Source organism: Pseudomonas lurida, assembly GCF_013522705.1.
GTDB classification, from domain to species: Bacteria; Pseudomonadota; Gammaproteobacteria; order Pseudomonadales; family Pseudomonadaceae; genus Aquipseudomonas; species Aquipseudomonas quebecensis.
On the sequence record NZ_JAAMRE010000004.1, the window covers coordinates 226,242 to 283,912 of the forward strand.

Annotated in this window: 45 protein-coding genes and 1 pseudogene (2 of these 46 cut by a window edge); 19 read left to right on the forward strand and 27 right to left on the reverse strand. The window is 61.9% G+C overall.

What is annotated here, in order from left to right:
- Nucleotides 1-116, forward strand: the 3' end of a protein-coding gene (locus G7025_RS05670; protein ID WP_003190904.1) for a hypothetical protein. The gene continues 139 nt to the left of window position 1, outside the view; the window shows 116 of its 255 coding nt (coding positions 140-255); its start codon lies off the left edge, out of view; it ends in the stop codon at nucleotides 114-116.
- On the opposite strand, the gene G7025_RS05675 is transcribed toward G7025_RS05670, so the two are convergent.
- A complete protein-coding gene (locus G7025_RS05675; protein WP_181077366.1) occupies nucleotides 97-1,008 on the reverse strand; it encodes a LysR family transcriptional regulator in 912 nt (303 codons plus the stop codon). The genes G7025_RS05670 and G7025_RS05675 overlap by 20 nt on opposite strands.
- A gap of 96 nt (nucleotides 1,009-1,104) precedes the next feature.
- Here G7025_RS05675 and G7025_RS05680 point away from each other — a divergent pair, with 96 nt between their 5' ends.
- Nucleotides 1,105-2,031, forward strand: coding sequence for a carbon-nitrogen hydrolase family protein (locus G7025_RS05680; protein WP_181077273.1), 927 nt, complete (start codon nucleotides 1,105-1,107; stop codon nucleotides 2,029-2,031).
- Between the two features lie 28 nt (nucleotides 2,032-2,059).
- Here G7025_RS05680 and G7025_RS05685 read toward each other — a convergent pair whose 3' ends face one another.
- On the reverse strand, nucleotides 2,060-2,521 hold the full coding sequence (locus tag G7025_RS05685; RefSeq protein ID WP_181077275.1) for an LEA type 2 family protein: 462 nt from the start codon (nucleotides 2,519-2,521) through the stop codon (nucleotides 2,060-2,062).
- A gap of 11 nt (nucleotides 2,522-2,532) precedes the next feature.
- A complete protein-coding gene (locus tag G7025_RS05690) occupies nucleotides 2,533-3,960 on the reverse strand; it encodes a nucleobase:cation symporter-2 family protein (RefSeq protein ID WP_181077277.1) in 1,428 nt (475 codons plus the stop codon).
- Nucleotides 3,961-4,194: 234 nt separating this feature from the next.
- Here G7025_RS05690 and G7025_RS05695 point away from each other — a divergent pair, with 234 nt between their 5' ends.
- The gene (locus G7025_RS05695) at nucleotides 4,195-5,820 is read left to right on the forward strand and encodes a methyl-accepting chemotaxis protein (RefSeq protein ID WP_181077279.1); all 1,626 of its coding nucleotides are present in this window, start codon (nucleotides 4,195-4,197) and stop codon (nucleotides 5,818-5,820) included.
- 69 nt (nucleotides 5,821-5,889) lie between these two features.
- Here the strand turns inward: G7025_RS05695 and G7025_RS05700 are convergent, their stop codons facing one another.
- Genes G7025_RS05700 through G7025_RS05720 form a run of 5 tightly spaced genes read right to left on the reverse strand, consistent with a single transcriptional unit; the run spans nucleotide 5,890 to nucleotide 10,993 of the window.
- On the reverse strand, nucleotides 5,890-6,867 hold the full coding sequence (locus G7025_RS05700; protein ID WP_181077281.1) for a 2-hydroxyacid dehydrogenase: 978 nt from the start codon (nucleotides 6,865-6,867) through the stop codon (nucleotides 5,890-5,892).
- The gene (locus G7025_RS05705; protein WP_181077282.1) at nucleotides 6,864-8,162 is read right to left on the reverse strand and encodes an MFS transporter; all 1,299 of its coding nucleotides are present in this window, start codon (nucleotides 8,160-8,162) and stop codon (nucleotides 6,864-6,866) included. The genes G7025_RS05700 and G7025_RS05705 overlap by 4 nt, the downstream gene beginning before the upstream one ends.
- Before the next feature lie 48 nt (nucleotides 8,163-8,210).
- The gene (locus G7025_RS05710) at nucleotides 8,211-9,152 is read right to left on the reverse strand and encodes a sugar kinase (protein WP_181077284.1); all 942 of its coding nucleotides are present in this window, start codon (nucleotides 9,150-9,152) and stop codon (nucleotides 8,211-8,213) included.
- Nucleotides 9,145-9,927 carry a sugar phosphate isomerase/epimerase family protein gene (locus G7025_RS05715; RefSeq protein ID WP_181077286.1) on the reverse strand — a complete coding sequence of 261 codons (783 nt, stop codon included), beginning with the start codon at nucleotides 9,925-9,927 and terminating at the stop codon, nucleotides 9,145-9,147. The genes G7025_RS05710 and G7025_RS05715 overlap by 8 nt, the downstream gene beginning before the upstream one ends.
- Before the next feature lie 46 nt (nucleotides 9,928-9,973).
- A complete protein-coding gene (locus G7025_RS05720; protein ID WP_181077288.1) occupies nucleotides 9,974-10,993 on the reverse strand; it encodes a LacI family DNA-binding transcriptional regulator in 1,020 nt (339 codons plus the stop codon).
- A 261-nt stretch (nucleotides 10,994-11,254) separates the two neighbouring features.
- On the opposite strand from G7025_RS05720, the gene G7025_RS05725 reads away from it, so the two are divergent.
- From G7025_RS05725 to G7025_RS05735, 3 genes are all read left to right on the forward strand, one after another.
- Nucleotides 11,255-12,502 (forward strand): hypothetical protein, encoded by a 1,248-nt coding sequence (locus G7025_RS05725; RefSeq protein WP_181077290.1) that lies wholly within the window; start codon nucleotides 11,255-11,257, stop codon nucleotides 12,500-12,502.
- A gap of 129 nt (nucleotides 12,503-12,631) precedes the next feature.
- Nucleotides 12,632-14,629: a hypothetical protein gene (locus tag G7025_RS05730; RefSeq protein ID WP_181077292.1), complete on the forward strand. Its 1,998-nt coding sequence runs from the start codon at nucleotides 12,632-12,634 to the stop codon at nucleotides 14,627-14,629.
- 279 nt (nucleotides 14,630-14,908) lie between these two features.
- Nucleotides 14,909-17,173 (forward strand): autotransporter outer membrane beta-barrel domain-containing protein, encoded by a 2,265-nt coding sequence (locus G7025_RS05735; protein WP_181077293.1) that lies wholly within the window; start codon nucleotides 14,909-14,911, stop codon nucleotides 17,171-17,173.
- Nucleotides 17,174-17,236: 63 nt separating this feature from the next.
- Here G7025_RS05735 and G7025_RS05740 read toward each other — a convergent pair whose 3' ends face one another.
- From G7025_RS05740 to G7025_RS05765, 6 genes are all read right to left on the reverse strand, one after another.
- The gene (locus G7025_RS05740; RefSeq protein ID WP_181077295.1) at nucleotides 17,237-17,698 is read right to left on the reverse strand and encodes a hypothetical protein; all 462 of its coding nucleotides are present in this window, start codon (nucleotides 17,696-17,698) and stop codon (nucleotides 17,237-17,239) included.
- A gap of 235 nt (nucleotides 17,699-17,933) precedes the next feature.
- Nucleotides 17,934-18,533: a LysE family translocator gene (locus tag G7025_RS05745; protein WP_181077368.1), complete on the reverse strand. Its 600-nt coding sequence runs from the start codon at nucleotides 18,531-18,533 to the stop codon at nucleotides 17,934-17,936.
- Between the two features lie 53 nt (nucleotides 18,534-18,586).
- Nucleotides 18,587-19,426, reverse strand: coding sequence for an AraC family transcriptional regulator (locus G7025_RS05750; RefSeq protein WP_181077297.1), 840 nt, complete (start codon nucleotides 19,424-19,426; stop codon nucleotides 18,587-18,589).
- Nucleotides 19,427-19,497: 71 nt separating this feature from the next.
- Nucleotides 19,498-20,139, reverse strand: a complete 642-nt coding sequence (locus tag G7025_RS05755) for a DUF1345 domain-containing protein (protein ID WP_181077298.1) — start codon at nucleotides 20,137-20,139, stop codon at nucleotides 19,498-19,500.
- Nucleotides 20,140-20,253: 114 nt separating this feature from the next.
- A complete protein-coding gene (locus G7025_RS05760; RefSeq protein WP_181077299.1) occupies nucleotides 20,254-23,346 on the reverse strand; it encodes an efflux RND transporter permease subunit in 3,093 nt (1,030 codons plus the stop codon).
- A 2-nt stretch (nucleotides 23,347-23,348) separates the two neighbouring features.
- Complete coding sequence (locus G7025_RS05765; RefSeq protein WP_181077301.1) at nucleotides 23,349-24,503, reverse strand: efflux RND transporter periplasmic adaptor subunit; 1,155 nt, start codon at nucleotides 24,501-24,503, stop codon at nucleotides 23,349-23,351.
- Nucleotides 24,504-24,731: 228 nt separating this feature from the next.
- On the opposite strand from G7025_RS05765, the gene G7025_RS05770 reads away from it, so the two are divergent.
- From G7025_RS05770 to G7025_RS05785, 4 genes are all read left to right on the forward strand, one after another.
- Entirely contained in the window at nucleotides 24,732-25,433 is a 702-nt protein-coding gene (locus G7025_RS05770; RefSeq protein ID WP_181077303.1) for a response regulator transcription factor, read from the forward strand.
- A gap of 3 nt (nucleotides 25,434-25,436) precedes the next feature.
- Entirely contained in the window at nucleotides 25,437-26,741 is a 1,305-nt protein-coding gene (locus G7025_RS05775) for an ATP-binding protein (protein WP_181077305.1), read from the forward strand.
- Between the two features lie 66 nt (nucleotides 26,742-26,807).
- Nucleotides 26,808-27,578 (forward strand): class I SAM-dependent methyltransferase, encoded by a 771-nt coding sequence (locus G7025_RS05780; RefSeq protein ID WP_181077307.1) that lies wholly within the window; start codon nucleotides 26,808-26,810, stop codon nucleotides 27,576-27,578.
- Between the two features lie 92 nt (nucleotides 27,579-27,670).
- Nucleotides 27,671-28,456 (forward strand): sulfite exporter TauE/SafE family protein, encoded by a 786-nt coding sequence (locus G7025_RS05785; RefSeq protein WP_181077309.1) that lies wholly within the window; start codon nucleotides 27,671-27,673, stop codon nucleotides 28,454-28,456.
- 40 nt (nucleotides 28,457-28,496) lie between these two features.
- Here G7025_RS05785 and G7025_RS05790 read toward each other — a convergent pair whose 3' ends face one another.
- Nucleotides 28,497-29,735: an acyl-CoA dehydrogenase family protein gene (locus G7025_RS05790; RefSeq protein ID WP_181077310.1), complete on the reverse strand. Its 1,239-nt coding sequence runs from the start codon at nucleotides 29,733-29,735 to the stop codon at nucleotides 28,497-28,499.
- 265 nt (nucleotides 29,736-30,000) lie between these two features.
- On the opposite strand from G7025_RS05790, the gene sfnG reads away from it, so the two are divergent.
- Complete coding sequence (gene sfnG / locus G7025_RS05795) at nucleotides 30,001-31,086, forward strand: dimethylsulfone monooxygenase SfnG (RefSeq protein WP_181077311.1); 1,086 nt, start codon at nucleotides 30,001-30,003, stop codon at nucleotides 31,084-31,086.
- Between the two features lie 40 nt (nucleotides 31,087-31,126).
- Here sfnG and G7025_RS05800 read toward each other — a convergent pair.
- A pseudogene (locus G7025_RS05800) lies at nucleotides 31,127-31,564 on the reverse strand (GNAT family N-acetyltransferase); the annotation flags it as partial.
- Nucleotides 31,565-31,658: 94 nt separating this feature from the next.
- On the opposite strand from G7025_RS05800, the gene G7025_RS05805 reads away from it, so the two are divergent.
- Nucleotides 31,659-33,245 (forward strand): RimK family protein, encoded by a 1,587-nt coding sequence (locus tag G7025_RS05805; protein WP_253507054.1) that lies wholly within the window; start codon nucleotides 31,659-31,661, stop codon nucleotides 33,243-33,245.
- A 15-nt stretch (nucleotides 33,246-33,260) separates the two neighbouring features.
- Here G7025_RS05805 and map read toward each other — a convergent pair whose 3' ends face one another.
- Nucleotides 33,261-34,022, reverse strand: coding sequence for a type I methionyl aminopeptidase (map, locus tag G7025_RS05810; RefSeq protein ID WP_181077313.1), 762 nt, complete (start codon nucleotides 34,020-34,022; stop codon nucleotides 33,261-33,263).
- Nucleotides 34,022-34,222 carry a ParD-like family protein gene (locus tag G7025_RS05815; protein ID WP_181077314.1) on the reverse strand — a complete coding sequence of 67 codons (201 nt, stop codon included), beginning with the start codon at nucleotides 34,220-34,222 and terminating at the stop codon, nucleotides 34,022-34,024. Before G7025_RS05815 ends, map begins: the two co-directional genes overlap by 1 nt.
- A gap of 368 nt (nucleotides 34,223-34,590) precedes the next feature.
- Here G7025_RS05815 and G7025_RS05820 point away from each other — a divergent pair, with 368 nt between their 5' ends.
- Nucleotides 34,591-34,863: a DUF1652 domain-containing protein gene (locus G7025_RS05820; protein WP_181077315.1), complete on the forward strand. Its 273-nt coding sequence runs from the start codon at nucleotides 34,591-34,593 to the stop codon at nucleotides 34,861-34,863.
- A gap of 112 nt (nucleotides 34,864-34,975) precedes the next feature.
- Here G7025_RS05820 and G7025_RS05825 read toward each other — a convergent pair whose 3' ends face one another.
- The 9 genes from G7025_RS05825 to G7025_RS05865 form a co-directional block, all read right to left on the reverse strand.
- Nucleotides 34,976-35,914 (reverse strand): carbohydrate kinase family protein, encoded by a 939-nt coding sequence (locus tag G7025_RS05825; RefSeq protein ID WP_181077316.1) that lies wholly within the window; start codon nucleotides 35,912-35,914, stop codon nucleotides 34,976-34,978.
- A 12-nt stretch (nucleotides 35,915-35,926) separates the two neighbouring features.
- Nucleotides 35,927-37,408, reverse strand: a complete 1,482-nt coding sequence (gene xylB, locus G7025_RS05830; protein WP_181077318.1) for a xylulokinase — start codon at nucleotides 37,406-37,408, stop codon at nucleotides 35,927-35,929.
- A gap of 75 nt (nucleotides 37,409-37,483) precedes the next feature.
- Nucleotides 37,484-38,965: a mannitol dehydrogenase family protein gene (locus G7025_RS05835; RefSeq protein ID WP_181077320.1), complete on the reverse strand. Its 1,482-nt coding sequence runs from the start codon at nucleotides 38,963-38,965 to the stop codon at nucleotides 37,484-37,486.
- An 18-nt stretch (nucleotides 38,966-38,983) separates the two neighbouring features.
- Nucleotides 38,984-40,087, reverse strand: coding sequence for an ABC transporter ATP-binding protein (locus tag G7025_RS05840; protein WP_181077322.1), 1,104 nt, complete (start codon nucleotides 40,085-40,087; stop codon nucleotides 38,984-38,986).
- A gap of 22 nt (nucleotides 40,088-40,109) precedes the next feature.
- Entirely contained in the window at nucleotides 40,110-40,940 is an 831-nt protein-coding gene (locus G7025_RS05845; protein WP_181077324.1) for a carbohydrate ABC transporter permease, read from the reverse strand.
- A 10-nt stretch (nucleotides 40,941-40,950) separates the two neighbouring features.
- Nucleotides 40,951-41,841 carry a carbohydrate ABC transporter permease gene (locus G7025_RS05850; RefSeq protein WP_181077326.1) on the reverse strand — a complete coding sequence of 297 codons (891 nt, stop codon included), beginning with the start codon at nucleotides 41,839-41,841 and terminating at the stop codon, nucleotides 40,951-40,953.
- Nucleotides 41,842-41,933: 92 nt separating this feature from the next.
- Nucleotides 41,934-43,205 carry an ABC transporter substrate-binding protein gene (locus G7025_RS05855; RefSeq protein ID WP_370694772.1) on the reverse strand — a complete coding sequence of 424 codons (1,272 nt, stop codon included), beginning with the start codon at nucleotides 43,203-43,205 and terminating at the stop codon, nucleotides 41,934-41,936.
- A gap of 494 nt (nucleotides 43,206-43,699) precedes the next feature.
- Nucleotides 43,700-44,605 carry an AraC family transcriptional regulator gene (locus tag G7025_RS05860; RefSeq protein ID WP_181077330.1) on the reverse strand — a complete coding sequence of 302 codons (906 nt, stop codon included), beginning with the start codon at nucleotides 44,603-44,605 and terminating at the stop codon, nucleotides 43,700-43,702.
- Between the two features lie 71 nt (nucleotides 44,606-44,676).
- A complete protein-coding gene (locus tag G7025_RS05865; RefSeq protein WP_181077332.1) occupies nucleotides 44,677-45,966 on the reverse strand; it encodes a glycosyltransferase in 1,290 nt (429 codons plus the stop codon).
- 159 nt (nucleotides 45,967-46,125) lie between these two features.
- Here G7025_RS05865 and tpx point away from each other — a divergent pair, with 159 nt between their 5' ends.
- From tpx to G7025_RS05895, 6 genes are all read left to right on the forward strand, one after another.
- Nucleotides 46,126-46,626 carry a thiol peroxidase gene (gene tpx, locus G7025_RS05870; RefSeq protein WP_181077334.1) on the forward strand — a complete coding sequence of 167 codons (501 nt, stop codon included), beginning with the start codon at nucleotides 46,126-46,128 and terminating at the stop codon, nucleotides 46,624-46,626.
- A 233-nt stretch (nucleotides 46,627-46,859) separates the two neighbouring features.
- Nucleotides 46,860-48,158: an MdtA/MuxA family multidrug efflux RND transporter periplasmic adaptor subunit gene (locus G7025_RS05875; RefSeq protein WP_181077336.1), complete on the forward strand. Its 1,299-nt coding sequence runs from the start codon at nucleotides 46,860-46,862 to the stop codon at nucleotides 48,156-48,158.
- Nucleotides 48,155-51,247: an MdtB/MuxB family multidrug efflux RND transporter permease subunit gene (locus G7025_RS05880; RefSeq protein WP_181077338.1), complete on the forward strand. Its 3,093-nt coding sequence runs from the start codon at nucleotides 48,155-48,157 to the stop codon at nucleotides 51,245-51,247. The genes G7025_RS05875 and G7025_RS05880 overlap by 4 nt, the downstream gene beginning before the upstream one ends.
- A gap of 112 nt (nucleotides 51,248-51,359) precedes the next feature.
- Nucleotides 51,360-54,467, forward strand: coding sequence for an efflux RND transporter permease subunit (locus tag G7025_RS05885; protein WP_181077340.1), 3,108 nt, complete (start codon nucleotides 51,360-51,362; stop codon nucleotides 54,465-54,467).
- Nucleotides 54,464-55,915: an efflux transporter outer membrane subunit gene (locus G7025_RS05890; protein WP_181077341.1), complete on the forward strand. Its 1,452-nt coding sequence runs from the start codon at nucleotides 54,464-54,466 to the stop codon at nucleotides 55,913-55,915. The genes G7025_RS05885 and G7025_RS05890 overlap by 4 nt, the downstream gene beginning before the upstream one ends.
- 200 nt (nucleotides 55,916-56,115) lie before the next feature.
- Nucleotides 56,116-57,671, forward strand: partial view of a putative bifunctional diguanylate cyclase/phosphodiesterase gene (locus G7025_RS05895; RefSeq protein WP_181077343.1) — the 5' portion only. It continues 541 nt past the right edge of the window; the window shows 1,556 of its 2,097 coding nt (coding positions 1-1,556); the start codon lies at nucleotides 56,116-56,118; its stop codon lies beyond the right edge, outside the window.

Sequence of the window (57,671 nt, forward strand, 5' to 3'; positions counted from 1 at the left end):
AGCGCAAGGGCAAATGGGCCGAGTGGGTCCGCGCGGAACTGGACGGCATGTCGCCGCCGGAGTTTTCCAACATGGTGCGCAGCGAAGTCAACAAACTCATGGCGGCGGCGAAGTAAAACTCGCCACAATCGCCTCGCGCACCTTGAGCAACAGCGGATCGAGCTGAGCCTGGGTGCGCCACCCCAGCTCCACGGGGTAGCGCGGCAGCGCCAGCGGGCAGCGCAGTACGCGCAGCCCGGTCATCTGGGCGATCGCCTGGGCCGCATGCCCGGGAATGGTCGCCACCGCCTGGCTGCCCTTGAGTAAAAACGGCAGGGCGGCGAAGTGGCTGGTCGATGCGCATACGTGGCGGCTCAATCCCTGCGCTGCCAGCCCTTCGTCGGTAATCCCGATAAACCCTCCGGACGACACCAGCACGTGCTCGCGGCTGACGAACTGCTCCAGGCTGATCGTTTCCTGGCCCGGCGCCAGGCTGCCGGCGTCCACCAGGCAACGGTAATCGCCTTCTCCCAGCACCTGTCGACTCAACCGGCCCTGGGCGAACCCGCCGGCGGTAATCGCCAGGTCCAGCGTGCGGTCGAGCAGGGCGCCGGCGACGATCTGGCTGTGGGTCTGGCGAAAGATCACGCGCAACTGCGGCAAACGCTGTGCAATCTGCACCATCAGCCGCCGGCCATAGGCAATCTCAAAGTCATCGGACAGGCCTACCACCACGGAGCGCCCCTGATACTGCGGGTGTACCGGGTCGACCATCGCCAGGCTCTGGCGGCAGCGGTCCAGTGCTTCACTGATCACCGGCTTTAACTGGTTGGCGCGCAAGGTGGGCGCCAGGCCACGGCCGGTGCGCACGAACAGTGGGTCGCCATACACGTCGCGCAGGCGCCGCAGTCCCGCACTGATGGCCGATTGCGTCACGCCCAGGCGCAACGCCGCGCGGCTGGCGCTGGACTCATCGTGCAGGGCCTCGAAGGTTTTCAACAGATTCAGGTCGACCTGGGCGATATTCATCTGGCTCATATCATTCAGTACTGAGGTGGGCTTTATTCATGATCGGGGCTGGCGGGAGAATGGGCAACCCCAAGCCCACTTATCGGAGTGAACGTCATGCCCATTTCTACCGTCGCCGCCCTGCAAATCGGTTCCCTGCCAGGCGGCAAGGCCGACACCCTTGAGCAAATCCTTGGCTATGAAGACGCGATCCGCCGCAGTGGCGCGCAATTGGTGGTAATGCCCGAGGCGCTGCTCGGGGGCTATCCCAAGGGCGAAGGGTTCGGCACCCAATTGGGCTATCGCCTGCCCGAGGGCCGCGAAGCCTTTGCCCGCTACTTCGCCAACGCCATCGACGTACCGGGCGCGGAAACTGAAGCCCTGGCCGGTTTGGCGGCGCGCACCGGCGCCAGCCTCGTGCTGGGAGTGATCGAGCGCAGTGGCAACACCTTGTATTGCACTGTGCTGTATTTCGAACCCGCCGGCGGCCTCGTTGCCAAGCACCGCAAGTTGATGCCCACCGGCACCGAGCGGTTGATCTGGGGCAAGGGCGACGGTTCCACCTTGCCGGTGATCGACGCGGCCGTGGGCCGTATTGGCGGCGCGGTGTGCTGGGAAAACATGATGCCGCTGCTGCGCACCGCGATGTATGCCAAGGGCGTAGAGGTCTGGTGCGCACCGACCGTGGACGAGCGCGAGATGTGGCAGGTGAGCATGCGCCATGTGGCCCATGAAGGCCGCTGCTTCGTGGTCAGCGCCTGCCAGGTGCAGGCGTCACCCGCCGCCCTCGGCGTGGAGATTGCCAACTGGCCTTCAGACCGCCCGTTGATCGCAGGCGGCAGCGTGATCGTCGGCCCCATGGGCGACATCCTGGCCGGTCCGCTGGTGGGCGAAGCGGGATTGCTGACGGCACGGATCGATACCGACGACCTGGTGCGCGCGCGATATGACTACGACGTGGTGGGGCATTACGCACGGCCGGATGTGTTCGAACTGGTGGTGGATGAGCGCGCCAAGCCAGGCGTGCGCTCTATCACGGACTGAAGCGTTGGCAGGAAGGTTGGGGAGGGCTTTACCACGTCGCGCTGTCAGGCATATCCAACGTGCCTCGGTCAACGAAACGCATGGTGCCGAACAGTCCGCCGGCCAGTTTGCCCCGCAGCACATAGGGCAGGTTGTTCAAACTCTGGGTCTGGCTCAGGCCCAGGGTCTGACGCAGCACCGAAAATGCCGAAACGCTGACCGGCACCGTCAGAACGGTCTCGGAGAAACGTGGGATGCTGCCGACCTGGTCGCTCACGCCGGAGGCCAGCGGCCGGCCGTTGACTTCCAGGTCGAGAGCCACGCCGTTGTAGTCGATCGCCGTTTCGTTGGGGTTCTGTACCCGCAGTTTGACGGCGAAGCGCACTTCCAGATCCTGGCTTTGCAGCGGTTCGACACCTACCACGTTGATGTTCACCGGGTCGCGGTTCGGGAACAGCGCGCAGGCGCTCAGGGTCAGCAGCAGCAGCGATAGCACCATGAGCTTGCGCATGTGGGGGGCTCCTATTTCGTGATGTCCGGGTCTTGCATCACCTTGAGGGTCGAGGACTCCGGATCGAATTCATCCTCTTCCAGCTCTATGAACTCTTCGGGCAGGAAAATGTTCAGCAGGATGGCACAGAACGCTCCTACAGTGATTGGCGACTCGAAGATGTTATGCAGCGCCTTGGGCAGCTCGCGCAGCACTTCCGGCACGGCCGCGACGCCCAGGCCCATGCCCAGGGAAATCGCCACGATCAGCACGTTGCGCCGGTGCAGACCGGCTTCGGCGAGGATCTTGATGCCGGCCACGGCCACGGTGCCGAACATGATCAGCGTGGCGCCGCCCAGTACCGGTTTGGGCATCAGTTGCAGCACCGCGCCGATCATTGGGAACAGCCCCAGCAGCACCAGCAGGCCGGCGATGAAGTACGCCACATAGCGGCTGGCCACGCCGGTCAGCTGGATCACGCCGTTGTTCTGGGCGAAGGTCACCATCGGCAGGCTGTTGAAGGTGGCGGCCATCGCCGAGTTGAGGCCGTCGGCCAGCAGGCCGGACTTGATGCGCTTGATATACAGCGGGCCCTTGACCGGCTGCTGGGAAATCATCGAGTTGGCGGTCAGGTCGCCGGCGGCTTCCAACGGCGAAATCAGGAAGATCACCGCCACCGGAATAAACGCCACCCAGTCGAACGAAAACCCGTACTTGAACGGCACCGGCACGCTGATCAACGGCACCTGGGGCAGCGCCGCCATGTCGACGCGGCCCATCCACCAGGCCACCACAAAGCCCAGGGTCAGCCCGATCACGATCGAACCCAGGCGCAGGAACGGGTTATTGAAGCGGTTGAGCACTACGATAGTCAGCAACACCAGCGCCGCCAGGCCCATATTGCCGGCCGCGCCGAGGTCGCTGGCACCGAAACCGCCGGCCATGTCGGTGACCGCCACTTTGATCAACGACAGGCCCATCAAGGTGATGATGGTGCCGGTCACCACCGGGGTGATGAGTTTGCGCAATTTGCCGATGAACTGGCTGAGCACCACTTCGATAAACGCCGCGAAGAAGCAGATGCCGAAGATCGTCGAGAGGATTTCATCGGTGCCGCCGCCGCGGGCCTTGACCATGAAGCCGGCACTGAGGATCACGCTGATAAACGAAAAGCTGGTGCCCTGCAGGCACAACAGGCCCGAACCGATGGGGCCGAACCGGCGCGCCTGTACAAAGGTGCCCAGGCCCGAGACGAACAGCGCCATGCTGACCAGGTACGGCACTTCGCTTTCCAGGCCAAGCACGCCACCGACGATCAGGGTCGGGGTGATGATGCCGACAAAACTGGCCAGCACATGCTGCAACGCAGCAAAGAGTGCCGCGCTGAAGTGCGGACGGTCTTCCAGGCCGTAGATCAGGTCGGATTTATAGCGGGGGCGGGGGGCTTGAGCGTCAGACAAAGTAGGGGCCCGGGGTCGGAAAAGGGAGGCGCAGGATGCCAGAAAGCGCTGGTCGTCAGAAGTGTAAAAAAATATTTATAAGTGCCCTGCATAAAATCCCGATCCTTGCCGATACTGCTTATAGGCCCACCTATCAAAAACAACAGTGGTGACCAGGCTCAGGGCAGCGCGTTGACGCTGACTGATCGTTTTGCGGCACGGACGCGCGCAGACACTCTATTCGGGAACTCTTCTATGTCGCTTCGTCATTTGAATATCGCTCCTCGCGCTTCGCTGGGTTTCGCCTTCATCGCGCTGCTGGTCGTGGTGCTGGGCGGGTTCGCGGCCAATCGCATGAGCCTGATTCGCCAGGCTTCGGTGGATATGAACAGCAATCAGCTGCCCAGCGTCACGTACCTTGGGCAGGTGACTGAAAATGTGTTGCGCATGCGCATATTGTCGTTTCGCGTGCTGGTCAACCGTGATCCCGCCGCGCTGAAAGAAGCCGAAACCCGCATCGGTGTGCTGGTCGATAAAGCAAAGACTGCCCAGGCCGGTTACGCGGCCTTGCCCGCCGGCCCGGAAGAGGCGGCGCTGTACAAGACCTTCGTGACCACCCTGGACAACTACCTCAAGGCCCAGGCCGACATGCTCAGCTTGTCCAGGGACGGCAAGATTGATGAGATGCGCACCCTGATCAACACCCGGATCAAGGACGGCACCGACCAGATGGGCGAGCAGTTGAACAAGCTGATTGCGCTCAATGGCGCCGCGGCCAAGCAAGCCAATGACGTGGCAGGCCAGAGCTACACCAGCGCGATCACCGGGATCGTGGTGGTCTCGGTCGCCGCCGCGCTGCTGACGGTATTGCTGGCCTGGCTGCTGACCCGCAGCATCGTCACGCCGCTGCGCAAAGCCGTGCAGGTGGCCGAGACTATTGCCGGCGGCAACCTCAGCAGCGTAATCGAGGACGACGGCAAGGATGAGCCGGCACGTTTGCTCGGCGCCTTGTCGACCATGCAGACCAACCTGCGCCAGACCATCCGCCATATCGCCGGCTCGGCCACTCAACTGGCGTCGGCGGCCGAAGAGTTGAGCGCGGTTACCGAGGAAGCGTCTCGCGGCTTGCAGCAACAGAACGACGAAATCGATCAGGCCGCCACGGCGGTCAACGAGATGACCGCAGCGGTGGAAGAAGTGGCGCGCAACGCGGTGTCCACCTCCGAAGCCTCGCACCAGTCCAACCAGGCTGCGCGTGAAGGCCGCGACCGTGTGGTGCAGACCGTCGACGCGATCCAGACCATGACCCACGACGTGCAAAGCACTGCCGCCATGATCGAGGGCCTGGCCACCCAGGGGCGTGACATTGGTAAGGTGCTCGACGTGATCCGCGCGATTGCCGAGCAGACCAACCTGCTGGCGCTCAACGCCGCCATCGAAGCGGCACGCGCCGGTGAAGCCGGACGCGGTTTTGCGGTGGTGGCCGACGAAGTGCGGGCGCTGGCCCATCGCACCGCGCAGTCGACCCAGGAAATCGAAAAAATGGTCGCCGGCATCCAGAACGGCACCGGTGAGGCCGTGCAATCGATGCAGCAGAGCAACCAGCGCACCCAGGACACATTGGAAATGGCGCGCGCCGCCGGCGTGGCGCTGGAGCAGATCACCCAGTCCATCAGCCTGATCAACGAACGCAACCTGGTAATCGCCAGTGCCTCGGAAGAACAGGCTCAGGTGTCCCGCGAAGTGGACCGCAACCTGGTCAACATCCGCGACCTGGCGTCCCAGTCCACCTCCGGCGCCAACCAGACCAGCGCCGCCAGCCATGAACTGTCGCGCCTGGCGGTGGACTTGAACGCGATGGTGGCCAAGTTTGTGATCTGACCCTGCCCGGTGGGAGGGGGCTCTACGCCCCCTCTCATCAAAGCTGATCGGTGTTTGCCTTCAGTGTGCCTATTGCTTAAAGGCGGCCGGGTTGACCAGGTTCTTCGGCGTCTGGCCCGCCAAAGCCGCCAGCAGGTTATCCACCGCACATTTGGCCATGGCCTCGCGCGTTTCATGGGTCGCCGAGCCGATGTGGGGCGTGGCCACCACGTTGTTCAACCGCAGCAGCGGCGAGCTGTGATCCAGCGGTTCCTTTTCGAACACATCCAGCCCCGCCGCGCGGATCGTGCGTTGCTGCAACGCCTCGACCAGCGCCGCTTCGTCCACCACTTTGCCGCGGGAAATGTTGATAAAGATCGTGTCCGGTCCCATCAGCGCAAACTGCTCGGCGCCGATCAGCTTTTCGGTCTCGGCGGTCAGCGGCAGGGTCAGGCAGACGAAATCGGCCTGTTGCAGCAAGTCTTCGAGACTGCGGTACTGCGCGCCGAAGCGCTCTTCGACCCGTGGCTTGGGCGAGTGGCTGTGGTAGAGCACCGGCATGCCGAAGCCGAAATGCCCGCGTTGGGCCAGGGCTTCGCCGATGCGGCCCATGCCGATGATGCCCAGGGTCTTGCCATGCACATCGCTGCCGAAATGCGCCGGGCCAATGTTCTTGTGCCATTGCCCTGCGCGAACCATATCGGCCAGTTCCACCACACGGCGCGCGGTGGCCAGGATCAGCGCGAAACCGGTGTCGGCGGTGGTTTCGGTAAGCACGTCCGGGGTGTTGCTGAGGAGGATGCCGCGCCGGGTGAGGTAGTCGATGTCGTAGTTGTCGACGCCCACCGAGACGCTCGCCACCGCCTCCAGTTGCGGCGCCAGGTCCAGCAAGTGCGCGTCCAGGCGCAGGCTGGCGCCCAGCAGGCCGTGGGCGCTCGGCAGGGCGTCGCGCAGCTTGGCCAGGCCGGTGTCATCCAGAGCTTCGATCAAGGTGACGTCCACCTGCTCGTGCAGGCGCGCCATCAACGGCGCGGAGAGTTTTTTGTACAGCACCACAGACTTTTTCATTGGGCTTTCACCTTTAATTCAAGGGTTGGCAGCGGCGCGCGTTCACGGTCGCTGGCGCCGGGCTTGAGGAAAATCGTCAGCACCACCGACAGCAGCAGCGCGCCGCTCATCAACAGGTACGAGGCGCCCGGCGAACCGGTGCTGCTGTTGAGGTAACCCACCAGATATGAGCCGCCGAACGAGCCGAGGGCGCCCATGCTGTTGATCAGCGCCATGGCGCCGCCGGCGACATTGGCCGGCAGGATTTCCGGCACGATGGCGAAGAACGGACCGTATGGCGCGTACATGCACGCCCCGGCAATCACCAACAGGGTGTAGGACCACCAGAAATGTTCGGCGCCGAGCACGTAGGAGGCGTAGAACGCGATGGAAGCGATCAGCAGTGGCGGCCACACAAAGCGTTTGCGTTTTTGCAGCTTGTCCGATCCCCAGCTCACCACCAGCATGCCGATCACCGCCGCCAGGTAAGGCAATGCCGACAGCCAGCCGGCCTCGACCATGTCCATCTGCAGGCCTTTTTTGAGGATCGACGGCAGCCACAGCACAAACCCGTACACCCCGATGCTCCAGCAAAAGAACTGCAAGGCCAGAATGATTACCTTGGGCGAGCGGAAGGCTTCGGCGTAGTTCTTCACCGCCTTGATGCCGACCTGTTCGGCGGCCAGAGCGGTTTCCAGTTCCTGCTTTTGCCCGTCGCTCAACCAGGTGGCGTCCTTGGGACGTTCATCGGCCAGCTTCCACCAGATAAACGCCCACAGCACCGCAGGCAGGCCCTCGATGATAAACATCCAGCGCCAGCTGAAATGCTGCACCAGATAGCCCGAAACCACCGACATCCACAACATGGTCACCGGGTTGCCGAGGATCAGGAAGGTGTTGGCCCGCGAGCGTTCGGCGCGGGTAAACCAGTGGCACAGGTACACCAGCATCGCCGGCATCACCGCGGCTTCCACCACGCCGAGTAGAAAGCGGATGGCGATCAGCATATAGGCGTTGGAGACCACGCCGGTGAGGGTGGCGAGACCGCCCCACAGGATCAGGCTGACAAAAATCAGTTTCTTGACGCTGCGCTTTTGCGCGTAGATCGCCCCCGGCACCTGGAAGAAAAAGTAGCCGAGGAAGAACAGCGCCCCCAGCAACGACGACATGCCGGGGGTGATCATCAGGTCTTCGGCCATCCCGGAGGCGGCGGCGAAGCCATAGTTGGCACGGTCCAGGTACGCCAGGCTGTAGGTGATAAACACGATAGGCATGATGTACCACCAGCGGCGGGTGGCGAGTTTCACGGTTTCCATGGGCTTGCTCCTGAGCTTGTTGTAGTTGTGGCAACAGGTCGTTGGGGGTCAGGCGACGGATCGGCCGAGCAGGTCGGCGCGGGTGGGCAGGCCTTCCATGTCGCCGCGACTCTGCACGGCGCGGCTGCCGACCCAATTACCGCGACGCACGGCTTCGGGAAAGCTGAGTTTTTCCAGCAGGGCACTGATCATGCCCACGGCAAAGCCGTCGCCGGCGCCTACGGTGTCGACGACGTTCTCCACCGGCACGGCGGCGATAAAGCCCTGGTCCAGCTGTGTGCGGTAATAGGCCCCGTCCGCGCCGAGCTTGATCGCCACGGCTTCGGCGCCCTGGTCGAGGTAGAACGCGGCTATGTCGGCCGGATCATCGAAACCGGTGAGCAAGCGACCTTCGCCCAGGCCCGGCAAAACCCAGTCGGCCAGACCGGCGAGGGCGTTGATCTCGGCAATCATCTGCGCCTGGCTGGCCCACAGCGACGGGCGCAGGTTGGGATCGAACGACACGCTGCGCCCGGCTTGGCGCATTTGCGTCATCAGCGCGCGGGACAGCTCGCCGGTGGCTGGCGATAACGCCGGCGGAATGCCAGTGGCGTGCAGATGGCGGGCCTGCAGCAGCGCAGGGCTGATGTCGGCGACGGACAGATGGCTGGCGGCTGAGCCCTTGCGGAAATATTCCACCTGGGGATCGGCACCGGCTTCTTCGCGGGATTTGAATTGAAACCCGGTGGGGTGCAGCGGGTCGACGGCGACGTGCCGACAGTCCAGGCCTTCGTGGCTGAGGGTATCCACCACAAAGCGGCCCAGGGAATCATCGCCCACCCGGCTCAGCCAGGCCACGTTGAAGCCCAGCCGCGACAAGCCGATGGCGACGTTGCTGTCGGCCCCGGCGATGCGTTTGTGGAACTGGCGGACCTGCGCCAGATCGCCGGTCTGCTCGGCGACGAACATCGCCATGGTTTCTCCAAACGACAGCACATCGATCTCAGACATGGGTGTTCTCCGCGCCAGGTTGACCAAGCACGGCGAGGCTGGCGACCTGGCGTGCGGTGACATCGAGCAGGTCGTCGCCCTGCAGCGGGAATTCCACTGCCCGTGTAATCCCTTGAGTCATATGGGTGAGCAGTTGTTCCCACAGATGCAGGTCGGTGGCACCCGGCGGCAGCGCCACCAGTTTGCCGTCCGCGCGACGGGCCACGGCCTTGCAGTGCAGGTAGTCCACGTGGCGGCCCAGCAGGCGCGCGGCGGTGAGCGCGGACTGGTCCTGCCATTGCCAGTTGCCGATGTCGAAGGTCATTTTGATCGGCAGGCCCAGGCGTTCGACTTCGCTGAAAAAACGTTGCATGGGTTCGATACGGCCGCCGTGCAGGGTCTGGTCGTTTTCCACCAACAATTGCACCGGGTGTCGGTTGAGCAGGGCGTGCAGGCTTTGCAGGTCATTGGTGTCGGTGAAGTAGCCCAGGGAGACTTTCAGCCAGCGCGCGCCGAAGGCCTGGGCGCGGTCCAGCGTGGCGCTCAATTGGGCATTCGGCTGGGCGCGGCCGGCGACCCATAGCTCCAATGGCGATGAGAACACGGCTTCCAGGCCTTCTGCGGCCACCGCATCAGCCAGCTCGGCGGGTTGCTCAACGGTCAGCAGTTCTTCACGCCATTCGATGCGCCGGGCGCCGGCCTGTGCCAGTAATTGGACAAAACTCAACTGGCCCTGTTGGCGGACCAGATCGGCGCCGTAGCTGGAAAGGCTGATGGAAACGGGGTATTTGTGCATTGTTTTTGTACCTCTGAAACCGGTTTCATTTTTGTTCAAAAAACAGTCATTCCTGTCGGCGCGTGGTGGAGCCTCGGACGATGAGTTGGGGCAGGAAATCCAGGGTGCGGGTCGGCTCGGTGTCGCCGCGCAGGCGCTTGAGCAGACAGTCGAACGCACTGGCGCCGATGGCCTCGGTGGGTTGGGCGAGGGCGGTGATGCCATTGCCTACCAGCGGGTACCAGTCCAAGTCATCCAGGGCGATCAGGCCGACATCGCCGAACAGGTCGCACCCCAATGCCTTGAGCGCGCGGGTGCAGGCCAGCGCGGCGACGCCGTTGGCACAGAACAGCGCCTTGGGGCCGGGGGTGGAAAGAAAATTGCCCAGATGGGCTTCAAGCGCGTCGTCCAGTTCCAGCACGGCGCCGTTCAATGCCGGGCGGCGGGCGATCTCGGCCTTGAAACTGGCCAGGCGCTCCAGGCGCGAGCTGGTGCCGTCAGTGGCTTCGCTGATCAGCAGCAGCTCGCGGTAGCCCTGTTGCTCCAGATGGTGCACGGCCATGCGTACCGCTGCCGGGTTATCCAGGCCCACCAGGTCGCTGCGCAGCGGCTCGACTTTGCGGTCCACCAGCACCAGGGGCATTTCCCGTTGCAGTTCCAGCAGTTGGTCGAGGTGATGGCCGAGGGTGTTCACGATCAGGCCTTCGATGTTGTACGAGCGCAGTGCCGCCAGGTGCTGGCGCTCCTGCTCGTCGTCGCGGTCGGTGTTGCACACCACCAGGCTGTAGCCGTGCTGGCGGCAGGCGGTTTCGACGCCGTGCATCACGGCGATGGAATAGGGGTTGCGGATATCGGCCACCAGCATGCCGATCAGACGGGTGCGGCCACGTTTGAGGCCTCGCGCCATCTGGTTGGGGCGGTAGCCGAGTTGGTCGATGGCCTGCTCGATGCGCAGGGCAATGGCATCCGAGAGCAGGGCGCGGTCTTCACCGATGAAACGCGAGACGCTGGCCTTGGACACGCCGGCGTGGCGGGCAACGTCGAGCATGGTCACGCGGCTGCGCTGGGCGGCAGAAAATGAGTTCACGGTACAACCTTTCTTATTGGATTTGGCGAAGCACTGAAACCGGTTTCAGAAAACACCAGTCTGCCGCCTTCGTCAAGGAATTCCTGGTGGGGCGCACTACGGCTCGCAAGTGAAAAACGGACGAGCGGCACCTCTACCTGTTAGTTCTGACAGTATCGGACGGCATTATCAAGGTGTTCAATGACTCCCGCAGAGCCTTGAAAACGCTGATCGGTCAGCGTCGAGGCACACTCGACAGTGTTTGAGTAACGGGAGGTTTGGATGAACACTACCCATGCTGGTCAGCCGAGTGCGAACGGACCTTCCGGTCCTGGAGGCGTCCTTGTGTTGGCTGAACCGAGAGTCGTTGATGCGTTGCCGGATGGGCTGATCCCCGCGGAGTTTTATTTCAATGATTTATGCATTTTGCTCGAAACACCCTGGGCGGTTTTACCTGGCCCCGGAAGATTCCAATATGTGATTTTCGAGTGGAACGTACGCGGGGCCAGGCCGGTAGATACGCCGCCCTTCGAACTGCGAGGACTCCTGACGGATGCCGACTTTCCCATAGCCCTGACGATTCCTCGGGACTTTCTATTGAGCAGCGCCGTCATCGATCTCAGGTACAGGGTCCATAACACCCGGCCGGATAGCCCCAGTATGGATACCTCTGAGACGGTGACGATCAGAATCGACCGCGATGCGCCCGGTGCTGGCGAGTTGCTCGCCCCCGCTATTTTCCCGATCGATCCGATCACGCAGGCTTACCTGGATGCCAACCTCATGGTGCCCATGGAAATCCCCAACGGTTATCGGGGACGTGAGGTTGGTGACAAAGTGCTGATGTATTTTTCTGACATGAACTTGCTGCCAACCGGCTTGCCGACGCTGACGTCGCCCCCGCTGACCGCTGACAGCGGCCGCATTTTTGTCGATGTGCCCCGTGAAGTGTTCCGCAGGTACCCAGGGGCACGCTGGTTGTTCTGTTTTTATCGGTTACAAGACCGTGCCGGAAATGTAAACCCGGCATTTTCACTGGTGGCTCGGGTCGGTTTGCAAACCGATCTTCCCCCCATCATGTATACGCGGCCCAGCTTTCCCCAAGCCGAGGCGCATGAAAACGGGTATCTGACCTGCACCACCCAGCCGCCGATCTGGTTTGGCGTCGAGGTGTATATCCCACCCGATGCGAACATCCTTCACGGCGATTTGATCACACTGAGATTTCAAGGGTATGGCCAATACCCGGATGTCAATCCAGACCCCAATATCGTGGAAACCCTTGAGCACTATTGGGACGGGATAGCGGATGCATCTGGCTACAACTTCTGGATCCGTGATGTCGAGCGCCTGATCCGGCCCCTGAAGGAAAACGCGGGCGGAGAAGCGAGCTACCTGGTGACCAGAGCAGGTACCGACGTTGGCCGCTCAGCCTCCAGGTTTGTGCAGTTCGATCGTGTTGTGCCGGTTTCGCCGGCGCCGCCCGATCCCATCTACTGCTGGATTGACGGTAATGGCCCTGAGCCCTAGGCCGGGTTTCTCACCGCCTGAAGGTTGGGCTACATCGCTCCGATAGACGTTTTTCAAGTTAGTGCGGTGACTGAAAAGTTCTCGGCCGGAGTGAGTGTGCCTGGTTAAAAACACCAAGGAGAGACTGAAATGAGTAGAAAACATCGTTCGCCTAATGCACCCGCGCCTTTGGTTCTCAATGCACCCACAATCGTTGAAGCACTGGATGATGCAACCGGTCTTATTCCAGCGCCGGTGGCATCCGTTGGCATTAACCTGCGGTTAAGTACGGGGACAGCGTCAAGGAGCACAGATTGGATGAGCGTCGAAATTCGCGATCCCGGTGCGTTTCCACCGACGTGGAGTACCCTGGTAGCGCCCTATCAACTGACAGGCATCCCTACTCCGATTCCACCCATCATCACCAGGTCTGTTCCTGCGCCACTACCCCAGTTCAGGCATGGTTTTTACGAGCTCCGAAATACACAGTACCGTAATAGCGCTGGTGTACCGGGAACCCCCGTAGACAGCTCCAATCCTGGCGCATTTCGAGTCGATACCATTGCGCCCTATGCCGTGGAGTCATCACGTGAGCAGCCGACGGTTCCGGTTTTCGTCAATGCGCCGCCGGGTACTGTAATCAACGATGCGTTCCTGGTAGCGGAGGGTGGTCTGGAGATCGGCATTCCCCCGAACACCTATCCCGCACAGCCAGGGCAATTTGAAGCAGGGGACGTGTTTTTTGTTTACTTCAGCCCGGTCATGGACCCGCGCCCCGAATATTTGGTGAGTGATCCCAACGGGATCCCGATGCTGCCTACGGGGGGCTCGTTCTTCTTGCCCAGAGACCAGATAATTTTGAGTGGGATGTACTATCTGTTCTACACCATCCGTGATCGGGCGGGTAACGTCAGCCGCCCGTCGTTCAATGATTTTCGCACCGTTTCATTGCTTGACGATCCTGTGCCGTTGGAGGTCTTCGTTCCACTGGCACCCGCCCCGCGCGACGGCAGCACCGACGATCTGCTCGATATTGCGGATTACAGGCAAGGCATTGACGTTCATATTGAAGAGTATCTGAACCATGCAATAGGGCTGGACAAATTCGAGCTGCAATGGGAAGCCCTGCCATTTGGCCCGCAGACCCCTGAACTTACTGGGTTTGACGTTATATTCACCAATATGAACGATGCGATCAGAGCGGCGTATACAGCGACGCTGGGGCCGCAGAGTGTGACGTTGCGCTACCGTATCGACCGAAATGGTGTGTTCTTTACCTCTCCCGTGAAAACCGTGCGACTTGACTTGTCGGTGGAAGGCCCGACTCTACCAGGCACCCTCGAACCGGGTGATGTGAACCCCGCACTGCAGCTGGCCCAGGTGTATGGCGCAGTCTCCGACCAACTGAATACATTGCGTATCGAAGATGCGGGGCAACCCGTCAGGATCGTGATTCCACTCTGGACCGTTGCGGTTGCACCTCATGCGGACAACAGGTTTTTCCTGTTTTGGGGAACTGCAAAAGAGCGGGTCGGTCCTTTTCCCCTCAGCACGTTAGTGCCCGGGGATGACGCGACGTTTACCATCCCGTGGGACGTCGTGGCGCGACACAGTAATGGCATGCAGCCTGTCAGCTATGTGGTCACCGGCCCCGGTACCACGAATGAAAACCCGTCGGGTGTTACTTCTGTTAACGTGATCGATGCTGTGACGGTGATACTGCCGCCTGCTGAATTCCGGCACTTGGACGTCAACGATGAGTGGAGTTGCGTATCCTTGCAAAGCCGTGGCCCTGGGGTACCGCCAACACTGTTCGCCGAGCTTTTCATTCCAGCTGATCCACGCCTGGTAGTCGGCAATAGTGTGACGGTAACCGTGACTATTTACAGCGAGGCGTTTGGTTTTCCACCGGGACCATTCACAGATGACTTCACCTATCCAAGGTTGAGCCAGGATGATGTGGACAATGGCTTTATCGTTGAAATTCCTTACGGTGCATTCCTCAAACAGTCTGTGTTTGGACCTTGCGAGGTGACCTACAGCACGGATGTAGCCGTCGGGGTGGGTACTGGAGAGCTGGCTGAGGTGTACACCGTATTCTCCAATCCGGCGTCGTACTGCGATGAAACGGAGATTGTGAGACCTTAGACCCACAGTCAGTTGCCAGCTGCACCAAAGGGAAACATAAGCTTCCCTTTGGTGTAGCTGGCAACTGCACTCTTTCCTTACTACGCCGGGTTTTTGAATGCACGGCTGACAGCCGGGTCTTTTGGATCTTTATATTGCCTATCGCTACATCCAGCTCAGATTAATCCTACATCCATGGGTATATTCGCTCAGTAATCTCTGCGCCGCACAGGTAAGGCTCCATTCCAAGGGGAACGAGCCAAACCGTTTCAAAGGCTCCAGCCCAGAGAGTGAAAACCTATGTCCGTGTTAACCAACTTCGAGCTCAAGCCCTTGAGCAAGATAATGAAAGTTCCAACTATTACCTTCCTTATGTTTGCGGCGGTTCAATCGACTGCGCAAGCTGTTCAACTCATTGGCGAGTCAAGAACCATTGAAGCCGGTGAACTGCCAAATGACTGGCAACTGGACTTGAACGCCGAGCTGACCGTGAACGGTGCCAGGGCGCAGCATATTCGGGTCAACGATTCGGCGCTGATTGTCAATGCTGGCAGCCGCATTGACGACATCCATGCCACCCAGGGTTCGTCCGTCAGCCTGAACGGGGCTACTGTCGACTCATCCCACGCTGTGTACGGTGCGGTACGCCTGGTCGACAGCGATGCCCTTATTCGCAACAGCGACATCACCAGCCATACCACGGTAGGCCTGCAAGCGTTCCAGAGCTTCGATTCTGACAAAGGGGCGGTTGCCAAGGTATTCAATAGCACCATTCGTGGCCATATCGGCGGGGCGGTGGCAGAGGACAACAGTGAGCTGCACTTCAATCAAAATACGTTAGTAGAAGGCACTGGCGCCGACAGCTTCGGCGTGTTCGTCGAAGGGGCAACGGTCACCGCCAGCCAAAGCCGAATCATTGGCGGCAAGAACGGCGTGCTGTTCAACGATGACAACGGCAACGGTGGCGTTGGCAAATTGGTGCTGGATAATTCCAGCGTCGAGGGCCGCAGCGGTTCCGCCATCCTGGTCAATGGCGAGCATGGCTTGGCCTCGGGAGCTGAAATTGAGGTGCGCAACGGCTCCACGTTGATCGGTGGCAACGGCACGTTGCTGGAAGTCAACGGCGGTGCCACGGCAAGCATGAATGTCGACAACAGTCGTTTGAATGGAAACGTTATTGTCGAAGATGGCAGCACCGCACATTTGAACCTGCAGAACGCCGCCAGCCTGACCGGCCAAATGCAGAATGTCACCAGCCTTAACATCGGCGACCAGTCTTTTTGGGAGCTGACGGGCGATAGCCAGGTAGGCGCACTGAGCCTGGCGGGCGGTACGGTAAAGTTCGGTCACACCGACGCGTTCTATCAACTGGACCTGGACAGCCTTGACGGAAACGGCACCTTTGTCATGGGCACCGATTTCGCGCGTGGCATCACGGACTTCCTGAACATCGAGGGCGAGGCCAAAGGCAATCACAGCCTGTTGCTCGCTGCCAGCGGCGCGGAGCCGGTCAATCCCGAGGATATTCGCGTTGTGCATACCGGTGGAGGCGACGCGCAGTTTTCCCTGGTCGGTGATGTGGTTGACGTAGGTGCTTACTCCTACGGCTTGAAAAAGGACGGCACCGACTGGTTCCTTGACCCTAACAATCGCGTGATCAGCCCAGGCACTCGCTCGGTCCTGGCGTTGTTCAATACCGCACCCACTGTGTGGTACGGCGAAGCCACATCACTGCGCACGCGTATGGGGGAGTTGCGCTTCGAACCGGGTCAGGCGGGCCTTTGGATCCGTGGTTACGGCAATAAGTACAAGGTGTCCGACAGTACCGGTGTCGGCTACAGCCAGAACCAACAAGGCTTTACCCTGGGAGCCGATACTCCACTGGCCGACAGTCAGTGGCTGGTGGGCGTCATGGCCGGTCACAGTACCTCGGATTTGAACCTCAAGCGCGGTACGTCCGGCAACGTGAAGAGCTACTATCTGGGTGCCTATGCGACGTGGCTGGATGAGGAAAGCGGCCTGTATTTCGATGCAGTCGCCAAGGTCAACCGATTCCAGAACGAGTCCAAGGTAGGTTTGAGCGACGGTACCTCGTCCAGGGGTAAGTACAACAACACCGGCGGCGGTTTGTCGGCGGAGTTCGGTCGCAACATCAAGCTGGACGACGGGTTCTTTGTCGAGCCGTATGCACAGATGTCCACCGTAGTGATCCAGGGCGCCAATTACAGTCTGGACAACGGCCTGCAAGCCAAGGGCGAGCGTACCCGCTCGATCATGGCCAAAGCCGGCGCCACCGTAGGGCGCGATATCCAGCTTGACAGCGGCAGCGTCGTACAGCCTTATCTGCGGGCAGCGATGGTGCATGAATTTGCCAGCAACAATAAAGTCTCGGTGAACAACAATGTGTTCAACAACGACCTGTCGGGCTCTCGTGCTGAATTCGGCGCCGGTCTCGCGGTGAAGCTGTCGCAGAATCTGCAGCTGCATGCCGACCTCGAACACAGCAGTGGCGGCAAAGTTGAGCAGCCATGGGGCGCCAACGTAGGTGTCCGCTACTCCTGGTAATGCCTGCTACACAAAAACGCCCGTATCGAGAGATGCGGGCGTTTTTTCATGGGGCACGGCCCATCAACTGATCAGGTCGAAATCGACCTCGAGCGTATGTTTATTCCCGTGAGCATCGTTATCGGTTGTTGCATTTAATCTACCCTTGATTTTAATCTCGCCGGGGGCCAGCCCGATAATGAGCAACTCGCCCATAATGCCACTGACCGTATAGTGGTCGGTGGGGGACTCCACCGAGTACCAGACTTCGACATCTGTAAACTCCTGCTCCTCCAGCCTGATTACCTTGCCGACTTCAACGCTATCGGGCACCTGGATAAATAGTTTTTTGAGGGTAACCGAGTTATCGGCGTGCCGGGCGTTGACTTTGAAAACTTTCCGATCGTAGTCACGGGACAGAGTGGTGGTCTGGAAAGTGACAGGAATGGAGTCGATTTTTGCATCGAAAGGACCTGATGCGGTGATTCGTTTGGGACCCAATGCTTTGAGCTGCTCAGGGGTTAAAGTGTGCGCTTGTACAGTCATGATCGCTTCTCCATCGCGGTTGGTTGTGCGAGTAACAGAGGTATCAATGGCTCTGTCCGAAGCATGTAATAGCAGGGTGTGCAATCTGTAAACTGTCAGAACTAACAGTATACGCAGGCTGCGATATATGAGTGGCCAGCCCCTTTCCAAAAAGAGCATCTCTTACCAGGCATGGCAGTCTAAGCACATATTCTTAATTCGGTTTTGTACTATCTCTAATGGAGTTTTTTGCGCCTCAGACGATGAGACTCAACCATGTCGAGCTCAGCAGTAACAACGCCATCCATTGGTTGAAGCGCCTCATTGCGTGGGGCGATGTGAACGCGTGGCTCGATGCTGCGCCCAACAATGCCCAAGCACCCAGACACGGAAGCGATATCAGAAAAAAAACCAGTGACAGGTATAGCACCTGGCTCTGTTGCTTTGTGTCGTTGTTGGCAAACACACTGACCACCGCCAACGCCATCATCCAGGTCTTGGGGTTGATCAACTGCAGGCTGGCGGCGCCGATCAGGCCGAGACGCTTATCGGCTGATTGCGAAGCCAAAGCCTGGGGCGGGGCGGTGAAGATCTGCCAGGCCAGATAGCTCAACCAGGCGATGCCGGCCCACTGCATCGTCGTTTGCACAGCCGGCAGATGGACCAGTGACCCACCTACGCCCGAGCCCACCATCAACACAATGCCTGCCGCGCCTGCACACGCGCCGAGGATGATCGGCAGCGCTGCCTTGAATCCGTAGCGGGCACTGTTACTCAGCACCAGGATATTGGTGGGGCCGGGGGTAATCGAGGCAACGAAGGCGAACAGCATGAACGGTACGAGCGTGGACAGCATGGTGATCACTCCAATAAATAAATCGATGGAGTCGATTCTCACAAGCCGCCGGGTTATCTGTCTGGAAGATTTGAGCAGCGCCTGCGGTAGGCGGCGGGGGTCAGGCCATAGGCGCGCATAAACCAGCGGCCCATGTGGCTCTGGTCGGCGAAGCCCAGGGCAATCGCCACATCGGCGGGTTGTTCGCCCTTGGCCAGTAAATGCCGGGCACGGGCCAGGCGCAGTTGCACCAGGTAGGCATGGGGCGGCAGGCCGAACGCGCTTTTGAAGGCGCGGCTCAAGCGAAAGCGGTCGACGCCGCAGGCCAGCGCCAGTTCGTGCATGCCCACGTCGTGATGCAGGTGCGCATGCAGGTATTCCCGAGCCTTGTGGGCCACCTGCGGCAGACGCGGATCGTCGCCGTAGCGTGTGCGCCAGTGAAGGTGTCCGGTGAGGCGTTCGAGCAATTGGTCCATGGCGCGCTGGCGTACGATGCGCAACTCGCCGCGGTGCAGGGTCTGGAACGCTTGGCTGGTGGCGAAAGCCAGGCGTGGGTCGTCGGCCAGGGTGCTGACGAAACTCAGCTGGCTGGTGGCCGGTGCCTCTTCGAATACGGTGCTCACTTCCCGTGTCAGCCAATGCGGGTCGAGGTAGAGCATGTGATAGGTAAAACCGTCGGCGGTCGGCGCGTCGCCGTCATGCAGCTCGCCGGGTTCCACCAGGAACACCTGGCCGGGCACGCTGTCGTGGCGGGTGCGGCGGCAATTGAATTGCTGCACGCCTTGCTCGGTCACGCCGATCAGGTAGCTGTCATGCCAGTGGGGGTCGTAGGCGTGGCCTTCGAAATGCGCGCGCAGCGTTTCGATGCCGGTGTCGGTGTCCTGGGACAGGTCGATCCAATTGTGCGCGGTCATAACCCCCTCGACGGTGTGTAAAACGGTATTAGCGACCCGTGCGGCATGGGCGTCTAGAAGGTTTGTGCAGCCTAGCCGAACAGGCCGGCGGCGATGTTGATCGAGAAACCCAGGATCGCGGTGTTGAACAGAAACCCGATCAGCGATTGTCCCAACACCACCTTGCGCATACCACGGGTCGCCACGCCCACGTCGGAGGTCTGCACGGCCACGCCGATGGTGAAGGAGAAGTACAGAAAGTCCCAATAGTTGGGTGTGAGCAGGCCCTCGGCAAAGCGCAACGCCGGTTCCTTGCCGGTCCAGGTGTAATACAGGCGAGCGTAGTGCACGCTGAAAATCACCCCGATCAACAGCCACGAACCGATCACCGTCAAGCCGGTAAAACCGTAGTGCAGCAGGCGTGCCGAGGTTGCCAGGTCTTTGCTGCCCACCAGCTCGAAGGTGATGGTGGCCAGGCTCGCGATGGCGGCGATGCACACCGTGAACAGCACCAGCCCGGCATTCTCGTCTTCGACTTCGGCGATGCGCTTGACGTCCTCGGCCTTGGCCCGGCGCGTCAGCCACAGCATCAGCAGCAGGTAGGTCCAGACGCCGGCATTCCAGCCGATCAGAATTTTGCCGGTGACGGTTCCGGACGGCGCCAGGATACCCACCGCAAGGCCAAGGACGGCGGCGGCGGAGAGACGCGGATGGGTGCGGGCAAGGAAGGGCATGGCGCTCACGATTCGGGGGAATAGTGAGCAACATAGGTTGAGCAGCTGCAGGCTGCAAGCTTCAAGCGGCAAGTTGAAGCAAGGGTGCTCCGGCTGGCCGCTTGAAGCTGACAGTCAGCGACTGCGCTTGCGCACCAGCTTCATCACCACCACAAAGAACACCGGTACAAACACCACCGCCAAGGTCGCGGTGACCATCCCGCCGATTACCCCGGTACCAATCGCCTGCTGGCTCGCCGAGCTGGCCCCGGTGGCAATGGCCAGCGGCACCACGCCAAGGATGAACGCCAGCGAGGTCATGATGATCGGCCGTAACCGCAACCGCGCCGCCTTGAGGGTGGCATCGATCAGGTCTTCGCCCTGGTCATACAGGTCCTTGGCGAACTCGATGATCAGGATCGCGTTCTTCGCCGACAGGCCGATGATGGTGATCAGGCCCACCTTGAAAAACACATCGTTGGGCATACCGCGCAAGCTCACCGCCAGCACCGCGCCGAGCACGCCCAGCGGCACTACCAGCAATACCGAGGTCGGGATCGACCAGCTTTCATACAGCGCCGCCAGGCACAGGAACACGATCAGCAGCGACAGCCCCAGCAGTATCGGAGCCTGTGAGCCGGACAGGCGTTCCTGCAGCGACAGCCCGGTCCATTCCTGACCCAGGCCCGCCGGCAATTGGCTGACCAGGCGCTGGATTTCCGTCATTGCCTCGCCGGTGCTGTAGCCCGGTGCCGCCTCGCCGGAAATGGCGATGGCAGGGTAGCCGTTGTAGCGCGTCAGTTGCGCCGGGCCCTGGGTCCACTTGGCTTGTACGAAGGCCGACAGCGGCACCATCTTGCCGGATTCGTTGCGCACATGGATCTTCAGCAGGTCCTCGACCTGGCTGCGCCGGTCGCCTTCGGCCTGCACCACCACGCGCTGCATGCGGCCCTGGTTGGGGAAGTCGTTGACATAGGCCGAGCCAATCGCCGACGACAGCACATTGCCCACCTCGGCGAAGGATACGCCCAGCGCGTTGGCCTGCTTGCGGTCGACCTCCAACTGCACCTGGGGCGCCTCGGCCAGGGCGCTTTCGCGCACATTGGCCAGGATCGGGCTTTTCTCCGCCAGGGCCAGCAGTTCGGTGCGCGCCGCCATCAATGCGGCATGGCCGACGCCCCCGCGATCCTGCAGGCGGAACTCGAAACCACTGGACGTGCCCAGGCCATCCACCGGCGGCGGCAGCACCGCGTAGGCGATTGCGTCCTTGAGCTCGCTGAAGGCGCCATTGGCGCGCTCGGCAATCGAAGCGGCGGAATCGTCGCTGCCGCGCTGCGACCAATCCTTGAGCGTGGTAAACGCCAGTGCCGCGTTCTGCCCCGAACCGGAGAAACTGAAACCCATGATCATGGTGGTATCGCCCACCCCCGGCTCGCCGGCGTTATGCGCTTCGATCTGCTCGGCCACCTGCACCGTGCGGTTCTTGCTGGCCCCCGGCGGCAGTTGGATATCGGTGATGGTGTAGCCCTGGTCCTCCACCGGCAGGAACGAGGCGGGCAGGCGCACGAACAGCACGCCCATGCCCACCAGCAGCACCAGGTAGATCAGCAGATAGCGGCCGCTGCGCTTGAGCGCATAAGCCACCCAACCGGTATAGCGCTCGGTGAGGCGCTCGAAGCGCTGGTTGAACCAGCCGAAGAAGCCGCCCTTGGCATGGTGCTCGCCCATGGCGATCGGCTTGAGCAATGTGGCGCACAGCGCCGGGGTCAAGGTCAGGGCAAGAAACGCCGAGAACAGGATCGAGGTGGCCATCGACAGTGAGAACTGCTGGTAGATCACCCCCACGGACCCAGCCATGAACGCCATCGGCAGGAACACCGCCACCAGCACCAGGGTAATGCCGATGATCGCGCCGGTGATCTGGCCCATGGCCTTGCGCGTCGCTTCCTTGGGCGACAGGCCCTCGGTGACCATGATCCGTTCGACGTTCTCCACCACCACGATGGCGTCGTCCACCAGGATGCCGATGGCCAGCACCATGCCGAACATGGTCAGCACGTTGATCGAGAAGCCCAGCAGCAACATGGTGGCGAAGGTGCCCATCAACGCAATCGGCACCACCAGGGTCGGGATCAGGGTGTAGCGCACGTTCTGCAGGAACAGGAACATCACCGCGAACACCAGCGCCATGGCCTCGAGCAGGGTATACACCACCTTGGTGATCGAGACCTTGACGAACGGCGAGGTGTCGTACGGGATCTTGTATTCCACGTTCGCCGGGAAATACCGCGACAGCTCGTCCATCTTCGCCCGCACCAGGGTCGCGGTGTTCAGCGCATTGGCGCCCGGTGCCAACTGCACGCTGACGGCGGTGGAGGGTTTGCCGTTCAGGCGCGTGGAAAACTGGTATTCCTGGCTGCCGATTTCCACCCGCGCCACATCGCCGATGCGCACGGTGGAGCCGTCAGGGTTGGCCTTGAGCACGATGTCGGCGAATTCCGCCGGGGTCGACAACTGGCCTTTGACCAGGATCGCAGCGGTGATTTCCTGGGTGTTGGTGCCCGGCAAGTCGCCGATACTGCCGGCCGAGACTTGGGCGTTCTGCGCGGCGATGGCGGCGTTCACGTCGGCCGGGGTCAGGTTGAAGCCGATCAGCTTCTGCGGGTCGATCCAGATGCGCATGGCGCGCTCGGCGCCGTACAGCTGGGCCTTGCCCACCCCGTCCAGGCGCTTGAGTTCGTTCATCACGTTGCGCGCCAGGTAATCGCTGAGCGCGACGTCATCGAGCTTGCCGTCGTTGGAGGTGAGGGTCACCAGCAGCAGGAAGCCCGCAGAGACTTTTTCCACCTGCAGACCCTGTTGCGTCACGGCCTGGGGTAAGCGCGGCTCCACGGCCTTGAGGCGGTTCTGCACATCCACCTGGGCCATTTCCGGGTTGGTGCCGGGTTGGAAGGTGGCGGTGATCGTCGCCGAACCCAGGCTGCTCTGGGATTCGAAATACAACAGGTGATCGGCGCCGTTGAGTTCCTGTTCGATCAGGCTCACCACGCTCTCATCCAGGGTCTGCGCCGAGGCACCGGGGTACACCGCGTAAATTTCCACTTTCGGCGGCGCAACGTTGGGGTATTGGGCCACCGGCAATTGCGGGATGGCCAGCAGGCCGGCGAGCAGAATGAACAGGGCCACCACCCAGGCGAAGACCGGGCGGTCGATGAAAAACTGCGGCATGCTCAGGAATCCTTCTTGGCCAGCTTGGCCGGGCTGTCGTCCACATGGACTTTCTCACCGGGCCGCGCGTGCTGCAGGCCTTCCACGATGATGCGGTCACCGGGTTTGAGGCCATGGCTGACCACCCAGCGATCGCCGACCACCGCGCCCAGTTCCACCGGTTGCTGGCTTACGGTCTGCTCGGCGTCCAGCCGCAGTACCATGGGGATGCCGGCGCTGTCGCGGGTGATGGCGCGCTGCGGCACGCTCAGGCCTTGGGTATCCACGGCCTGTTCCAGGCGCACCCGCACGAAGCTGCCGGGCAGCAGGTCCAGGTCCGGGTTGGGGAACTCGCTGCGCAGGATGATCTGCCCGGTGCCCGGGTCGACGCTGATTTCAGCGAACAATAGTTTGCCCGGCAGCGGGTAGAGGCTGCCGTCATCCAGGATCAACGTGGCCTTGGCCTGGTCCTGGCCGACCTGCTTCAGGCTGCCGGCGCGAAAGGCGCGGCGCAGGTCGTTCAGCTCACGGGTGGATTGGGTGAGGTCGGCGTGAATCGGGTCCAGTTGCTGGATGATCGCCAGTGGCGTGGCTTCGTTCTGGCCGACCAATGCGCCTTCGGTGACCAGCGCGCGGCCGATGCGTCCGGAAATCGGTGCGGTCACGGTGGCGTAGCCCAGGTTCAGCCTGGCGCGCTCGACGGCGGCTTTGTTGGCGGCGACTTCGGCTTGGGTCTGGCGTACGGCGGCGCGCGCGTTGTCGTAGTCCTGGCCACTGATGGCGTTGCCTTCCACCAACTGGCTGTAGCGCTGTTCCTGCAGGCGCGCCTGGAACGCATTGGCCTCGGCCTTGCTCAGGTTGGCCTTGGCGCTGTCCAGGTCGGCCTTGAAGGGGGCCGGGTCAATGCGAAACAACACGTCGCCCTGTTTGACGTCGTGGCCTTCTTTGAACACCTGTTGCATCACCACGCCGGCCACCCGCGCGCGCACTTCGGCGATGCGCGGCGCGGCAATGCGCCCGCTCAATTCGCTGCTGATGGACAGGGGTTTGGCCTCAAGGGTTTCGATGCGCACTTTGGCCACGGGCATTTCCGGCGTTTCGTCGGCCGACTGGTCACAGGCACTCAGGGCCAGCGTCAGGGCCAGCAGGCAAAACGGCGCAAACAGATTCTTCGACATGCTCTTATCCCAATAATGACTGGCGCATCCTAAAGGCACCTGCGCCGTGGTGCTGTGAAGCTGTGTAGGTCGTCTGTGAAGAAATGTAAGGTGCGGCGCGCGGGGCGCCGAGGGCGTATATCCTTGCACAATCCTGCAAACATTGAAGATCCAACATGGGAGGGGGAAAGCCTTCTCCCAAAGTGGGTTTGTGTACGACACATCACTGCATTTTTTGGAAACACCTTCATGCCCAACATCCTTCTGGTGGAAGACGATGCCGCACTATCCGAGCTGATCGCCAGCTACCTGGAACGCAACGGCTACCACGTCAACGTGCTCAGCCGTGGCGACCTGGTGCAAGAACGCGCGCGCCGCGATCCGCCGGACCTGGTGATTCTCGACCTGATGCTGCCGGGGCTCGACGGCCTGCAGGTGTGCCGCCTGCTGCGCGCCGATTCGGCCTGCCTGCCGATCCTGATGCTCACCGCGCGCGACGACAGCCACGACCAGGTGCTGGGCCTGGAAATGGGCGCCGATGACTACGTCACCAAACCCTGCGAACCGCGCGTGCTGCTGGCGCGGGTGCGTACCTTGCTGCGCCGCAGCAGTTTGTCCGAGCCCCAGGTGGCCAACGACCGGATCCTGATGGGCAACCTGTGCATCGACCTGTCGGAGCGCACCGTGACCTGGCGCGACCAGGCGGTGGAGCTGTCCAGCGGCGAATACAACCTGCTGGTGGTGCTGGCGCGGCACGCCGGCGAAGTGCTCAGCCGCGACCAGATCCTGCAACGCCTGCGCGGTATCGAGTTCAACGGCACCGACCGCTCGGTGGACGTGGCCATCTCCAAGCTGCGGCGCAAGTTCGACGACCATGCCGGCGAAGCCCGCAAGATCAAAACGGTGTGGGGCAAGGGCTACCTGTTCAGCCGTTCCGAGTGGGAATGCTGAACCATGCTGCGCGTGCTGATTCGCCTCTTCCTGATCACCATCGTCACCTATAGCGCCGCGATCTACCTGATTCCCAAGCTGGTGATCCAGCTGTTCGAACACCGTTACCTGAACTACAACATCGAGCAGACCCGCGGCCAGCAGCACCTGATCGTCAAGCAGTACCAGCGTGCACCGGTGGAGCGCTGGTCCCAGGTGACCGAGCAACTGGGGCGTGACTTCGCCCCGCTGAGCGTGCAATTGCTGCTGCGCCAGGACGCGAGCTATACCCCGGAAGAAGCGCGTTTGCTGGAGCAGGGCAGACCGGTGGTGCGCCTGGGCGAGTGGGGCTGGATGGAAGAGATCAGCTCGCCGATCAACGATCAGTTCGTGGTCAAGCTGACCGTCCCGCCGGACCCGCTGGACATGAACCTGCTGTATTGGGCGATCAACGTGCTGATCGTCGCGGCGCTGCTGGTATGCCTGCTGGCCTGGTTGCGCCCGCACTGGCGCGATCTGGAACGCTTGAAAAGCACCGCCGCGCAGTTGGGCCAGGGTAACCTGACGGAGCGCACGGGCGTTCCCGCCCATTCCAGTATCGGCAGCCTGGCGGCGGTGTTCGACACCATGGCCGACGACATCGAGCACCTGCTCAATCAGCAGCGCGATCTGCTCAACGCGGTCTCCCACGAACTGCGCACGCCGCTCACGCGTCTGGATTTCGGCCTGGCCCTGGCGCTTTCCGAAGACCTGCCCCCAGCCAGTCGCGAGCGTCTGCACGGCCTGGTGGCGCATATTCGCGAGCTGGATGAGCTGGTGCTGGAACTGCTGTCCTACAGCCGCCTGCAGAACCCGGCGCAGTTGCCGGAGCGGGTGGACGTGGTGCTCGATGAATTTATCGACAGCGTGCTGGGCAGCGTCGACGACGAACTGGAAAACCCCGAAATTGTCATCGACGTGGTGCTCGACTGCGCCATCGAGCGTTTCAGCCTTGACCCGCGCCTCACCGCCCGCGCGTTGCAGAATCTGTTGCGCAACGCCACGCGCTATTGCGAAACACGCATCCAGGTGGGCGTCAAGGTGTGCCCCAAGGGCTGCGAAATCTGGGTGGACGATGACGGCATCGGCATTCCGCTGGACCAGCGAGAGCGTATCTTCGAACCGTTCTACCGTCTCGACCGTAGCCGCGACCGCGCCACCGGCGGCTTCGGCCTGGGCCTGGCCATCAGTCGGCGCGCGCTGGAGGCCCAGGGCGGCACGCTCACGGCGCAGGCGTCACCGCTGGGCGGCGCGCGGTTTCGGGTGTGGTTGCCCAGCAGCGCGAGCTGATCGGCCTGCAGGCAGGTGAGCAAAAGAGCATACTGTGGCCCCGTTTTACCCGAGGAGAGATTGGCCATGACTGCCGTTCACGCGTCTGCTCAACTAGGTTTCTCAACCCAGGCCGCCACCTACGCCCAGGGGCGTCCGGATTACCCCCGCCAGCTCACGGGCTGGCTCAGCGAGACGCTGGGGGTTACCAGCCAGTCGACGGTGATCGACCTGGGCGCCGGCACCGGCAAGTTCACGCGGTTGCTCAGCAGCCTGGCGCCGACGCTTATCGCCGTAGAACCCGTGGCGCAGATGGGCGAGCAACTGCTCAAGGCATTGCCCGGTGTACGTCTGGTTTCCGGTACCGCCGACGCCATGCCCCTGGACACCGCGAGTGCCGACGTCGTCGTGTGCGCGCAGGCCTTCCACTGGTTCGCCACACAGGCGGCATTGGCGCAAATTCACCGTGTACTCAAGCCCGATGGGCGCCTGGGCCTGGTGTGGAATGTGCGCGACGAGTCGGTGGACTGGGTGGCGGCGATCACCGAGATCATCACGCCTTATGAAGGCGACACTCCACGGTTCCACACCGGCCACTGGCGTGATGCCTTGCGCGGCGATTATTTTTCCATGCCCGAACTGACCTGTTTTGCCTACCAGCACGTAGGCAGCCCCCAGGAAGTGATCATCGATCGTTTCCTCTCGGTGAGTTTCATCGCGGCGCTGCCGGACCCGCAAAAAGCCAGCGTGACCGCGCAACTGCGCACCCTGATCGACACCCATCCCGACCTGCGCGGGCGTGAGACCGTAGCGTTTCCCTACCAGACGCAGGCCTACCTGTGTCGGCGGCTGGCTTAAAAGGCATAAAGTCAGATCATATTGATATAAGTGGTTATAAGAAAAATCGCTATCCTGCGGCCAGAAATTTATATGGCCGCAGGTAGCTGTTAATGGAAGTGGGTAACGTTGGTTTCGTCATTGCCGGCCTGATCGTGGGATTTATCGTCGGCATGACCGGCGTCGGTGGCGGCTCGTTGATGACGCCGATTCTGTTGTGGTTCGGCATCAACCCGGCCACCGCCGTGGGCACCGACCTGCTGTACGCCGCCATCACCAAATCCGGTGGCGTGCTGGTGCACAGCAGGAACAAAAACATCGACTGGACCATCACCGGCTGGCTGACCCTCGGCAGCGTGCCCGCCGTGCTGCTGACCCTGTGGTTCCTGGCCACCCTGCACACCGACCCCAGCGCGATGAACGCGGTGATCAAGCAGGCCCTCGGTGTGGTGCTGCTGCTGACTGCGCTGGCGATCCTGTTCAAGAAAACCCTGTTGGCCTTCGCTCAGCGTCACGCGGGCGACAGCTACCACATGAACCCGCGCAACCTGAATGCCTTGACGGTGCTCACCGGCGCGATCCTCGGCACTATGGTTGCCTTGACGTCCATCGGCGCCGGCGCCCTGGGTACCGTGGCGCTGTTTATCCTCTATCCGTTCCTGGCCACGCGCCGCCTGGTGGGCACCGAAATCGCCCACGCCGTGCCGCTGACCCTGGTGGCGGGCCTTGGCCATGCCGGCATGGGCAATATGGACTGGCACCTGTTGGGGTTTCTGTTGATGGGCTCGTTGCCGGGGATTTACATCGGCAGCCACATGACCGGCAAGATCCCGGACGGTGTATTGCGTCCCTGCCTGGCGGTCATGTTGATGGCCGTCGGTTACAAGTTGGCGTTCTGAGGTGGGAGGGGGCAAACCCCTCCCACAGGGTTCCCCCGCTTTAGCTTTTCGCCGGGCCATTGCCGATCTGCCAAACGAACGGCGGTTCGGTGCCATTGATCACCCAGTCCCCCACAATCCGCGCCTTGTAGATCACCGGGTTGTGAGAGGACACGGTCCGCGCGTTACGCCAATGCCGGTCCAAACCCTTGCCCTGACGCACATCCGAGGCTCCCAGCGCATTGAACAGTTCGCTGGTGGCCCGCTGAATCAATTCCGACACCACCACCTGCGCCGTGGCCGATTCGATTTCGGCCGCCACATTGGCCTCGCGCTCGGCCGCTTCATCCGCACCGAACCGCGCCAGATACGCCCGCTGCGCCGGCTCCGCGGCCTTCAACGCGCTGGCTTCGGCGGCATATACCAGCGCGGCGACTTCGCCTACCACTTGTTGGATCTGTGCGTCCTGGCTCACATGGGCGGCATTGCCGTGGCTGTAGATGCGCTTGCGACTGCGCACGTGGTGTGCCACGTCCTTGAGCGCCGCGCGGCCGATCCCGGCGAGGCTGGCCAGTAGCACCAGCTGATAAAACGCGGTCTGGTACTTGAAACGGGTGGCAAAGTCGATGACGTTTTCGGCTTCCACCACGGCATCGGTAAAGCGCGAAGTACCGCTGCCGGTGGTGCGTTGGCCAAAGCCGTCCCAGTCATCGCTGTGTACCACTCCGGGCTGGCGCGCGCGGGTGGCGGCAATCACGTCGCCGCCGGTGTCGCTGCGTTGGGCGTACACGTCGATCCAATCAGCGAAAATGCTCCCGGTGCTGTAGAACTTTTCGCCGTTGAGCGCCCACTGATCACCGTTCGGCGTGACCTGGGTAACCACATCGCCGATGGCGACGCTGCCAATTTCAGTCCAGGCGCAGCCGACGATCTCACCGTCGACGAAGCGCTTGAACCACAGGTCACGGCCAGCACCGGGCGCGGCATTCAGGCGGTCCTCGGCAAAGGCGAAGTGCCCGCGCAGGGCTTGGGGCACGTTGGAGTCGGCCTCTGCCAGCTCGATCAGCAGCGCGAATAACTGTGGCAGCGAGGCACCGCCGCCGCCGTACTCCACCGGCACGCGCACGGCGCCGAAGCCGGCTTCCTTCAACCATTGGATCGGCGCGTGAGGCAGGGTGCGGGTGTGTTCCCGTTCCAGCGCGCCCTCGGCGATGCGTTGGAAAATCGGGCGAAAGCGCGCGGCCAGGGAGGCGTAGTCGACGCCGATGGAAAGCGGGTTGATGACGTGGTGTTCGGTCATGGAACGGTTCCTGGGCAGTGATCGGTGGCTTGTGTGTTTGCACAGTCCGTGCCGGGCGCCGAGCCCACTGTTTATGGGGGAGCGGGGCGCTCTGCTGTTGTTCCGGCAACAGCGATTCGACAAAACGGCCTCAACCGCGACAGTTGCGGCCAGGCGATCGTCGGGTTGAATGACCCGCGCAGACGGCCTGGCACGGGCGTTTTCCTGGGCTGGCACACTTGCTGCTCAACCCCTCGGTACATTCCTTGGTACGAGGTGCCGTTCGATGAGTCAGCAAGCCGTGAAATTTGCCTATTGGGTGCCCAACGTCAGCGGTGGGTTGGTGGTCAGCAAGATTGCGCAGCGCACGGACTGGGGGATCGACTACAACCGTAAGCTGGCGCAACTGGCCGAGGCGGCGGGCTTCGAGTATGGCCTGACCCAGATCCGCTTTACCGCCGGCTACGGCGCCGAGAGCCAGCATGAATCCGTGGCGTTCAGCCATGCCCTGCTGGCCGCCACTACCCGGCTCAAGGTGATCGCCGCGATCCTGCCGGGTCCTTGGCAGCCGGCGTTGGCGGCCAAGCAACTGGCAACCATCGACCAGCTCACCAACGGCCGTATCGCGGTCAATATCGTCAGCGGTTGGTTCAAGGGCGAGTTCCAGGCCATCGGCGAGCCTTGGCTGGAGCACGATGAGCGCTATCGCCGCTCCGAAGAATTCATTCAAGCCCTCAAGGGCATCTGGACCCAGGACAATTTCACCTTCAAGGGTGATTTCTACCGATTCAACAACTACACCCTCAAGCCCAAGCCCCTGGGCCAGCCGGAAGTGTTCCAGGGCGGCAGCTCGCGGGCAGCGCGGGATATGGCGGCGCGGGTGTCGGACTGGTACTTCACCAACGGCAACACCCCGGAAGGCATCAAGGCCCAGGTCGACGATATTCGCGCCAAGGCATCGGCCAACAACCATTCGGTCAAAATCGGAGTGAACGCCTTTGTGATCGCCCGCGACACCGAGGAGCAGGCCCGCGCCGTGCTGGCGGAAATCATCGACAAGGCCGACCTGCAAGCCGTGAACGCCTTCGGTGACGCGGCCCGGCAAGCGGGCAAAGCCTCGCCCGAAGGCGAGGGCAATTGGGCCAAATCCAGCTTTGAAGACCTGGTGCAGTACAACGACGGCTTCAAGACCAACCTGATCGGCACGCCGCAACAGATCGCCGAACGCATCGTCGCCCTTAAGGCCGTGGGCGTGGACCTGGTGCTGGCGGGGTTCCTGCACTTTCAGGAAGAAGTGGAGTATTTCGGCAAGCGCGTGTTGCCGCTGGTGCGCGAACTGGAGGCCAAGGCGGGGGTCAGGCAGGTGGCGTGACGACCAGCGGCGAGCGCGCTGATCACTGCGCGGCAAGCACCTTCTCCAGCCGCAACGCCGCGCAGTTGTCCTCGTAATAGTCCGGCGTGCACGCAAGCCGTCGATAGCCCCTGCGTTCATACAGGGCCAGCGCGCCGAGGTTGTCCGTGCGCACCTCCAGCCGCAGTCGGGTGCAGCGGTGTTGCACGCCGCAGGCTTCGATCCGCGCTAACAACTGCGCACCCAAGCCCAACCCTCGTGCGGGCTCGGCAATAGCGATGGAATACAACCGCGCTACGGCACTGCCGCGACGCAGCAGCACCAGCGCGTACCCTTGCAATTGGGCGTCACGTTCCGCCAGCCATAATTGGCCATTGGCGCGACGAACCATCCAGCGAAAACTGCGGGGCGACAGCCGGTCGCCGGTAAAACATTGTTGTTCCAACGCTGTTAGTGCAGGTATGTCATCGAGCGTTGCAATGCGAAAGCAAAGGGTCATATAACCACCGTAAAAGTTGCGTAATGAAACGGGACTTCTCAAAAAGATCGTGCTTAATAGAAAAGGTCCAGTTCTCTAAAGCGGATCAAATATTATGTCGGCGGTACACAGTCATTGGCGTGAAGTATCCGAGCAAAGCTGCGCGGCGACAATCACTTCCCCTCGTTATTTTGCACAAGTGCCTAAAGCCGCGAGTCAAGTCGTGATTATTGTGGAACGCAAGGAAGATTGGGCGTCTTACTTGCCCAGCGAAGAGATGATCACCGCCCAGGAATACCTGGAACAGACGCGCCAGAACGAGACGGGCAAGCGTGTACAGGTCATCAACCTGTGCCGCAGCTACAAGTATCTGGGGCATGGCTACTATTGTTCGTTGCTGGCCGAAGCGCGTGGGCACAAAGTGATTCCTTCCGTGCGTACTATCAGCGAACTGGCCAGAAAGTCACTGTATGGCTTGGCGTTGGATGATCTGGACAGAGTGCTCGATAAAACCCTGAGCCATCATCTTTACAGTAGTACCGAGGGTTTTACGCTGACGCTTTATTTCGGCCGAACGCCGATTGAGGCGTTACAGGAGTTGGCCCGCCAGTTATTTGAAGCGTTCCCCTGTCCAATCCTCTTAGTTGAGTTCAAAAAGCACAACGGCTGGCATATCGTTGGGGTGAAGTCTGGTGTATTGCATAAGTTGCGCGACGATCAGGAAGATCATTTCGCCCATGCCCTCGACAACTTCAGCCGCAGGATTTGGCGCCAGCCGCGTTCGCGGCGCCTGGCCCGGTATGACCTGGCGATCCTGCACGATCCCCATGAACAGTTGCCGCCGTCCAACGCCCAAGCCCTGAACAACTTCATCCGAGTGGGCAGGGGCCTGGGCATCGACGTGGAACTGATCGAGCGCAAGGATTACGCGCGCCTGGCCGAATACGACGCCTTATTGATCCGCGAGACCACCAGCGTCGACAACCATACCTACCGCTTCGCCAAGAAAGCTGAAAGCGAAGGGCTGGTGGTGATGGACGATCCGACGTCGATCTTGCGCTGCACCAACAAGGTCTACCTTACCGACCTGCTCAACAGCCACCAATTGGGCATGCCCGCTACCGAGATTCTGTACAAGGAGCGACCGCAGGATTTTGAACGGGTCGGCGAACGCCTGGGGTTTCCGTTGGTGTTGAAGATCCCCGACGGCTGTTTTTCGCGCGGTGTCATCAAGGTCGAGAGCCAGGCCGCGCTGCTCAAGGCCACCGCTGAACTGTTCGAGCATTCGGTGCTGCTGCTGGCCCAGGAGTTTTTCTACACCGAGTACGACTGGCGTATCGGCGTGCTCAACCGCAAACCGATCTTTGCCTGCCAGTATTTTATGTCCAAGGGCCATTGGCAGATCTACAACCACAAGGCCATCGGCGCAGCGATCAACGGTGAATGCCGCACGCTGGCGGTACACGAAGCGCCCAAGGCGGTGGTGGACCTGGCGGTGAAGACCGCCAACCTGATCGGCGACGGTCTCTACGGTGTCGACCTCAAGCAGTCTGGCGACAAAGTCGTGGTGATCGAGGTGAACGACAACCCCAACCTGGACGCAGGCATCGAGGATGCCTATCTACAAGACGATCTCTACAGCCTGGTGCTGGAGGAGTTCGTGCGGCGTCTGGAGTTGAAACGCCAGGGCCAGGTCTGGTAACGAGCGTGCCACCGGTTATGGGATGGGCGATCGCTGGAGGGTCAGGACTTCGTAGCCGTCCGCTGTCACCGCCACGGTGTGTTCCCATTGGGCCGACAGGCTGTTGTCCCTGGTCACCACCGTCCAGCCATCCTTGAGACTGCGCACCTTGGCGCTGCCCTGGTTAAGCATCGGTTCGATGGTGAACACCATGCCTTCACGCAGCTCCAGCCCGGTGCCGGGGCGGCCGAAGTGCAGGATCTGGGGTTCTTCGTGCATTTGCCGGCCGATGCCATGGCCGCAGTATTCGCGTACCACGCTGTAGCCATTGGCCTGGGCAAGGCTCTGAATGGCGTGACCGATATCGCCCAGGCGCGCACCGGGCTTGACCTGGCGGATACCGGCCCACATCGCCTCGAAGGTCGTCTCCACCAGGCGCCGGGCTTTGGGCGCGACAGTGCCGACCATATACATCTTGCTGGCGTCGGCGATAAAGCCACCTTTTTCCAGGGTGATGTCGATGTTGATGATGTCACCGTCCTTGAGCACATCCCTGGCGCTGGGCATGCCATGGCAGACCACCTCGTTGATCGAGGTGTTGATGCAGAACGGATAGTCGTACTGGCCGAGGCTGGCGGGGCGGGCCTGCAGGTCGTTGCGGATGAAGGCTTCGACGGCCGTGTCCAGCTCCAGGGTCGAGCAGCCGGCGGCGACGCAGCCGTCGAGCATATCGAACACCTGGGCCAGCAGCCGACCGGATTCACGCATCACTGCCAGTTGAGCGGCGGTCTTGATCATCAGCTGCGCCCCCGGATCAGCTCGGGTTTGTCCAGCAGCAGTTTGTTGATCAGGTCGTTGTAGGTCAGGGTGGGGTTTAGTTCGGCGAGCAGGCCGACCTTGATCCAGAACTCGGCCTGGGCGTTGATGGAGCGGTCCATCGTCGCGCTGGCCAGGCGTAATTGTTCGTGCAGTTGATCGGTGATCTTAACGATGCCCATGGGATTCACTGTGCGGTTGGATATACACAGCGTATACGTTTCGTATATCAGCGTAAAGCCGCGCAGGAACGATCTACGCGCCGATGAATAGTTTCGATATGTTGCTGAAAGCCCCCGCGCACCCCCGCAGCCGCTGGGTTAAACGTTTAATCGTGCCTATTCGCCGACATTTTAAACGGCCCCAGGAAGTTCAAATTTTAGTTATATAAAGCCCTGGCCTGCTTATGAGGAAAGGTTACAACGCGAAGCTGTTTTGCCAAGTACGCTTGCACAGTGATGGCGTCTTCCAAGGCCGGTAAGACGCCGCAGGCTTATGCCTGGCATAACGACAACAATCTGTTGGCTATTGAAAAAAGGAGAGGTTGGCCATGTTTTCGGAACTTGAATTACGCAGCATTATTGAAGGAAGTTTCCTGCCCAGGCGGTGCGAGTGCACCAAAGCCGAAGACGCTTCGTTGACGATCAAGGTCTACGACGACAGCAACCGTGATCGGGTCGACCTGGAGGTCAAAGGGATCAAGGCGCAAGACCTCGTCAGCAGTCGAGCAATCTGCGAGTTGGTAATCGGGTTACGTAAGGACCTGGAACAACTCCACCAGCCCACGTTGCAAAGAGCAGGCGCACGCGGCTATTACTACTAGGTCGGCGGGCGAGCGGGCAGCATGAAAACCTCGGGCCTGGATTAACTCCAGGCCCTCTACGTTGCAAATCCGTGGATCGCCGAACCCCGGATTCACAGTCGAATGCGGATGTTCAGCCCAACTGCTGGCGATACGGCAGGTCGGGGCCGGTCTTGGTGCAGGTCAGCGCGGATGCGCGAATGGCAAAGCCCAGCATGGCGTCGATCTGTGCGCGGCTCAGCTGTTGCAGGCCGTGCACCGAATCCAGGTGATGCTCGGTCAGCCAGGCAATCAATGCTGCCTGGAAGGTATCGCCGGCGCCCACAGTGTCGGCCATCACAATGTCCAGCGCCGGTTGCGACCAGCTGCCATGCTGGCGACTGAACACAGTGGCCCCATCGCCGCCGCGGGTCAGGAACACCAACTGACAATGGTGCTGCAACCAGCCTTGCAGGACGCTTTCCGGCGATTGGCCGGGATAGAGCAGATGCAGGTCTTCGTCACTGACCTTGATCAGGTCGACATGCTTGACCAGTTCGGCGACGCGGTCGCGCCATAGTTGGATATCCGGCTGGGGGTTGAGCCGTACATTGGGGTCGAGGCTGATCAGACGCTGGCCGCTTTCGCGCTTGACCAGGCTCAGCAGGGTGTCGCCGATCGGTTGCACCACCAGCGAGAATGACCCCACATGCAATCCACGCACATTGTCGCCCAGTTGTGGTAGATGGCTTGGTTGCAATTGCCGGTCGGCGCAGCCGTCGCCGCGAAAACTGTACTGCGGCGAGCCGTTGGCACCCACGGCGACCATCGCCAGGGTGGTCGGCGCGGCGAACTCCACCAGGTAATCCTCGCTGACGCCTTCGTCCCGCAGCACCTGCAGCAGGCGCCGACCGAGGAAATCGCTGGACAGCCCGCCGAACAGCCCTGCGTCGATGCCCAGGCGGCGCAGGCCCACGGCTACGTTGAACGGCGACCCACCGGCAATTGCCTTGTAATTGACCTTCGACGCCTTGCCGCTGGCATCTTCCTCGCTGAAGAAATCGAACAGCGCTTCACCACACACCAGATACATAATCGCTCGCTCTTAAAGGGTTGCCACGAGTTGCTGATAGCGCTCGTAAGCCTGTTGATAGGCGCTGACATGGGCCGCCACCGGCACGGTACGGCTGGCCGGGTCGAGGCTCACGCATCTGTTGCAGAGGCTGGCCAGGGATTCGCCGGTCTGGCTCCACGCCGCTTGGATGGCTGCGCCGAGGGCGGCGGCCTCGCTTTGTTCGGTGCAGATCACTTCGGTGTGCATGATATCTGCGACCATCTGGCGCCACACCGGGCTTTTCGAACCGCCGCCGATCAAGCGGATGCTCTGGCTTTGCAGGCCGGTCTGGCGCAGCAGGTCGAGGCCGTAGCGCAGGCCGAAGGTGGTGCCCTCGACCACCGCTCGGCACAGGTTGGCGCGGGTCAGGTTGGTCATGGTCAGGCCATGCAGGCTGCCGCTGGCGTGGGGCAGGGCGGGTACGCGTTCGCCGTTGAGAAACGGCAGCATGCTCACACCGTCGGCGCCGATGGGCGCGCGTTCGACCAAGGCATTGAAGGCAGGCAGGTCCAGCTCGAACAGCTCGCGGATCACGCCGGTGGCGTTGGTCAGGTTCATGGTGCAGATCAACGGCAACCAGCCGCCGCTGGAAGAACAGAACGTCGCCACCGAAGCCTGCGGGCTGACGTTGGGCTGGTCGGCAAAGGCATACACGGTGCCGGACGAGCCCAGGCTCATGGTAATCACCCCCGGCGCAATATTACCGGTGCCGATGGCGCCCATCATATTGTCGCCGCCGCCGCTGGAGACCACGGCATGGGGGTTGATGCCCAACCGCTCGGCGATGGCCGGCAGGATCGTGCCGACGCTTTGATCGGCCTCGATCAACGGCGGCAGCGCCTGCTCCAGGCGGCCGCTCGGGTCGATGTGCCGAAGCAGGTCCACATCCCACTCACGGCGGCGCACATTGAAGTAACCGGTGCCCGACGCATCGCCATACTCGGCGACGGCGCGGCCGGTGAGCCAGTAGTTGAGGTAATCGTGGGGCAGCAGGATATGGGCGATGCGGGCGAAGAGCTCCGGGTGCTGTTCGCGCGTCCACAACAGTTTGGAGACGGTGTAGCCCGGTGCGATCGCCACGCCCAGGCGTTCCAGCGAACCACGCTCGCCGCCGAGGTGCGCCAGCAGGCGGTCATTCTCGGCGGTCGTCTCGGTGTCGCACCACAGCTTGGCGGGGCGCAGTACCTGGCCGTGCTCATCCAGCAGCACCAGGCCGTGCTGCTGGCCGGATACGCCAATGCCGAGGATGGCCTGGCCGTCGACACCGGCTTGTTGCAGGGCACGATGGGTGGCCGCAGTGAACGCATCCAGCCATTCCTGAGTGTGCTGTTCGCGACGGCCGTTGGCACCGCTGATCAGGGTATGGGGCGCAGCGCCAAGGCCCAGGACCTGGCCGCTGGACGCGTCGAGGACGATGGCTTTGGTGCCCTGGGTACCGCAATCGATGCCGAGGAACAGGTTTTGCTGGGTCATGAGGGTGTGCTCAGCATTATTGTTGGACGTTAAATGCTATCCCAATATGGGAGGGGGCTTGCCCATCCCACATTTCTAAGCCGGTTTCTTCAGTAACTGCTGCAGGGTTTTGGTCACGCCGTTATCGCGCAAGCTGACAAAACACCGCTCAAACGCTGCCACAAACGCAGGCGAATTGGGAATAGCCGCGCCGAAAATCTCTTCCACCCCCAGCAGGCGCCGGCTGATCAGCGCATCGTCAGTCACCAGGCTCTGACAGAACGCCGCACGTGGATCGGGAATGTTGTAGCGCACGCCGTTCTCATCCACACCTTTGAGATACAGGGCCCAGGCGGCCACCACCAATGCCGCGCGCTCGGTCTCGCGGCCATCGGCAATCAAGCGGTTGATGGTCGGCACGGTGAACTTGGGAAACTTCGACGAACCATCCGAACACACCCGTTCCAACTGGTCGGCGATGGCCTGGTTGGAGAAGCGATCGACCAGGGTCTGCTTGTACTCGGTCAGATCGATGCCTGGCACCGGCGCGAGATTCGGCGTGACGTCCAGGTCCATATAGGCGCGCATATAGGCCACGAATAACGGGTCGTTCATGGTTTCGTGGACAAACCGATAGCCCTTGAGAAAACCCAAATAGGTCAGGGCCAGGTGGCTGCCGTTGAGCAGGCCGATCTTCATTTCTTCGTACGGCGTGACGTCGTCGGTGAACTGCACGCCGACTTTTTCCCAGGCCGGTCGGCCATTGACGAATTTGTCTTCCAGCACCCATTGCACAAACGGCTCGCACACCACCGGCCACGCATCGTCGATAGCGTGTTCGTCGTGCAGTTGCAGACGGTGCGCGGTGCTGGTCATGGGTGTGATGCGATCAACCATGGCGTTCGGGAAGCTTACGTTGGCAGCGATCCAGTCATGCAGTTCGGTATCGCGCAGGGCGGCGAAGGCCAGCAGCGCCTTGCGGGTGACGGCGCCGTTGTGCGGCAGGTTATCGCAGGACATCACGGTAAACGCCGGGATGCCGGCGGCACGCCGCTGAGTGAGTGCGGAGCAGATAAACCCGAACACGGTTTTCGGCGCGGCGGGATGCGCCAGGTCGTGCTGGATCTGCGGCAGATGGGCCATGAACTCGCCGCTGCTGTCGTCGATGCAGTAGCCGCCTTCGGTGATGGTCAGCGAAACGATGCGAATCGCGGGCTCGGCCAGTTTGTCGATCAGCGCCTGGGGGCTGTCTTCAGCCAGCAGCATGTCGCTGATCGAACCGATCACGCGCACTTCGGTGTCGTCGGTGTCGCCCAGCTCATACAGGGTGAACAGGTAATCCTGGCCGGCCAGGTCGTCGCGGGCCCTGCGGTCCTCGGCGCGCAGGCCGACGCCGCAGATGCTCCAGTCCAGGCCTTCGCCGGTGTTCATCAGCGCATCGGTGTAGTACGCCTGGTGCGCGCGATGAAAGCCGCCGACGCCGATATGGGCGATGCCCTGGGAGGTGCTGGCGATGGCGTAGGCCGGCACTCGGACTTCCGGCGCCAGCTGGGTGAGGTTCTGTTTATTCAGCTTCATAGCGTAATACTCGCGAAATCAGGCGGCGGCGCGCAGTGGGCGGGCCACGGCGTTGCCATCGGTATCGAACAGGTGGCAGTGCGTCGGGTCCAGGTGCAGTTGCAGCGTCTCGCCGTATTGGCTGGCCATATCGCCACGGATGCGCATGGTCAGCGGCTCGCCACTGGCGGTGATGACGTGACAGAACGTGTCACTGCCCAGGCGCTCGCCGACGTCAGCCGTCACCGTCAGGCTGGTTTGCCCCGGCGTGGCGATTTCCAGGTGTTCCGGCCGAATGCCCAGGGTCACCGCGCTGCCGACGCTCAGGCTGGCGCCGCTCAACGGCAGGGTCACCAGGGTGCCGGCGTCCAACTGCACATCACAGTCCTGACCACTCACCCGGCTGACCTTGCCCTTGAGGAACCCCATCTTCGGCGTGCCCAGAAACCCGGCCACAAACAGGTTGGCCGGCTGGTGATACAGCTCCAGCGGCGAGCCGACCTGTTCGATGCGGCCGCTGTTGAGCACCACGACTTTGTCCGCCAGGGTCATCGCTTCGACCTGGTCGTGGGTCACGTAGATCATGGTCGCTTGCAGCTCTTTATGCAGGCGCGCCAGCTCCAGGCGCATCTGCACGCGCAGGGCCGCGTCCAGGTTGGACAGCGGTTCGTCGAACAAAAAGATCTTGGGGTTGCGCACAATCGCCCGGCCGATGGCCACGCGCTGGCGCTGGCCGCCGGAGAGCTGCTTAGGCTTGCGCTCCAACAGCGGGCCCAGTTCGAGGATGCGCGCCGCTTCGCTGACCTTGCTGTCCACCAGCTTTTTATCGACGCCGGCCAGGTCGAGGGCGAACGACATGTTCTTGCGCACGCTCATGTGTGGGTACAGCGCATAGGTCTGGAACACCATGGCCAGGTCGCGCTTGGCCGGGGTTACTTCGGTGATGTCGCGCCCGTCCAGTTCGATGGTGCCGTCGCTGACTTCCTCCAGGCCGGCGATCAGGCGCAGCAGCGTGGATTTGCCGCAGCCCGACGGGCCGACGAAGACCACAAACTCCTTGTCGTTCACTTCCAGGTCGATGCCCTTGATGATCGAGAAGCCTTCGAAGCCTTTTTGCAGATTCTTGATTTTCAGGTTGGCCATGATGGGCCTCCGCTAGGAATTATTATTTAACCGCGCCGAAGGACAGGCCGCGCACCAGCTGTTTCTGGCTGATCCAGCCAAAGATCAGGATCGGCGCGCAGGCCAGGGTCGAGACGGCGGACAATTTGGCCCAGAACAAGCCTTCGGGGCTGGAGTAAGAGGCGATCAGGGCGGTCAATGGCGCAGCATTCGATGAGGTCAGGTTCAACGACCAGAACGCTTCGTTCCAGCACAGGATCAGCGACAGCAGCACGGTGGACGCCAGGCCGCCCTTGGCGATCGGCAGCAGCACGCGGACCATCTCCTGCCACAGGGTTGCGCCGTCCAGGCGCGCGGCTTCGAGGATGTCCTTGGGAATGTCTTTGAAGTAGGTGTACACCATCCACACTACGATCGGCAGGTTGATCAGGGTGTAGATCACGATCAGCGCCAGGCGCGTGTCCAACAGGCCGAAACTCTTGGCCAGCAGGTAGATCGGCATCAGCACGCCCACCGGTGGCAGCATCTTGGTGGACAGCATCCACAGCAACGTGCGCTTGGTGCGCTGGGTTTCGTAGAACGCCATGGAGTAGGCCGCCGGCACCGAGATCAGCAGGCACAGCGCGGTGGCGCTGAAGGAAATCAACACCGAGTTCCACGCGTAGCTGAAGTAGTTGCTGCGCTCGTTGATGTGCAGGTAGTTCTCCAGGGTCGGCGTGAAGATGAACTGCGGCGGCGTGGCGAAGGCGTCGATTTCGGTCTTGAAGCTGGTGAGCACCATCCAGAAGATCGGGAAGAAAATCACGATCGCGATGGCCCAGGCCAGCGTGCCGAGCAGCAGGCTTTGCAGGCGACGGGATTGTTGAAGCGTCATGGCGCGGCCCTCAAGGCTTGTCAGTCAGGTTTTTGCCGATCATCCGCACCAGGATGATCGCCGCGATATTGGCGATGACCACGGCGATCAAGCCGCCGGCCGAGGCCATGCCCACGTCGAACTGCACCAGCGCCTGGTTGTAGATCAGGTAGGCGAGGTTGGTCGAGGCGTAGCCCGGACCACCGTTGGTGGTGGTGAAGATTTCAGCGAACACCGAGAGCAGGAAAATGGTCTCGATCATCACCACCACGGCAATCGGACGCGCCAGGTGCGGCAGGGTCAGGTGCCAGAAAATCGCGATGGCGCCGGCACCGTCCAGGCGCGCGGCTTCCTTTTGTTCCTGATCGAGGGACTGCATGGCGGTCATCAGCAGCAGGATTGCGAAGGGCAGCCATTGCCACGACACAATGATGATGATCGACAGCAGCGGGTAATGCGCCAGCCAGTCCACCGGCTCGGCGCCGAACAGTTTCCACACGGCGGCGAGCACCCCCGACACCGGGTGGAAAATCAGGTTTTTCCAGATCAGCGCGCCGACCGTGGGCATGATGAAAAACGGTGAAATCAGCAGCACCCGCACCAGGCCGCGACCGAAGAACTCACTGGCCTCCAGCAGCGCACTGATCAACACGCCGAACACCACGCTGATCAACAGCACGCTGCCGACCAGCAACAACGTGTTGGTGGCGCCGGGCAGGAAGCCGGAGTCGGTGATGAAATAGGTGAAGTTTTCCAGCCCGACGAATTCGTTCTCGCCGGGGTAGAGCAGGTTGTAGCGGATCAGCGAAAAGTACAGGGTCATGCCCAGCGGCACGATCATCCACAGCAGCAAGAGGGCCACCGAGGGGCTGACGAGAAACCAGCCGGGGTTGGCCAGGCGGTTTTTGGCAGGTGTTTTCATGGTAATCAAGGCCAGTGCGGAGCAAGGATCGGAGTGCGGTCAATGCAGGAGGGGCAAGCCCCCTCCCACAGTTGACTGTGGTGAGGCTCAGGTTATTTGGGGTAACCGGCCCGCTTCATTTCCCGCTCGGTGGTGGTCTGCGCCGCAGTCAATGCTGCATCAACCGTCTGCTGACCGGTCAGCGCACCGGAGAAGAACTTACCGACCTGGGTACCGATCGCCTGAAACTCGGGAATGGTCACCAACTGGATCCCGATATACGGCACCGGCTTGAGCGTCGGCTTGGTCGGATCGGCGACTTTCAACGATTCCAGCGTGACCTTGGCGAACGGCGCAGCCTTCATGTACTCATCGCTGTAGGTCGACTTGCGCGTACCTGGCGGTACGTTGGCAATGCCGTCGGTCTTGGCCACCAACTGGCTGTATTCCTTGGATGTCGCCCAACTGGTGAACACCTTGGCGGCGTCTTTGGCCTTGGAACTGGTCGGGATCGCCAGGCTCCAGGAGTACAGCCACGAGGTGCCCTTATCGGTGGTTTCATGGGGCGCGAAAGTGAAGCCGACGTGCTCGGACACTTTGCTTTGGCTCTTGTCGGTGACGAACGAGCCGGCGACGCTGGCATCCACCCAGATCGCACACTTGCCGCTGTTGAACAGCGCCAGGTTTTCGTTGAAACCGTTGCTGGAAGCCCCTGGCGGGCCGGATTTCTTCATGTTGTCGACGTAGAAGTTCAGCGCGTTCTTCCATTCCGGGCCATTGAATTCAGGCTGCCATTTTTCATCGAACCAGCGCGCACCGTAGCCATTGGCCAGGGTGGTGATCAGTGCCATGTTCTCGCCCCAACCGGCTTTGCCGCGCAGGCACAGGCCGTATTGCTCTTTGCTCTTGTCGGTGAGTTTGCCGGCGAATTCGCCGATCTGGCTCCAGGTCGGGTGCTCGGGCATGGTCAGCCCGGCGTCCTTGAACAGGTCGGTGCGGTAGTAGGTGATCGAGCTTTCGGCGTAGAACGGCAGGGCATACAGCGAACCCTTGACAGACAACCCGTCACGCACCGAAGGGAACACATCGTCCAGGTCGTAGGACGCCGGCAAGTCCTTCATCGGCTCCAGCCAGCCCTTGGCGCCCCAGAGTGCGGCTTCGTACATGCCGATGGTCAACACATCGAACTGCCCGCCCTGGGTGGCAATGTCGGTAGTCAGGCGCTGGCGCAGCACGTTTTCTTCGAGCACCACCCAGTTCAGCTTGATTTCCGGATGCTCGGCTTCGAACGTTTTCGAGAGCTTCTGCATGCGGATCATGTCGCTGTTATTGACGGTGGCAATGGTCAGGGTCTGCGCGCCGAAGCTGACGGCGCTGAGGGTCATGCAGGTGGAGACAAGCAGTGCTTTTGCTGTGAACTTCATCGCGCACTCCATTTCCGCGCCCTGGGGGCTGCAGAAGGACAGTTATTGTTGTTGTGTCTTCCTACAGGGAGTCAGGAAGAGTGTGCGTTGATTACAGCCTTCAATTGGCGGTGTGACAAATCCTTGGGAACACTGGGACTGATACTTTTTTGCACTCAACAAGATCGTTCCCACGCTCCGCGTGGTAATGCCGCCCGTGACGCTCTGCGTCCCTGGTGACGCAGAGCGTCACGGTATGCATGCCCACGCGGAGTGAACGATCTGTGTCGTGTTTGATCGTTCCCACGCTCTGCGTGGTAACGCCTCCTGGGACGCTCCGCGTCCCGCCCAGCGCCGCAAGCTCAGGCTACTGCGCGCAGGCGACGCGGAGCGTCACGGGCTGCATTCTCACGCGGGAGCGTGGGAACGATCAGTGCAGTACTTAACCTTTAATATCAGCCAGTGAACGGTCACCCTCAGGCCAGGTTCTGCTCGGTCAAGCGTTGTACCGCCAGTCGCCGGTAATGGGACGGGGTCATGCCCTTGAGCTGTTGAAAGCGTCGGTTGAAGTTGGAGATGTTATTGAAGCCGGACTCAAAGCACACATCCGTCACGGCCTTATCGCCATCGGCCAGCAGCTCGCAGGACTTGCTGATGCGCAGCCGATTGACGAATTCGATAAACGTACGCCCGGTGGCCTGTTTGAACACGCGGGAAAAGTAGGTGGGTTTCATGCCCAGGTGCTCGGCGACTTCTTCGAGCGGCAACTCCCGTGCGTAGTGGGCGAAAATGTAGTCCACCGCGCGGTTGGTGCGGTCGATGCTGTGTTCGTCGGCCGTTTGCGGTGCGGTCACGCCGGACAGCAGTTGGTAGTCGTCACACGCGCTCAATACGTCCAACAGGATAAAGAAATGCCCCAGGCGCGCCATGCCCTGGGCGTCCTCGATGCGCTGCATCAAGGCCATGGCCTGGGCGATGGTGTGCTTGCAGCGAAACTCAATACCCGACTGCGCGCGCTCCAGCAGCGGCGCGAGGTTTTTGAGTTCGGCGAAAATATGGCTGCCCTGTTCAAGCAGTTCATCGGTGAAGTTCACCAGCATGTCGCGCTTGGGCACCACTTCGTCTTCCTCCACCTGGCTGATCCAGTTGTGGGGCAGGTTGGGGCCGGTGAGGAACAGGCTCTCGGGGTAGAAGTTGCCGATATAGTCGCCGATAAACACTTTGCCGGAGCTGGCGACGATCAGGTGCAGTTCGTATTCCTTGTGGAAATGCCAGCGCACCAGCGGACAGGGGAAACCATGCTGGCGATAGATGATGGACAGACCGTTGTGATCGTCCATCAGCTCGTAGGAAGGGTCGGTGATGCGCGTTGCTCGGGTCATGCTGCCGTCGCTTTATTGTGGTCGCTGCGTAGGATAATGCCCCTTGTGCACCACGTCGCCAACGTCTGTGATTACACGTTGCGGTTTTTCGCCTCGATCCACTGTGCCATGTACTGAGTACTTTTATGCGCGTGGTGGCGCAGCATGCTGCCGGTGAAGTTGTCGCGGCGATGGGCCGCGAGGTGGTGGCGGCATTGTTGCAGGCATTCGATCAGTGCCGGGCCATGGACCGCCTGATCGTAACGGCGGGTAATCAGGTTGCGGCCGTCGTTCTGCGCCCGATTCCAGCGCCCGCGGTCTTGATACAGGGCTACGGCAGCGATGGCCAGTGCATTGGCATCTGTGGCGATGGCTCCCGGCCATGGTTGCTCGTCGCCCATGGCTTCGGCGCCGATCGGCGTGGTCACGTTTGGCGTGCCACACAGCATGGCATCGACCAGCTTGCCCTTGATGCCCGCGCCAAAGCGCAGCGGCGCCAGGCAAATGCGCGCAGCGCTCATGACTTGCAGCGCATCTTCAGCCCAGTTCATGACATGAAAGCCCTGTGCCGGGTTGTGCAGGGCAGTGGCCTTGGGCGGGGTGTAGGAGCCATAAATATGCAACTGGGCGCCCGGCAGTTGCTGACGGATCAGCGGCCACAGGCTGTTCTTCATCCATAGCACCGCGTCCCAGTTGGGGGCGTGGCGAAAGTTACCAATGCTGAGAAAGTGCGCGCGGTCTTCAAACGGCGTGAACGGCTCGCTCGGCGGCTCGAGCATCAGCGGGCACCAGTGGAGCAGGGCAGCCGGCACCTTGAACTGCTCGGTGAGCAGGCGGATTTCCACGTCGGAGATCATCAGGCTGATGTCGCATCGGTAGATCGCGGCAATTTCGCGCTTGGCCAGGTCGGTGTCGGCCATGTGCTGGAACTCCTCGGCGAGGGCCGGGGCGAACAGGTCGGCAAAGTCATCGCTGTCGGGCTCGGCCTTGAGGCGCGCTTTCAGGCGCTGATGGCGAGCGTCGCGCAGGCTCTGCAGGTCGGAAGTCTCGAGCACGCGCAGGGCGTTCGGGCAGTGCTTTTCGACGCGCCAGCCGAACTGCTCCTCCATCATGAAACGGTCGAACAGCACGATATCCGGGGCCAGTTCGCGGACAAAGTCATCGAAACTGCTGTTATTGAGCGCGATGGCGCATTCGGCGATGCCCAGCGCCGACAGGTCGGCCTTGTGCTCGCCGAGTGCGGCGGGGCTGCTGAAGGTGATGTCCCAACCTTGCGTCAGAAAAGTTTCGAGAATCTGCATCATATGCCCGCCCGCAGCCGAGGAGCGCGGCTCCGGCCAGACGTAACCAATGACCAGGACTCGGGTAGCAGGCGACTTCATCGACAACGGTTTCCTTGCAGGGCAGGGCGAAAGGCGCGCAATTAAACCACAACCGACGACATGACAATTTGTGTCCGGCGGTAGGTGGTCACCGTACTTTGTGGTTAACTTCGGCCTCTCGAATTCGTTTAACCCAAACTCAGCATAAGGATTCTGTTCATGGCTCAAGTCACCCTCAAAGGCAACCCCGTCCAGGTTGAAGGCGAACTGCCGCAAGTTGGCGCCAAGGCCCACGACTTCACCCTGACCGCCGGCGATCTGTCGGACGCAACCCTGGCGACCTTTGCCGGCAAGCGCAAAGTGCTGAACATCTTCCCAAGCGTCGACACCCCGACCTGCGCCACTTCGGTGCGCAAGTTCAACGCCCAGGCGAATGCACTGAACAACGCCGTGGTACTGTGCATCTCCACCGACCTGCCATTTGCCCAGGCGCGCTTCTGCGGCGCCGAAGGCCTGGAAAACGTCAAGAGCCTGTCGGATTTCCGTGATTCGGATTTCGCGGTTGATTACGGCGTGTCCATTGCTGACGGCCCGCTCAAAGGCCTGACCGCCCGCGCGGTCGTCGTGCTGGACGAGAACGACACCGTGCTGCACAGCGAGCTGGTAGCGGAAATCGGCCAGGAGCCGAACTACGAAGCAGCCCTGGCTGTTTTGAAGTAACTGTTTCGGCGCATTGCTGTCGCTTGGCGGTAACACGCTTGATACATGATTGCGGCCTGGCCTAGTCCAGGCCGTTTTTATTTGCGCTTCAGGTGCTTAGCTCAAATAGCCGATGAACTGAGCTGCTGAAGTCAGATGTTGTAAGCCCAAGGTAAATAGCCGGTAAAGGCGCTTTTCTAAATGCGCCCCAGTGCTTATCTTTCAGCCTCCCAAAGAAGAAGCTCTCGCGCCCAATGGTTGACCACTCAATGCAATCCTCCCCCCGTCGTTCCCGTCGCTGGCTGTTCGGCCTGCTCGTGTTGCTGGTTATCGCCGGCCTGTGCTGGAAATTCTGGCCAGGCGGCGCGGCCCATAAAGACGCACCGGCCGGGCACACCGGCAAAACCGGCATGGCGCGCCCGGGCTTCGGCGGCTCTACCGGCCCGGTGCCGGTGCGCGTGGCGCCGGCGGTGTTGGGGGAATTCCCGGTGTACTACAAGGCGCTGGGCACGGTCACGGCGCTCAACACCATCAACGTGCGCAGCCGTGTGGGCGGGGAGTTGGTAAAAATAGCCTTTGAAGAAGGGCAGATGGTCAAGGCCGGCGACCTACTCGCCGAGATCGACCCGCGCAGCTACCAGAACGCATTGCTCCAGGCCCAGGGCACGTTGCTGCAGAACCAGGCCCAGTTGAAGAACGCCCAGGTCGACGTGCAGCGCTATCGCGACCTGTATGCCCAGGACAGCATCGCCAAACAGACCCTGGACACCGCCGAAGCGCTGGTCCTGCAATACCAGGGCACGGTCAAGACCAACCAGGGCGCGGTGGACGACGCCAAGCTCAACCTCGAATTCACCAGGATCCGCGCGCCCATCAGTGGCCGCGTAGGCCTGCGACAGCTTGACGTGGGCAACCTGGTAGCGGCCAACGACACCACCGCGCTGGCTGTGATCACCCAGACCCAGCCGATCAGCGTGGCCTTCACCCTGCCGGAAAATACCCTGGACACGGTCCTGGCCCGTTACCACGCCGGCAATAAGCTGCCCGTGGAAGCCTGGGACCGTGGCGACGCGAAGATTCAGGCCACCGGCGTGCTGCAAAGCCTGGATAACCAGATCGATGTCACCACCGGCACCCTGAAATTCAAGGCACGCTTCGATAACAAGGACCAGGCGCTGTTCCCCAACCAGTTCGTCAATGTGCACCTGCTGGCCGACACCTTGCACAACGTGGTGCTGGCACCCTCGGCGGCCATTCAGTTCGGCAACAACGGCACCTTCGTCTACAAGCTTGATGGCGACAAGAAGGTCAAGGTCCAGCCGCTGGTAGTGGGCGACACCGACGGCGACAACACCGTGATCAAGCAAGGCCTGGTCGCCGGCGACCGGGTGGTGCTGGAAGGCACCGACCGCCTCAAGGATGGCAGTGAGGTCGAAGTGGTCAATGACAGCAGCGAAGTACCGACCACGCCAACTCAACACCTGCAGGGCAAGCCCGCGGCCAAAGGGGAGACCGGCGACACCGCCGGCAAGGCGCAAAAGGTCGGTTCATGAACCTGTCGCGGCTGTTTATCCTTCGCCCGGTCGCGACCACTCTGAGCATGCTGGCCATTGTCCTGGCCGGCATCATCGCGTACCGCTTGCTGCCCGTGTCGGCCTTGCCGCAGGTGGATTACCCGACCATCCGCGTGATGACCTTGTACCCCGGCGCCAGCCCTGATGTGATGACCAGCGCGGTCACCGCCCCCCTGGAACGCCAGTTCGGGCAGATGCCCGGCCTGACCCAGATGGCTTCCACCAGCTCCGGCGGCGCCTCGGTGCTGACCCTGCGCTTCAACCTCGACATCAATATGGACGTGGCCGAGCAACAGGTGCAGGCCGCGATCAACGCCGCCACCAACCTGCTGCCCAAGGACCTGCCGGCGCCGCCGGTGTACAACAAGGTCAACCCGGCGGACACCCCGGTGCTGACCCTGGCGATCACCTCCAAGACCATGCTGCTGCCCAAGCTCAATGACCTGGTCGATACGCGCATGGCGCAGAAAATCGCGCAGATCAGCGGCGTCGGCATGGTCAGCATCGCCGGCGGCCAGCGCCAGGCGGTGCGCATCAAGGTCAACCCCGAAGCCCTGGCGGCCAACGGCTTGAACCTGTCGGACGTGCGCACCTTGATCGCGGCGTCCAACGTCAACCAGCCCAAAGGCAACTTCGATGGCCCTACGCGGGTCTCGATGCTCGATGCCAACGACCAGTTGGTCTCGCCCCAGCAATACGCCGAACTGATCCTGGCCTACAACAACGGCGCGCCGCTGCGCCTCAAGGACGTCGCGCAGATTGTCGACGGCGCCGAGAACGAACGCCTGGCCGCCTGGGCCAACCTGAACCAGGCCGTGCTGCTCAATATCCAGCGCCAGCCGGGCGCTAACGTGATCGAGGTGGTCGACCGTATCAAGGCATTGTTGCCAAGCATTACCGACAACCTGCCGGCCGGCCTGGAAGTCACCGTGCTTACCGACCGCACCCAGACCATCCGCGCATCGGTCAAGGACGTGCAGCACGAGCTGCTGATCGCCATTGCTCTGGTGGTGATGGTGACATTCCTGTTTCTGCGCCGGTTCAGCGCCACGATCATTCCGTCCATAGCGGTGCCGCTGTCGTTGGTCGGTACGTTTGGCGTGATGTACCTGGCCGGGTTTTCCATCAACAACCTGACGCTGATGGCCCTGACCATCGCCACCGGCTTTGTGGTGGACGATGCCATCGTGATGCTGGAAAACATTTCCCGCTATATCGAAGAGGGCGAAACGCCGCTGGCTGCCGCGCTCAAGGGCGCCAAGCAGATTGGTTTCACTCTGATTTCCCTGACGCTGTCGTTGATTGCGGTGCTGATCCCGCTGCTGTTCATGGCCGATGTGGTCGGGCGGTTGTTCCGCGAATTCGCCATCACCCTGGCGGTGGCGATCCTGATTTCCCTGGTGGTGTCCCTGACCCTGACGCCGATGATGTGCGCGCGTCTGCTCAAGCGTGAGCCCAAGGAAGAAGAACAGGGCCGTTTCTATAAGGCCAGCGGCGCCTGGATCGACTGGTTGATCGAAGGCTACGGGCGCAAGTTGCAATGGGTGCTCAAGCACCAGCCGCTGACCCTGCTGGTCGCCATCGCCACCCTCGGCCTGACCGTGGTGCTGTACCTGGTGGTGCCCAAGGGCTTTTTTCCGGTGCAGGACACCGGGGTGATCCAGGGTATTTCCGAAGCGCCGCAGTCGATCTCCTTTGCGGCGATGAGCCAGCGCCAGCAGGAGTTGGCCAAAATCATCCTCGCCGACCCGGCGGTGCAAAGCCTGTCGTCCTATATCGGTGTGGACGGCGACAACGCCACCCTCAACAGCGGCCGTCTGCTGATCAACCTCAAGGCCCATGGCCAGCGCGACCTCAGCGCCGCCCAGGTGATTACCCGCCTGCAGCCGCAGATCGACCAGTTGGTGGGCATTCGCCTGTTTATGCAGCCGGTGCAGGACCTGACCATTGAAGACCGCGTGAGCCGCACCCAGTACCAGTTCAGCATGTCGTCGCCGGACGCCGAGCTGCTGGCGCTGTGGAGCGACAAACTGGTGCACGCCCTCAGCCAGTTGCCGGAACTCACCGACGTGGCCAGCGACCTGCAGGACAAAGGCCTGCAGGTGTACCTGGTGATCGACCGCGACGCGGCCTCGCGCCTGGGCGTCAGCGTTTCGACCATCACCGATGCGCTGTACGACGCCTTCGGCCAGCGGCAGATCTCGACCATCTACACCCAGGCCAGCCAGTACCGCGTGGTGCTGCAGGCCCAGTCCGGCGAAACCCTCGGCCCGGACGCGCTGAACCAGATCTACGTAAAAACCACCGACGGCGGCCAGGTGCGCCTGTCGAGCCTGGCCAAGGTGGAACAGCGCCAGGCCCAGTTGGCCGTGGCGCACATCGGCCAGTTCCCGGCGGTGATGATGTCATTCAACCTGGCGCCCGGCGTGGCGCTGGGCAAGGGCGTGGAGCTGATCAACCAGACGCAGAAAGACATCGGCATGCCGGTGGGCGTGCAGACCCAGTTCCAGGGCGCGGCCCAGGCGTTCGAAGCCTCGCTGTCGAGTACCTTGCTGCTGATCCTGGCGGCGGTGGTCACCATGTACATCGTGCTGGGCGTGCTCTACGAGAGCTATATCCATCCGATCACCATCCTGTCCACCTTGCCCTCGGCGGCGGTGGGGGCTTTGCTGGCGTTGCTGCTCAGTGGTAATGACCTGGGCATGATCGCGATCATCGGCATCATCCTGCTGATCGGTATCGTCAAAAAGAACGCGATCATGATGATCGACTTCGCCCTCGACGCCGAACGCAACCAGGGCCTCGACCCGCAGACCGCGATTTATCAGGCCGCGCTGCTGCGTTTCCGACCGATCCTGATGACCACCCTGGCCGCGCTGTTCGGCGCCGTGCCGTTGATGCTGGCCAGCGGTTCCGGTGCGGAGCTGCGCCAGCCCCTGGGCCTGGTGATGGTCGGCGGGCTGCTGGTGAGCCAGGTGTTGACGCTGTTCACCACGCCGGTGATCTACCTGTATTTCGATCGGTTGGGACGCCGCTGGCGCAAGACCGACATTGAGGACGTGGTGTGATGGGCGTGGCGAAAGCAGTGGCAAGCGGCAAGCGGCACGCTGCAAGGGAACGGCAGGGGCAGCCTACGTCTTTTGCAGGTAGCTTGAAACTTGCCGCTTGGAGCTCCCCCCCATGAACCTGTCCGGACCGTTCATTCGCCGGCCGGTAGCGACCATGCTGCTGAGCCTGGCGATCATGTTGCTCGGCGGGGTGAGCTTCAACCTGCTGCCGGTGTCGCCGTTGCCGCAGATCGACTTCCCGGTGATCGTGGTGTCGGCCAGCCTGCCCGGGGCCAGCCCCGAGGTCATGGCGTCCACCGTAGCCACGCCGCTGGAGCGCTCCTTCGGCTCGATTGCCGGCATCACCACCATGAGCAGCAGTTCCAGCCAGGGCTCGACCCGGGTGATTCTGGCGTTCGACTCCGACCGCGACATCAACGGCGCGGCGCGGGAAGTGCAGGCGGCCATCAACGCCTCGCGCAACCTGCTGCCCAGCGGCATGCGCAGCATGCCCACCTACAAGAAGATCAACCCGTCCCAGGCGCCGATCATGGTGCTGTCGCTGACCTCGGACGTATTGCAGAAGGGCCAACTCTACGATCTGGCGTCCACCATCCTGTCCCAGAGCCTGTCCCAGGTGCCGGGGGTGGGCGAGGTGCAGATCGGCGGCAGCTCCTTGCCGGCGGTGCGCATCGAACTGGAACCCAAGGCCCTCGACCAGTACGGCGTGGCCCTGGACGATGTGCGCAACACCATCGCCAATGCCAACCAGCGGCGGCCCAAGGGCTCGCTGGAAGACAGCGAACGCAACTGGCAGATCCAAGCCAATGACCAGCTGGAAAAGGCCAAGGATTACGAGCCGCTGCTGATTCGCTACCAGAACGGCGCGGCTTTGCGCCTGGGGGATGTGGCCAGGATCAGCGACGGCGTGGAAGACCGCTACAACAGTGGTTTCTTCAACAACGATGCGGCCGTTTTGCTGGTGATCAACCGCCAGTCCGGGGCCAACATTATCGAGACCGTGCGCCAGATCAAGGCACAGTTGCCGGCGCTGCAGGCGGTGCTGCCCTCCAGCGTCAAGCTCAGCCTGGCCATGGACCGCTCGCCCGTGATCACCGCCACCCTGCACGAAGCGGAGATGACCCTGCTGATCGCGGTGGGGCTGGTGATTCTGGTGGTGTACCTGTTCCTCGGCAATTTCCGCGCTTCGCTGATCCCGACCCTGGCGGTGCCGGTGTCGCTGGTGGGTACGTTCGCGGTGATGTACCTGTACGGGTTCTCGTTGAACAACTTTTCGTTGATGGCGTTGATCCTGGCCACCGGCCTGGTGGTGGACGATGCCATTGTGGTGCTGGAGAACATCTCCCGGCATATCGATGACGGCGTGCCGCCGATGAAGGCGGCCTATCTGGGCGCCCAGGAAGTCGGGTTTACGCTGTTGTCGATGAACGTGTCGCTGGTGGCGGTGTTCCTGTCGATCCTGTTTATGGGCGGGATCGTCACCAACCTGTTCCGCGAGTTTTCCATCACCCTGTCGGCGGCGATCATTGTGTCGCTGGTGGTGTCGCTGACCCTGACGCCGATGCTCTGCGCGCGCTGGCTCAGGCCCCACGTCAAAGGCCATATGACCGGTCTGCAGCGGTGGAGCCACAGGATCAACGAGCGCATGGTCGCCGGCTACGCCCGCAGCCTGGACTGGGTGCTGCGCCATCGGCGCCTGACCTTGCTCAGCCTGTTGCTGACCATCGGCGTCAATGTGGCGCTGTACATCGTGGTGCCGAAAACCTTTATGCCGCAGCAGGACACCGGGCAGTTGATCGGCTTTGTGCGCGGCGACGACGGCCTGTCGTTCAGCGTGATGCAACCGAAGATGGAAATCTTTCGCCAGGCCGTGCTCAAGGACCCCGCAGTGCTCAGCGTGGCCGGCTTTATCGGTGGCAACAACGGCACCAACAACGCCGTGATGCTGGTGCGGCTCAAACCCATCAAAGAGCGCAAGGTCTCGGCCCAGGCGGTGATCGAGCGGCTGCGCAAGAACGTGCCGCCGGTGCCGGGCGGGCGCCTGTTCCTGATGGCCGACCAGGACCTGCAGTTCGGCGGCAGTCGCGACCAGACCAGCGCCCAGTATTCCTACATCCTGCAAAGCGGTGACCTGGCCGCGCTGCGCCTGTGGTACCCGAAAGTGGTTGGCGCGCTGCGCGAGCTGCCGGAATTGACCGCCATCGACGCCCGCGAAGGCCGGGGGGCCGCGCAGGTCACGCTGGTGGTCGATCGCGACCAGGCCAAGCGCCTGGGCATCGACATGAACATGGTCACGGGGGTGCTGAACAACGCCTACAGCCAGCGGCAGATTTCCACGATCTACGACAGCCTCAACCAGTACCAGGTGGTGATGGAGGTCAATCCCAAATATGCTCAGGACCCGATCACCCTGAACCAGGTGCAGGTCATTACCGCCGACGGCGCACGGGTGCCGTTGTCCACCATCGCCCATTACGAGAACAGCCTGGCGGACGACCGCGTCAGCCATGAAGGCCAGTTCGCCTCGGAAAATATTGCTTTCGACATCGCTCCCGGGTTCACGGTGGAGCAGGGCACAGCCGCCATCGAACGGGCGATTGCCAAGGTTGGCCTGCCGGAGGATGTGATCGCCAAGATGGCCGGCACCGCCGACGCCTTTGCGGCGACGCAGAAGGGCCAGCCGTTCATGATCCTCGGCGCGCTGGTGGCGGTGTACCTGGTGCTGGGGATTCTCTACGAGAGCTATATCCACCCATTGACGATCCTGTCGACGTTGCCCTCGGCCGGTGTCGGTGCATTGCTGTCGATCTACCTGCTGGGTGGCGAGTTCAGCCTGATCTCATTGCTGGGCCTGTTCCTGCTGATCGGGGTGGTGAAGAAAAACGCGATCCTGATGATCGACCTGGCGCTGCAGTTGGAACGCCATGACGGCATGAGCCCGCTTGAGTCGATCCGCAGCGCTTGCCTGTTGCGTCTGCGGCCGATCCTGATGACCACCCTGGCCGCCATCCTCGGCGCCTTGCCGCTGCTGCTCGGCGCCGGCGACGGCGCGGAAATGCGTCAGCCCCTGGGCCTGACCATCATTGGCGGCCTGGTGTTCAGCCAGATCCTGACCCTTTACACCACCCCGGTGGTTTACCTTTACCTCGACCGCGCGCGCCACCGCTTCAATGCCTGGCGCGGCGTACGGACCGATGCTGCCCTGGACACTGCGCTATGACCGATTCATCCCTCGCCCCGAAAAAGCTGTTGGCAGCGGCACTCTGCGGTCTGTTGCTCAGCGCCTGCGCCATCGGCCCGGATTATCAGCGCCCGCAGGTCATCGAACCCGCGCAGTTCAAGCAAGCGCAAGGCTGGCGCCAGGCCACGCCAAGCGACTCACTGGCCCGTGGCGCCTGGTGGGAATTGTATGGCGACCGTCAGCTCAATGACCTGGTCGCGCGCCTGAACAATGCCAACCAGACCGTGGCCCAGGCCGAGGCGCGCTTTCGCCAGGCCCAGGCATTGGTGCGCAGCTCACGCGGCGCGTTCTACCCCAGCGTCGACCTCAGCGTGGGCAAGACCCGCGCCAGCCAGGGCACCGGCAGCAGCAGTGCCAGCCTCAGCAGCTCCAGCAGCGGCATCCGCGACACCCTCAACGCGCAGTTGGGCGTGAGCTGGGAGGCGGATGTCTGGGGCAAGTTGCGCCGTGGCCTGGAGGCCAACGAGGCCAGCGCCGAAGCCAGCTCGGCGGACCTGGCCGCGATGCGCCTGAGCCAGCAATCGGAACTGGTGCAAAGCTACCTGCAACTGCGCGTGATGGATGAACAGACGCGGCTGCTGCAGGCCACCCTCGACACCTATCAGCGCTCCCTGCAAATGACCGAGAACCAGTACCGCGCCGGAGTCTCGGGCAAAGAAGCGGTGGCCCAGGCACAGACACAGCTCAAGACCACCCAGGCCAGCCTGATCGACCTGATCTGGCAGCGCGCTCAGCTGGAAAATGCCATCGCGGTACTGATCGGCGAGGCGCCGGCCAACTTCAACCTGGCCGTGAGCAAGGACATTCCGCAGTTGCCGCAGATCCCGGTCGGCCTGCCGTCGCAGTTACTCGAACGCCGCCCGGACATCGCCTCGGCCGAACGCGCGGTGATCGCCGCCAACGCCAATATCGGTGTGGCCAAGGCGGCCTATTATCCGGACCTGACCCTGAGCCTGGCCGGTGGCTATTCCAGCAGCACCTATGCCGACTGGATCAGCCTGCCCAACCGCTTCTGGTCGGTGGGGCCGAAACTGGCCATGACCCTGTTCGACGGTGGCCAGCGCTCGGCGGAAGTCGACCGCACCGTGGCATCCTATGACGAAACCGTGGCCAAGTACCGTCAGACCGTGCTGGATGGCTTCCGCGAAGTGGAGAACTACATGGTTCAACTCAAGGTGCTGGAGGACGAAGCCGTGGTCAGCAACGAAGCGCTGGAGGCGGCACGCGAGTCATTGCGCCTGACCCAGAACCAGTACAAGGCCGGGCTGATCGCTTACCTGGACGTGGTCACCGTACAGGCTACCGCTCTGAGTAACGAACGCAGTGTGTTGACCTTGCTGCAGTCGCGCCTGGTGGCCAGCGTGCAATTGATTGCCGCACTGGGCGGTGGCTGGGATGGGCAGACGCCGATCGATGCCAAGGATTGAGCCGCAGCACTCGCGCTTGCTATCGCGGACAGCTGGATACACAAGGCCGCGCGCGGGCGTTTTTGAGCCGGCGGATTGACGTCAAAAAGCCCATGATGGCCTTGTGATAATTATTCAACTGTCGCCGAATATTTATCGCTACAATCCGCCGCTTTGCCACTCGGTACGGGCGTTCCAGCTCGTCGCCCGCGAGACTCGTCATGCTTATCGGTAGCTATTCCCCTTCGCTGGTCGTGATCTCGCTGTTCGTTGCGATCCTGGCTTCCTACACGGCACTCGACCTGTCCGGCCGCATCGCCACCGCCCAGGGGCGCGCTGTCTACCTGTGGATGGCCGGCGGAGCGCTGGCGATGGGGGTAGGGGTGTGGTCGATGCACTTTATCGGCATGTTGGCGCTGCGTTTGCCGTTCGCCCTGGGGTTCGACGTCGGCATCACTGCGTGGTCGCTGTTGATCGCGGTGCTGTCCAGTGGCTTCGCCCTGTGGCTGGTCAGCCAGGCCCGTTTACCCGCCTGGCAATTGCTGTTCGGCGCGCTGGTGATGGGCGCCGGCATCAGTTGCATGCATTACACCGGCATGGCCGCGATGCGCATGACCCCAGGCATCGACTACGACCCGACCTTGTTCGGCGCTTCGCTGCTGATTGCGGTGGCGGCCTCGGGCGCGGCCCTGCTGATCGCGTTCAACCTGCGGCGCAACACCCCCCATGTGCGCCTGCTGCGCGGTGGTGCCGCAGTGGTGATGGGCGTGGCCATCGTCGGCATGCATTACACCGGGATGGCGGCGGCCAGTTTTGCCGATGACAGCTACTGCGCCGCCGCGCTGGACGGTCTGAGCGGCAACGGCCTGGACAACCTGGTGCTGGTCACCACCCTGGCGGTGCTTGCCATCGCCTTGCTGACTTCATTGCTCGACGCCCGCCTGGAAGCGCGCACCGCCGTGCTCGCCACGTCCCTGACCCAGGCCAACCAGGAGCTGACCCACCTGGCCCTGCACGACATGCTGACCGGTCTGCCCAATCGCAGCCTGCTCGCCGATCGCATTCAACAGGCCATGCAGGCGGTGGAGGAACAAGGCGGTTGCTTTGCGCTGATGTTTATCGACCTGGATGGCTTCAAGCCGGTCAACGATGCCTTTGGTCATCATCTGGGCGACCAATTGCTGCGCGAGGTGGGCCTGCGCCTGCGCGAGGACTTGCGCAGCCACGACACCCTGGCGCGCATTGGCGGTGACGAGTTTGTACTGCTGGTGCAACTCAACCAGCCGGACGACGCCCTCGGTCTTGCCGAGCGCCAGGTGCAATTGATCAACCGCGCGTTCCAGGTGGCCGAACACGAACTGAAAATCTCTGCCAGTGTCGGTATCGCGTTGTTCCCCGGCAACGGCGGCACCCCGCAGGACCTGCTGATGAATGCCGACGCGGCGATGTACCACGCCAAGGGGCTGGGCAAGAACGGCTATAGCTTTTTCGATGTGTCGATGAACACCAATGCGCGCAAACAGCTGCAGCTGTTGCAGGACCTGCGCAATGCCGTGGAGCAGCAGCAGTTTCGCTTGTATTACCAGCCCAAGTTCGATGCCGCCAGCGGCATTGCGGTGGGCGCCGAAGCCTTGTTGCGCTGGGAGCATCCGCAACAGGGCCTGTTGATGCCCGCGACGTTTATCGACCTGGCGGAGAAAACCGGGCTGATAATTCCCATCGGCGAATGGGTGCTGAACGAAGCCTGCCGCCAGATGCGCGTGTGGTACGTGCAGGG

Excerpts from the sequence above, each read along its gene's own strand:
- G7025_RS05675 (WP_181077366.1), bottom strand. The coding sequence starts at position 1,008 with ATGAATATCGCCCAGGTCGACCTGAATCTGTTGAAAACCTTCGAGGCC.
- G7025_RS05680 (WP_181077273.1), top strand. The coding sequence starts at position 1,105 with ATGCCCATTTCTACCGTCGCCGCCCTGCAAATCGGTTCCCTGCCAGGC.
- G7025_RS05685 (WP_181077275.1), bottom strand. The coding sequence starts at position 2,521 with ATGCGCAAGCTCATGGTGCTATCGCTGCTGCTGCTGACCCTGAGCGCC.
- G7025_RS05695 (WP_181077279.1), top strand. The coding sequence starts at position 4,195 with ATGTCGCTTCGTCATTTGAATATCGCTCCTCGCGCTTCGCTGGGTTTC.
- G7025_RS05700 (WP_181077281.1), bottom strand. The coding sequence starts at position 6,867 with ATGAAAAAGTCTGTGGTGCTGTACAAAAAACTCTCCGCGCCGTTGATG.
- G7025_RS05705 (WP_181077282.1), bottom strand. The coding sequence starts at position 8,162 with ATGGAAACCGTGAAACTCGCCACCCGCCGCTGGTGGTACATCATGCCT.
- G7025_RS05710 (WP_181077284.1), bottom strand. The coding sequence starts at position 9,152 with ATGTCTGAGATCGATGTGCTGTCGTTTGGAGAAACCATGGCGATGTTC.
- G7025_RS05715 (WP_181077286.1), bottom strand. The coding sequence starts at position 9,927 with ATGCACAAATACCCCGTTTCCATCAGCCTTTCCAGCTACGGCGCCGAT.
- G7025_RS05725 (WP_181077290.1), top strand. The coding sequence starts at position 11,255 with ATGAACACTACCCATGCTGGTCAGCCGAGTGCGAACGGACCTTCCGGT.
- G7025_RS05730 (WP_181077292.1), top strand. The coding sequence starts at position 12,632 with ATGAGTAGAAAACATCGTTCGCCTAATGCACCCGCGCCTTTGGTTCTC.
- G7025_RS05735 (WP_181077293.1), top strand. The coding sequence starts at position 14,909 with ATGTCCGTGTTAACCAACTTCGAGCTCAAGCCCTTGAGCAAGATAATG.
- G7025_RS05740 (WP_181077295.1), bottom strand. The coding sequence starts at position 17,698 with ATGACTGTACAAGCGCACACTTTAACCCCTGAGCAGCTCAAAGCATTG.
- G7025_RS05745 (WP_181077368.1), bottom strand. The coding sequence starts at position 18,533 with ATGCTGTCCACGCTCGTACCGTTCATGCTGTTCGCCTTCGTTGCCTCG.
- G7025_RS05750 (WP_181077297.1), bottom strand. The coding sequence starts at position 19,426 with ATGACCGCGCACAATTGGATCGACCTGTCCCAGGACACCGACACCGGC.
- G7025_RS05755 (WP_181077298.1), bottom strand. The coding sequence starts at position 20,139 with ATGCCCTTCCTTGCCCGCACCCATCCGCGTCTCTCCGCCGCCGCCGTC.
- G7025_RS05760 (WP_181077299.1), bottom strand. The coding sequence starts at position 23,346 with ATGCCGCAGTTTTTCATCGACCGCCCGGTCTTCGCCTGGGTGGTGGCC.
- G7025_RS05765 (WP_181077301.1), bottom strand. The coding sequence starts at position 24,503 with ATGTCGAAGAATCTGTTTGCGCCGTTTTGCCTGCTGGCCCTGACGCTG.
- G7025_RS05770 (WP_181077303.1), top strand. The coding sequence starts at position 24,732 with ATGCCCAACATCCTTCTGGTGGAAGACGATGCCGCACTATCCGAGCTG.
- G7025_RS05775 (WP_181077305.1), top strand. The coding sequence starts at position 25,437 with ATGCTGCGCGTGCTGATTCGCCTCTTCCTGATCACCATCGTCACCTAT.
- G7025_RS05780 (WP_181077307.1), top strand. The coding sequence starts at position 26,808 with ATGACTGCCGTTCACGCGTCTGCTCAACTAGGTTTCTCAACCCAGGCC.
- G7025_RS05785 (WP_181077309.1), top strand. The coding sequence starts at position 27,671 with ATGGAAGTGGGTAACGTTGGTTTCGTCATTGCCGGCCTGATCGTGGGA.
- G7025_RS05790 (WP_181077310.1), bottom strand. The coding sequence starts at position 29,735 with ATGACCGAACACCACGTCATCAACCCGCTTTCCATCGGCGTCGACTAC.
- sfnG (WP_181077311.1), top strand. The coding sequence starts at position 30,001 with ATGAGTCAGCAAGCCGTGAAATTTGCCTATTGGGTGCCCAACGTCAGC.
- G7025_RS05805 (WP_253507054.1), top strand. The coding sequence starts at position 31,659 with ATGTCGGCGGTACACAGTCATTGGCGTGAAGTATCCGAGCAAAGCTGC.
- map (WP_181077313.1), bottom strand. The coding sequence starts at position 34,022 with ATGATCAAGACCGCCGCTCAACTGGCAGTGATGCGTGAATCCGGTCGG.
- G7025_RS05815 (WP_181077314.1), bottom strand. The coding sequence starts at position 34,222 with ATGGGCATCGTTAAGATCACCGATCAACTGCACGAACAATTACGCCTG.
- G7025_RS05820 (WP_181077315.1), top strand. The coding sequence starts at position 34,591 with ATGTTTTCGGAACTTGAATTACGCAGCATTATTGAAGGAAGTTTCCTG.
- G7025_RS05825 (WP_181077316.1), bottom strand. The coding sequence starts at position 35,914 with ATGTATCTGGTGTGTGGTGAAGCGCTGTTCGATTTCTTCAGCGAGGAA.
- xylB (WP_181077318.1), bottom strand. The coding sequence starts at position 37,408 with ATGACCCAGCAAAACCTGTTCCTCGGCATCGATTGCGGTACCCAGGGC.
- G7025_RS05835 (WP_181077320.1), bottom strand. The coding sequence starts at position 38,965 with ATGAAGCTGAATAAACAGAACCTCACCCAGCTGGCGCCGGAAGTCCGA.
- G7025_RS05840 (WP_181077322.1), bottom strand. The coding sequence starts at position 40,087 with ATGGCCAACCTGAAAATCAAGAATCTGCAAAAAGGCTTCGAAGGCTTC.
- G7025_RS05845 (WP_181077324.1), bottom strand. The coding sequence starts at position 40,940 with ATGACGCTTCAACAATCCCGTCGCCTGCAAAGCCTGCTGCTCGGCACG.
- G7025_RS05850 (WP_181077326.1), bottom strand. The coding sequence starts at position 41,841 with ATGAAAACACCTGCCAAAAACCGCCTGGCCAACCCCGGCTGGTTTCTC.
- G7025_RS05855 (WP_370694772.1), bottom strand. The coding sequence starts at position 43,205 with ATGACCCTCAGCGCCGTCAGCTTCGGCGCGCAGACCCTGACCATTGCC.
- G7025_RS05860 (WP_181077330.1), bottom strand. The coding sequence starts at position 44,605 with ATGACCCGAGCAACGCGCATCACCGACCCTTCCTACGAGCTGATGGAC.
- G7025_RS05865 (WP_181077332.1), bottom strand. The coding sequence starts at position 45,966 with ATGAAGTCGCCTGCTACCCGAGTCCTGGTCATTGGTTACGTCTGGCCG.
- tpx (WP_181077334.1), top strand. The coding sequence starts at position 46,126 with ATGGCTCAAGTCACCCTCAAAGGCAACCCCGTCCAGGTTGAAGGCGAA.
- G7025_RS05875 (WP_181077336.1), top strand. The coding sequence starts at position 46,860 with ATGGTTGACCACTCAATGCAATCCTCCCCCCGTCGTTCCCGTCGCTGG.
- G7025_RS05880 (WP_181077338.1), top strand. The coding sequence starts at position 48,155 with ATGAACCTGTCGCGGCTGTTTATCCTTCGCCCGGTCGCGACCACTCTG.
- G7025_RS05885 (WP_181077340.1), top strand. The coding sequence starts at position 51,360 with ATGAACCTGTCCGGACCGTTCATTCGCCGGCCGGTAGCGACCATGCTG.
- G7025_RS05890 (WP_181077341.1), top strand. The coding sequence starts at position 54,464 with ATGACCGATTCATCCCTCGCCCCGAAAAAGCTGTTGGCAGCGGCACTC.